This window comes from Actinosynnema sp. NPDC004786 (genome assembly GCF_053601135.1).
Window position 1 is genome coordinate 1 of record NZ_JBSGBG010000024.1, and the last position, 57,671, is coordinate 57,671.

Annotated in this window: 45 protein-coding genes and 2 pseudogenes (1 of these 47 running past the window's edge); 31 read left to right on the top strand and 16 right to left on the bottom strand. The window is 73.6% G+C overall.

What is annotated here, in order from left to right; translation table 11 throughout:
* Positions 1-185: 185 nt before the first annotated feature.
* Positions 186-1,049, bottom strand: a complete 864-nt coding sequence (locus ACWEFJ_RS21980) for a spermidine synthase (RefSeq protein WP_378095164.1) — start codon at positions 1,047-1,049, stop codon at positions 186-188.
* A 7-nt stretch (positions 1,050-1,056) separates the two neighbouring features.
* Positions 1,057-1,410, bottom strand: coding sequence for a hypothetical protein (locus ACWEFJ_RS21985; RefSeq protein WP_449714857.1), 354 nt, complete (start codon positions 1,408-1,410; stop codon positions 1,057-1,059).
* 19 nt (positions 1,411-1,429) lie between these two features.
* On the opposite strand from ACWEFJ_RS21985, the gene ACWEFJ_RS21990 reads away from it, so the two are divergent.
* Positions 1,430-1,792, top strand: coding sequence for a DUF1304 domain-containing protein (locus ACWEFJ_RS21990; RefSeq protein WP_378095168.1), 363 nt, complete (start codon positions 1,430-1,432; stop codon positions 1,790-1,792).
* Here ACWEFJ_RS21990 and ACWEFJ_RS21995 read toward each other — a convergent pair.
* A complete protein-coding gene (locus ACWEFJ_RS21995) occupies positions 1,719-3,170 on the bottom strand; it encodes a YibE/F family protein (protein WP_449714858.1) in 1,452 nt (483 codons plus the stop codon). The genes ACWEFJ_RS21990 and ACWEFJ_RS21995 overlap by 74 nt on opposite strands.
* Before the next feature lie 164 nt (positions 3,171-3,334).
* On the opposite strand from ACWEFJ_RS21995, the gene ACWEFJ_RS22000 reads away from it, so the two are divergent.
* The gene (locus ACWEFJ_RS22000; RefSeq protein WP_378095191.1) at positions 3,335-3,961 is read left to right on the top strand and encodes a nitroreductase family protein; all 627 of its coding nucleotides are present in this window, start codon (positions 3,335-3,337) and stop codon (positions 3,959-3,961) included.
* Here ACWEFJ_RS22000 and ACWEFJ_RS22005 read toward each other — a convergent pair.
* Positions 3,951-5,036, bottom strand: a complete 1,086-nt coding sequence (locus ACWEFJ_RS22005) for an AAA family ATPase (protein WP_449714859.1) — start codon at positions 5,034-5,036, stop codon at positions 3,951-3,953. The genes ACWEFJ_RS22000 and ACWEFJ_RS22005 overlap by 11 nt on opposite strands.
* Entirely contained in the window at positions 5,033-5,674 is a 642-nt protein-coding gene (pnuC, locus tag ACWEFJ_RS22010; protein WP_378095174.1) for a nicotinamide riboside transporter PnuC, read from the bottom strand. The genes ACWEFJ_RS22005 and pnuC overlap by 4 nt, the downstream gene beginning before the upstream one ends.
* 46 nt (positions 5,675-5,720) lie before the next feature.
* Between pnuC and ACWEFJ_RS22015 the strand changes: the two genes are divergently transcribed.
* A complete protein-coding gene (locus ACWEFJ_RS22015) occupies positions 5,721-7,625 on the top strand; it encodes an intein-containing Rv2578c family radical SAM protein (RefSeq protein WP_449714860.1) in 1,905 nt (634 codons plus the stop codon).
* A 9-nt stretch (positions 7,626-7,634) separates the two neighbouring features.
* Here ACWEFJ_RS22015 and ACWEFJ_RS22020 read toward each other — a convergent pair whose 3' ends face one another.
* Positions 7,635-9,044: an FAD-binding oxidoreductase gene (locus tag ACWEFJ_RS22020; RefSeq protein WP_449714861.1), complete on the bottom strand. Its 1,410-nt coding sequence runs from the start codon at positions 9,042-9,044 to the stop codon at positions 7,635-7,637.
* 112 nt (positions 9,045-9,156) lie between these two features.
* Here ACWEFJ_RS22020 and ACWEFJ_RS22025 point away from each other — a divergent pair, with 112 nt between their 5' ends.
* The 8 genes and pseudogenes from ACWEFJ_RS22025 (at position 9,157) to ACWEFJ_RS22060 (ending at position 18,449) form a co-directional block, all read left to right on the top strand.
* Positions 9,157-9,558, top strand: coding sequence for a nuclear transport factor 2 family protein (locus tag ACWEFJ_RS22025; protein ID WP_378095182.1), 402 nt, complete (start codon positions 9,157-9,159; stop codon positions 9,556-9,558).
* 71 nt (positions 9,559-9,629) lie between these two features.
* Positions 9,630-10,229: a TetR/AcrR family transcriptional regulator gene (locus ACWEFJ_RS22030; protein ID WP_449714862.1), complete on the top strand. Its 600-nt coding sequence runs from the start codon at positions 9,630-9,632 to the stop codon at positions 10,227-10,229.
* Positions 10,226-10,975, top strand: coding sequence for a TIGR03084 family metal-binding protein (locus tag ACWEFJ_RS22035; RefSeq protein ID WP_449714863.1), 750 nt, complete (start codon positions 10,226-10,228; stop codon positions 10,973-10,975). Before ACWEFJ_RS22030 ends, ACWEFJ_RS22035 begins: the two co-directional genes overlap by 4 nt.
* A pseudogene (locus ACWEFJ_RS22040) lies at positions 10,972-12,560 on the top strand (acyclic terpene utilization AtuA family protein). The gene ACWEFJ_RS22035 and the pseudogene ACWEFJ_RS22040 overlap by 4 nt, the downstream one beginning before the upstream one ends.
* The gene (locus ACWEFJ_RS22045; protein ID WP_449714864.1) at positions 12,557-13,711 is read left to right on the top strand and encodes an acyl-CoA dehydrogenase family protein; all 1,155 of its coding nucleotides are present in this window, start codon (positions 12,557-12,559) and stop codon (positions 13,709-13,711) included. The pseudogene ACWEFJ_RS22040 and the gene ACWEFJ_RS22045 overlap by 4 nt, the downstream one beginning before the upstream one ends.
* The gene (locus ACWEFJ_RS22050; RefSeq protein ID WP_378095189.1) at positions 13,708-15,303 is read left to right on the top strand and encodes an acyl-CoA carboxylase subunit beta; all 1,596 of its coding nucleotides are present in this window, start codon (positions 13,708-13,710) and stop codon (positions 15,301-15,303) included. The genes ACWEFJ_RS22045 and ACWEFJ_RS22050 overlap by 4 nt, the downstream gene beginning before the upstream one ends.
* Before the next feature lie 6 nt (positions 15,304-15,309).
* The gene (locus ACWEFJ_RS22055; protein ID WP_449714865.1) at positions 15,310-17,289 is read left to right on the top strand and encodes an acetyl/propionyl/methylcrotonyl-CoA carboxylase subunit alpha; all 1,980 of its coding nucleotides are present in this window, start codon (positions 15,310-15,312) and stop codon (positions 17,287-17,289) included.
* Positions 17,286-18,449, top strand: coding sequence for an acyl-CoA dehydrogenase family protein (locus ACWEFJ_RS22060; RefSeq protein WP_378098021.1), 1,164 nt, complete (start codon positions 17,286-17,288; stop codon positions 18,447-18,449). The genes ACWEFJ_RS22055 and ACWEFJ_RS22060 overlap by 4 nt, the downstream gene beginning before the upstream one ends.
* Before the next feature lies 1 nt (position 18,450).
* On the opposite strand, the gene ACWEFJ_RS22065 is transcribed toward ACWEFJ_RS22060, so the two are convergent.
* Positions 18,451-19,413 carry a hypothetical protein gene (locus ACWEFJ_RS22065; RefSeq protein ID WP_449714866.1) on the bottom strand — a complete coding sequence of 321 codons (963 nt, stop codon included), beginning with the start codon at positions 19,411-19,413 and terminating at the stop codon, positions 18,451-18,453.
* Between the two features lie 734 nt (positions 19,414-20,147).
* Here ACWEFJ_RS22065 and ACWEFJ_RS22070 point away from each other — a divergent pair.
* The gene (locus ACWEFJ_RS22070) at positions 20,148-21,281 is read left to right on the top strand and encodes a S8 family peptidase (RefSeq protein WP_449714867.1); all 1,134 of its coding nucleotides are present in this window, start codon (positions 20,148-20,150) and stop codon (positions 21,279-21,281) included.
* A gap of 30 nt (positions 21,282-21,311) precedes the next feature.
* Positions 21,312-22,436, top strand: coding sequence for a S8 family peptidase (locus ACWEFJ_RS22075; protein WP_378098014.1), 1,125 nt, complete (start codon positions 21,312-21,314; stop codon positions 22,434-22,436).
* A gap of 353 nt (positions 22,437-22,789) precedes the next feature.
* On the opposite strand, the gene ACWEFJ_RS22080 is transcribed toward ACWEFJ_RS22075, so the two are convergent.
* Complete coding sequence (locus ACWEFJ_RS22080) at positions 22,790-23,245, bottom strand: GNAT family N-acetyltransferase (protein WP_449714868.1); 456 nt, start codon at positions 23,243-23,245, stop codon at positions 22,790-22,792.
* A gap of 236 nt (positions 23,246-23,481) precedes the next feature.
* Between ACWEFJ_RS22080 and ACWEFJ_RS22085 the strand changes: the two genes are divergently transcribed.
* The 5 genes from ACWEFJ_RS22085 to ACWEFJ_RS22105 all read left to right on the top strand — a co-directional run bounded on the left by ACWEFJ_RS22085 (position 23,482) and on the right by ACWEFJ_RS22105 (position 29,785).
* Positions 23,482-24,669, top strand: a complete 1,188-nt coding sequence (locus ACWEFJ_RS22085; RefSeq protein WP_378094843.1) for a S8 family peptidase — start codon at positions 23,482-23,484, stop codon at positions 24,667-24,669.
* 184 nt (positions 24,670-24,853) lie between these two features.
* Positions 24,854-26,635 carry an aspartate--tRNA ligase gene (gene aspS, locus ACWEFJ_RS22090; protein ID WP_449714869.1) on the top strand — a complete coding sequence of 594 codons (1,782 nt, stop codon included), beginning with the start codon at positions 24,854-24,856 and terminating at the stop codon, positions 26,633-26,635.
* Between the two features lie 15 nt (positions 26,636-26,650).
* Complete coding sequence (locus ACWEFJ_RS22095) at positions 26,651-27,592, top strand: DUF389 domain-containing protein (RefSeq protein ID WP_449714870.1); 942 nt, start codon at positions 26,651-26,653, stop codon at positions 27,590-27,592.
* 113 nt (positions 27,593-27,705) lie between these two features.
* Positions 27,706-28,905: a hypothetical protein gene (locus ACWEFJ_RS22100; RefSeq protein WP_378094849.1), complete on the top strand. Its 1,200-nt coding sequence runs from the start codon at positions 27,706-27,708 to the stop codon at positions 28,903-28,905.
* A gap of 52 nt (positions 28,906-28,957) precedes the next feature.
* Entirely contained in the window at positions 28,958-29,785 is an 828-nt protein-coding gene (locus ACWEFJ_RS22105; RefSeq protein WP_449714871.1) for an SGNH/GDSL hydrolase family protein, read from the top strand.
* A 3-nt stretch (positions 29,786-29,788) separates the two neighbouring features.
* On the opposite strand, the gene ACWEFJ_RS22110 is transcribed toward ACWEFJ_RS22105, so the two are convergent.
* From ACWEFJ_RS22110 to ACWEFJ_RS22130, 5 genes are all read right to left on the bottom strand, one after another.
* Entirely contained in the window at positions 29,789-31,588 is a 1,800-nt protein-coding gene (locus ACWEFJ_RS22110) for an ArnT family glycosyltransferase (protein WP_449714872.1), read from the bottom strand.
* A 29-nt stretch (positions 31,589-31,617) separates the two neighbouring features.
* Complete coding sequence (locus ACWEFJ_RS22115; RefSeq protein WP_378094855.1) at positions 31,618-32,826, bottom strand: glycosyltransferase; 1,209 nt, start codon at positions 32,824-32,826, stop codon at positions 31,618-31,620.
* Positions 32,827-32,864: 38 nt separating this feature from the next.
* The gene (locus ACWEFJ_RS22120) at positions 32,865-34,655 is read right to left on the bottom strand and encodes an ArnT family glycosyltransferase (protein ID WP_449714873.1); all 1,791 of its coding nucleotides are present in this window, start codon (positions 34,653-34,655) and stop codon (positions 32,865-32,867) included.
* Between the two features lie 191 nt (positions 34,656-34,846).
* On the bottom strand, positions 34,847-36,244 hold the full coding sequence (locus tag ACWEFJ_RS22125) for a sensor histidine kinase (RefSeq protein WP_378094859.1): 1,398 nt from the start codon (positions 36,242-36,244) through the stop codon (positions 34,847-34,849).
* Positions 36,245-36,446: 202 nt separating this feature from the next.
* A complete protein-coding gene (locus ACWEFJ_RS22130; RefSeq protein ID WP_378094861.1) occupies positions 36,447-37,187 on the bottom strand; it encodes a response regulator transcription factor in 741 nt (246 codons plus the stop codon).
* A gap of 145 nt (positions 37,188-37,332) precedes the next feature.
* Here ACWEFJ_RS22130 and ACWEFJ_RS22135 point away from each other — a divergent pair, with 145 nt between their 5' ends.
* The 4 genes and pseudogenes from ACWEFJ_RS22135 to mug form a co-directional block, all read left to right on the top strand.
* Complete coding sequence (locus ACWEFJ_RS22135) at positions 37,333-37,956, top strand: hypothetical protein (protein WP_449714874.1); 624 nt, start codon at positions 37,333-37,335, stop codon at positions 37,954-37,956.
* 11 nt (positions 37,957-37,967) lie between these two features.
* Complete coding sequence (locus ACWEFJ_RS22140) at positions 37,968-38,606, top strand: copper resistance CopC family protein (RefSeq protein WP_378094865.1); 639 nt, start codon at positions 37,968-37,970, stop codon at positions 38,604-38,606.
* A 27-nt stretch (positions 38,607-38,633) separates the two neighbouring features.
* Positions 38,634-40,481, top strand: a complete 1,848-nt coding sequence (locus tag ACWEFJ_RS22145) for a bifunctional metallophosphatase/5'-nucleotidase (protein ID WP_378094867.1) — start codon at positions 38,634-38,636, stop codon at positions 40,479-40,481.
* A pseudogene (gene mug / locus ACWEFJ_RS22150) lies at positions 40,478-40,984 on the top strand (G/U mismatch-specific DNA glycosylase); the annotation flags it as partial. The gene ACWEFJ_RS22145 and the pseudogene mug, both read left to right, overlap by 4 nt.
* Positions 40,985-41,095: 111 nt before the next feature.
* Here mug and ACWEFJ_RS22155 read toward each other — a convergent pair.
* Positions 41,096-41,812: a DUF742 domain-containing protein gene (locus tag ACWEFJ_RS22155; RefSeq protein ID WP_449714875.1), complete on the bottom strand. Its 717-nt coding sequence runs from the start codon at positions 41,810-41,812 to the stop codon at positions 41,096-41,098.
* 121 nt (positions 41,813-41,933) lie between these two features.
* Here ACWEFJ_RS22155 and ACWEFJ_RS22160 point away from each other — a divergent pair, with 121 nt between their 5' ends.
* From ACWEFJ_RS22160 to ACWEFJ_RS22200, 9 genes are all read left to right on the top strand, one after another.
* Positions 41,934-42,155 (top strand): RNA-binding S4 domain-containing protein, encoded by a 222-nt coding sequence (locus ACWEFJ_RS22160; RefSeq protein WP_449714876.1) that lies wholly within the window; start codon positions 41,934-41,936, stop codon positions 42,153-42,155.
* Between the two features lie 975 nt (positions 42,156-43,130).
* Entirely contained in the window at positions 43,131-44,609 is a 1,479-nt protein-coding gene (locus tag ACWEFJ_RS22165) for a sugar transferase (protein WP_449714877.1), read from the top strand.
* 47 nt (positions 44,610-44,656) lie between these two features.
* The gene (locus ACWEFJ_RS22170; protein WP_378095559.1) at positions 44,657-45,721 is read left to right on the top strand and encodes a Gfo/Idh/MocA family protein; all 1,065 of its coding nucleotides are present in this window, start codon (positions 44,657-44,659) and stop codon (positions 45,719-45,721) included.
* 32 nt (positions 45,722-45,753) lie between these two features.
* Positions 45,754-46,761: an SDR family NAD(P)-dependent oxidoreductase gene (locus tag ACWEFJ_RS22175; RefSeq protein WP_449714878.1), complete on the top strand. Its 1,008-nt coding sequence runs from the start codon at positions 45,754-45,756 to the stop codon at positions 46,759-46,761.
* Complete coding sequence (locus ACWEFJ_RS22180) at positions 46,758-47,903, top strand: DegT/DnrJ/EryC1/StrS family aminotransferase (RefSeq protein ID WP_449714879.1); 1,146 nt, start codon at positions 46,758-46,760, stop codon at positions 47,901-47,903. Before ACWEFJ_RS22175 ends, ACWEFJ_RS22180 begins: the two co-directional genes overlap by 4 nt.
* A 178-nt stretch (positions 47,904-48,081) precedes the next feature.
* Positions 48,082-52,926: a DUF4082 domain-containing protein gene (locus tag ACWEFJ_RS22185; protein ID WP_449714880.1), complete on the top strand. Its 4,845-nt coding sequence runs from the start codon at positions 48,082-48,084 to the stop codon at positions 52,924-52,926.
* 11 nt (positions 52,927-52,937) lie between these two features.
* Complete coding sequence (locus ACWEFJ_RS22190) at positions 52,938-53,591, top strand: NeuD/PglB/VioB family sugar acetyltransferase (RefSeq protein ID WP_449714881.1); 654 nt, start codon at positions 52,938-52,940, stop codon at positions 53,589-53,591.
* Positions 53,591-54,682 (top strand): DegT/DnrJ/EryC1/StrS family aminotransferase, encoded by a 1,092-nt coding sequence (locus ACWEFJ_RS22195; RefSeq protein ID WP_449714927.1) that lies wholly within the window; start codon positions 53,591-53,593, stop codon positions 54,680-54,682. The genes ACWEFJ_RS22190 and ACWEFJ_RS22195 overlap by 1 nt, the downstream gene beginning before the upstream one ends.
* On the top strand, positions 54,679-55,239 hold the full coding sequence (locus tag ACWEFJ_RS22200; RefSeq protein WP_378095542.1) for an acyltransferase: 561 nt from the start codon (positions 54,679-54,681) through the stop codon (positions 55,237-55,239). Before ACWEFJ_RS22195 ends, ACWEFJ_RS22200 begins: the two co-directional genes overlap by 4 nt.
* Before the next feature lie 220 nt (positions 55,240-55,459).
* On the opposite strand, the gene ACWEFJ_RS22205 is transcribed toward ACWEFJ_RS22200, so the two are convergent.
* Together ACWEFJ_RS22205 and ACWEFJ_RS22210 are read right to left on the bottom strand one after the other, a co-directional pair.
* On the bottom strand, positions 55,460-56,614 hold the full coding sequence (locus ACWEFJ_RS22205) for a serine hydrolase domain-containing protein (protein WP_449714882.1): 1,155 nt from the start codon (positions 56,612-56,614) through the stop codon (positions 55,460-55,462).
* A 108-nt stretch (positions 56,615-56,722) separates the two neighbouring features.
* Positions 56,723-57,671 carry the 3' portion of an O-antigen ligase family protein gene (locus tag ACWEFJ_RS22210; RefSeq protein WP_378095536.1) on the bottom strand. It continues 428 nt past the right edge of the window, so only the last 949 of its 1,377 coding nucleotides appear in the window; its start codon lies beyond the right edge, outside the window — the gene reads right to left on this strand; it ends in the stop codon at positions 56,723-56,725.

Here is a 57,671-nt window from a genome sequence, read left to right on the forward strand (position 1 = left end):
CGTCAAGGGGGCCGTTCCAGCGTCAGGTGCGGTAGGGCCGGGAGTGCCCCCTTGACACGCGCGGTAGGGCTGCGCCAGGTCGGCGGGATGACACGGAACCCTTCTGTTGGGGAAGGGCGGGGGTTGGCCGGTGGGGTGGTGGGGGAGGAGTGGGGCGAGAGGGTGGTGGGGGTGGCGGGGGTGTGTCAGTCGGTGGGGAGGCCCCAGGTGCCCTTTGGTGGGGCGGGGGATTGGGTGGCGGTGGCGTCGGTGGTCGGGGGGATGCCGCCGATGAAGCGGATCAGGGAGTCGCCGTGTTCGACCCGGCCCGGGAACGGGTCGCCGGCGGACAGGCGGATCAGGGAGGCGATCGGTAGGTCGACGTGGGAGGCGACGAGGACGAAGTTGCCGAAGCGGCGGCCTCGGAAGACGGCCGGTTCGGCCAGGACGCAGACGTGGGGGAAGACGGCGCGGACGGTGGCGGCTTGGGCTTTGGCGAAGGACATCTTGCCGCCGTCGCCGATGTTGGCCGCGTAGATGCCGTCCGGGCGCAGGGTGCGGGAGGCCAGGGCGACGTATTCGACGGACGTCAGGTGCGCCGGGGTGCGGGAGCCGGCGAACACGTCGGTGACGACCAGGTCGAAGGTCGATTCCGGGGCTTTGGCGAGGACGGCGCGGGCGTCGCCGTTGCGGATGCGCAGGCGCCAGGTGCGGTCCAGCGGGAGCAGGCCGCGGACCAGGTCGATCAGGGCCGTGTCGATCTCGACGACCTGTTGGCTGGAACGGGGTCTGGTCGTGGCGATGTAGCGCGGCAGGGTGAGCGCGCCGCCGCCCAGGTGGAGGGCGCGGATCGGGTCGCGGTCCGGGGCGACCAGGTCCGCGACGTGGCCGAGCCGGCGCAGGTACTCGAACTCCAGGTGCGTCGGGTCGTCCAGGTCCACGTGGGACTGGGGGGTGCCGTTCAGGCGCAATGTCCACGCCCTCGGCACGTCGGGGTCGGGGACCAGTTCCGCGATGCCCGAGTCCACCTCCCGGCTGATGGTCTCGTCGGCTTTCCGGATCCGTCCCACCCTGCGATTATCCCGGTAGTCCCGGGGTGCGGCGCTTGCGGTCCACCAGCCTGCCCAGGCGCTCGGTGGCGCCCTGCAATGGGCCGAGGGTGGCGGCCAGGACGCGGATCGACTCGTCCAGGTGACCGGTGTTGCCGGTCAGGCCGGCCAGTTCCGGCTCCAGCTCGGTGAGTCGGCGTTGCACCTCCTCCAGCTGGTGCAACGCCTCGGGCAGCTCGTTGGCCAGGAACGTGGCGAGCTGCTCCAGCCGTTCGAGGGTGCCCCGCAGGTCGGTCAGCGCTTCCAGCGCGTCGGCGATGCGCGGCAGTGCGAGCACCCCCGACACCAGCCCGGTGGCGACACCCAACGCGGTCCGCAACATGCGAGTACGTTACCGACCTGTGCAGATCGCCGCTGACGTCCTCACCGCGCTGGTCGCGGCCATCCACCTCTACATCGTGGTGCTGGAGATGGTCCTGTGGACCACGCCGCGCGGCCGGGCGGTGTTCGGGACCACGCCCGAGTTCGCCGCCCAGTCGAAGGTGCTGGCCGCCAACCAGGGCCTCTACAACGGGTTCCTGGCCGCGGGCCTGGTCGTGGCCCTGGTGGTGCGGGGGACGACGGGGTTCGCGTTCGCGGTGTTCTTCCTGGTCTGCGTGATCGTGGCCGGGTTGTACGGCGCGGCGACGGTCAGTCGTCGGATCCTCGTCGTGCAGTCCGTTCCCGCCGCGATCGCGTTGGCGCTGGTGCTGATCGCGCGGTAGGGGCCCGCCACGGGCCCTTGGCCGGGTCGTAGCCGGTGCGCAGGTCGCCGGACACGCGGGTGCGCCACGTGGAGGTCGTTCCCGGGGTGGTCGCCTCTGGGGTGGTCGCCTCTGGGGTGGTCGCCTTTGGGGTGGTCGTCTTCGGGGTGGTCGGCGCGGGTCGGGCGGGTGCCGGTTCGCGGCGGGCGACGAAGGCGGCCAGGGCGGTGGTGATCGGCACGGCGGCGACCAGGCCGATGCTGCCCACCAGGGTGCGGACCAGTTCCTGCGCGACCTCCTGGGCGGTGAGGATCTCGCCCAGGGTGCGACCCGAGAGGGTGAACGCGAGCAGCAGCGGCAGGGCCGCGCCCGCGTAGGCCATGACCAGCGTGTTCACCACCGACGACAGGTGGTCGCGGCCGATGCGGGAACCCGCCGCGTAGAGGTCGCGGAAGCCCAGTGACGGGTTGGCGCGGCGCAGTTCCCACACCGCGCTGGTCTGCGTCACGGTCACGTCGTCCAGCACGCCCAGCGCGCCGATGATCGTGCCGGCCAGCAGCAGGCCGCGCGTGTCGATGCCGTGCCCGAGCAGCGACACGAGGTTGGCCGTGTCCTGGTCCAGGCCGGTCAGCTTGGCGAACGCGGAGAACAGGGCGCCGAGCACGCCGATCAGCGCGAGGCTCACCAGCGTCCCGAGCACGGCGGTGGACGTCCGCGCGGACACCCCGTGGGTCAGGTACAGCACCACGAACATGATCAGCCCCGCGCCGACCACGGCGACCGTGAGCGGGTTCTCGCCGGCCAGGATCGCGGGCAGCACGAACAGCACGAGCACCACGAAGCTCAACGCCAGCGCGCCCAGCGCCGCCAGGCCCTGCCAACGGCCCAGCAGGAGCACGGCGGCCACGAACAGCACCGCCAGCAGCAGCAACGGGACGCCGCGCTGGAAGTCGGCGAGCTGGTAGGACGTGCTGTCGTTGGGGTCGCCGCCGCCGTACGAGAGCACCACGGCGTCGCCCACGGCGAACCTGGGCGTGCCCGGCTGGTCCGGCACGGGGATGCGGATCTCGCGGCCGGCCGCCGCGCCGTCGCTCATCCGCACGGTCACCAGCACGCAGCCCGTGCCGCCCGGCACGCCCGCGTCCGGGCCGCACCCGCCCCGGGCCACGGCGGTCACGTCGCCGCGCACCGGCACCTGCGCGAGCCCTGCCTCCGCGCCGGTGCGCTGCTCGTGCCCGAACGGGTACAGCAGCAGCGTGCCCACCACGGTGGCGAGCACGAACGGCAGCAGCAGGACCAGCAGCAGCTTCCGGACCGGCTCGGAGGCGGGTTCGGCGGGGCCGTGCCCGTGTCCGTGGCCGTGGGCGGCGATCAGGTCCTTGGCGCGCACGGCGCACATACTGCCCGCTCGGCCTTGGTGTTCGCATGTCGGACAGTTGGGTGCGAACTCCGGCGTGGGTCCTCCGGGTCCGCCGCCCCCGGTGCCACGCTCGCCGCGTGACCACGAACTGGACACCCATTCACGGCCGGGCCTACGACCCGGTCCCGTACCGACCGGCCCGGATGCCGGTCGGGCAGTCCCTGCGCACGGCCGCCGACCTGCGCGACCGGATGCGGGAGCGCCGCACGGTGCGCATGTTCTCCCCCGACCCGGTGCCCGAACAGGTGGTGCTGGACGCCCTGGAGGTCGCCTCGACCGCGCCGAGCGGGGCCCACCAGCAGCCGTGGACGTTCGTGCTGGTGAAGGACCCCGAGGTGCGCCGGCGCATCCGGGAGGCCGCCGAGCACGAGGAACGCGTCTCGTACGCGGGCAGGCTGGGCGACGAGTGGCTGGACGCGTTGCGCCCCCTGGGCACCGACGACGTGAAGCCGCACCTGACCGACGCCCCCGTGCTGGTGGTCGTGTTCCAGCAGCGGTACTACCAGGAGCCGGACGGCACCCGGCGCAAGCACTACTACGTGGACGAGTCGGTGGGCATCGCGGTCGGCATGCTGCTCACGGCGCTGCACCTGTCCGGGCTCGCCGCGCTGACCCACACGCCGTCGCCGATGAGGTTCCTCGGCGAGGTGCTGGAACGCCCGCGCAACGAGAAGGCGTTCGCGGTGATCCCGATCGGCTACCCGGCCGACGACTGCGTGGTGCCCAACCTGGTCCGCAAGTCCCTGGACCAGGTGGTCGTCACCGTCTAGGGGCCAACGGGTCGGCGAACCGGAAGTGCGCGGCCACCGCCTCCTCGCAGGCGGCCAGCGCCTGCCGCAGCCGCTCGTCCGGCGACCCCGTGACGAGCCGCCACGGCACGCCCCGCTCGGCCAGGCGCGCCCGGAACTCCCCGGTCATCCACGCGCGCAGGTGCTCGCCGTCCCGCCACCCGTCCTGCTCGAACGGCACGCCGACGTGGTCGGTCAGCAGGTACAGGGCGGGGCGGTGGGCGTCCGGCGCGATGTCCGGGTGCGGCGCGCCGAGGTAGCGGTGGCCCCACACCGTCGCCGCCCACGGGTCGTTGTCGCACACCAGCACCGGACCGTCCACGGCGGCGTCGGCGAGCTGCTGCTGCCGCCGCGCGACGTCCTGGAAGTCGCCCACGGTCCACACCAGACGGTCCGGGGTGGCGTCCGGGTCGAACGCGCGGGCGGCGGCCAGCTTCAGCTCGGTGTGCTCCCGGCCGTACTCGGGCACCCACGGCGCGCCCAGCGCCCGCGCGAGGTCGCGGGACAGGGTGGTGGTGCCGGTGCTCTCCGCCCCGAGCACGACGATCCGCGCGCAGAGACCCACCCTGGTGGCCGGGGCGAGGTGCGCCCACCGGCCGCGCGGGTCGGCCCGGACCGCGGTGCCGGACACCGGGAAGGCGGCGCGGTCGACGTCCACCGGGACGTGCCGCGCGCCGAGCCGCTTGGCCATCTCGTCGCCGTAGTGCTCGCTGGAGAACACGGCGTCGACCCGGGCCGACGCGGGGTCGCCGTCCAGGATGGCCCGTCGCGCGAGCACCGCCCGCGCCACGCCCATGTGCAGCTCCCACACCCGGTCGCTGTGGAAGTCCATCTCGTGGTCGTCCACGTCGCCCAGCACGACCAGGCCGGGCGTGCCGGCGTGCTCGGCGCGCAGCCACGAGACCCGGTCGGCCAACGGGATCGACTCCACGCTCGACGCCAGCACGGTCACGGTGGTCCGCCCGCTGCGGGCGGCGGCCGTGCGGATGAGGTGGTGGTGACCGGCGTGCGGGGGGTAGAACTTGCCCAGCACCAACGCGTGGTCGAAGTCGCTCACGCCGTCACCGCCTCGTCCTCGCGCAGGGCCTTGGTCCAGTTGCGCAGGCCGAGCACGCACAACGCCAGGAAACCGACGTAGAGGATCGCGGTCAGCCAGAGGTCCTTGTAGGCGTACAACGGAACGTAGATCACGTCCGCGGCGATCCACAGCCACCAGCACTCGACCTTCTTGCGGGTCTGGCCCCACGTGGCCAGCAGCGAGAGGACGGTGGTCGCGGAGTCCGCCCACGGCACGGTCGAGTTGCTGAACGCGGTGAGCACCCACACCAGCACCAGGGTGCCCGCCACGCCGGCCGCGAGCAGCCACCACCACTGCGCGCGGGTCGTGCGGCCGACGGGCAGCGGTGTGTGCTGCGCGCCGCCCCGCAGCCACGCCCACCAGCCGTACAGCGCGAGCGCGACGTAGACGACCTGCAGGCCCGAGTCGGCGTACAGGCCGCTGGTCGCGAACAGCACCAGGAAGGCGAGGTTGTTGAGGATGCCGATCGGCCAGTTCCAGGGGTTCTGCCGGGCCACCAGCCACACGCAGAGCGCGCCGGTGACGAAACCCGCCACCTCGCCCCAGCTGGTGGCCACCCCGGCGACCGTGACGGCGGGGGTGTTGAAGGGCCAGAGGATGACGTCGAGCACTGACACGGGCACTCCGTTTGACCGGTTATCGAACATCTGTTCGAATGTGGACATGCGATGGGACGGGCAGAAGGACGGGGCGGACCGGCAGCAGGCCCTGCCGGGGTTGCCGGGGCTGGTGCGCAGCGTACGAACTCCCGACTTCGCCGATGTCGTGTTCCACGAGGTGAACGCCAAATCGGTGCTCAACAAGGTGCCCGGCGACGGGATGCCGTTCGGCTGGACCGTCAACCCCTACCGCGGGTGCACGCACGGGTGCACGTACTGCCTGACGGGTGACACGCCCGTGCTGCTGGCCGACGGCCGCACCAAGCCGATCGCCGAGCTGTCGGTCGGCGAGGAGGTGTTCGGCACGGCGCACGGCCGGTTCGTGGTCACCCGCGTGCGGGCGCACTGGAAGACCGCCAAGCCCGCCTACCGGGTGACCTTGAGCGACGGCACCCGGGTGGTCGCGGGCGGCGACCACCGGTTCCTCACCGACGAGGGTTGGAAGCACGTCACGCCCGGCCGCTGCGCCGACTTCGAGGAGCGGCCGTTCCTGGTGAAGGGCGCGCGGCTGGTCGGCACGGGCCGGTTCGCCACCCCGCCCGCGCAGGGCGCGGAGTACCGCGCGGGCTACCTGTGGGGCGTCGTGCGCGGCGGCGTGCCGGCCCACCCGGACGTGCTGGCCCGGGTGCGCGCGTTCGCGGGCGGCCGGGTGCCGCGGGAGGGGGAGCTGGCCGAGTGGCCGACCGGGCCGGGGGAGGAGTGGTCGAAGGGCTTCCTGGCCGGCGTGTTCGACGCGCGGGGCAGCGCCGCGGGTGGCGAGCTGGTGATGTCCAGTTCGGACAGCGCGGTGTTCGACGCGGCCGTGCTGGCGTTGACGCGGCTGCGCGTGCCGCACGCGGTCGAGGTGCGCGGCGTGCGGATCACCGGCGACCTGGCGGAGCGGCTGCGGTTCCTGCACCTGGTCAACCCGGCCGTCGGGCGCGGCAGCGCGGTCGAGGGCATGGCGGTGCCGGTCACGTCGCGGCTGAGCGTCGTGTCGGTGGAGTCGCTGGGCGTGACCCGCACGCTGTACGACATCACCACCGGCACCGGCGACTTCGTGGCCAACGGCCTGGTGAGCCACAACTGCTTCGCCCGCAAGACGCACACCTACCTCGACCTGGACGCGGGCCACGACTTCGACACGCAGGTCGTGGTCAAGGTCAACGCGGTGGAGGTGCTCACGGCGCAGCTGCGGTCCAAGCGGTGGCGGCGCGAGCACGTGGCGATGGGCACGAACACCGACCCGTACCAGCGGGCCGAGGGCCGGTACGCGTTGATGCCGGGCATCATCCGCGCGCTGGCCGACTCGGGCACGCCGTTCTCCATCCTGACCAAGGGCACCGTGATGGCGCGGGACGTCCCGCTGCTGGCGCGGGCCGCGTCGGCGGTGCCGGTGGGCATCGGGGTGTCGCTCGCGCTGCTGGACCGGGAGCTGCAGTCCGGGCTGGAACCGGGCACGCCCAGCCCGCGGGCGAGGCTCGACCTGGTGCGCCGGATCCGGGACGCGGGGCTGCCGTGCGGGGTGTTCGTCGCGCCGGTGCTGCCGGCGCTCACGGACTCGGAGGAGCAGTTGGACGCGTTGCTGGCCGCCGTCGCGGAGGCCGGCGCGACGGGCGTGACGGTCCTGCCGCTGCACCTGCGGCCGGGTGCCCGGGAGTGGTTCGCCCGGTGGCTGGTGCGGGAGCGGCCGGACCTCACCGACACCTACCGCCGGCTGTACGCGCGGGGGTCCTACGTGGACTCCCGGTACCGGCGGTGGCTGACCGGGCGCATCCGGCCGCTGCTGCGGCGGCACGGCCTCGACGCGCGCGGCAAGCGGGACGCGGTCGGCGTGCCCGGCGACGAGGAGGGGCTGTGGCCGGAGGGCAGCCTGCCGTCCTCGGCGCCGAACGCGCCGGTGGCGCAGGAGCAGTTGACCCTGCTGTGACGCCGCGGCTCACCCCGCGGTGACGGACTGCGGGAAGCGCAGCACGCGGTCGGGGTCGTAGTGGCGGGCGACGGCCCGCAGCCGGCGCAGGTTGTGCCGGTACGCCGTCCGCGCCCAGTCCTCCTGCGCCGGGTCGAGGTAGTTGATGTAGGTGCCGGCGCCGACCAGCCGCGCCAGCGCCGACTGCACGTCGTCCACCTCGCGCGTGACGTGCTCGGGCGGCAGGTCGCCGACGGTGCCGAAGACCTCGATGGACGTCGTCGCGCCGCGGTGCGGGTAGGCGGTGTCGGTCGGCGACGGCCGGTCCATCGCACCGCCGAGCGCGCCCACGATGAGCAGCGCGCTGTCCTTGCCCCGCACGGTGTCCGCCACCGCCGCCGCGTCGTCCCAGAGGCCCTGGCCGATGCGGGACGACGCGCGGAAGGCGTTGCGGGGCGGGTGCCCGGCGGTCATGATCGACGTCGCGGTCGGGTAGTCCACCTCGGCGTGCTCCAGCGGCCCGTCCGGGCCCAGCCGGGCCAGTTCCGCGAGCACCCCCGTCTCCCGGCCGGTCGAGCAGCCGAACAGGTCCACCGAGCCGTCCGGCAGGGCCACGCAGGTGGTCGACAGGTGTTCGGGGGCCGCGGTGCTCCACGGCTGCCAGGCGCCGAGCACGTCCGCCGCCGAGCCGGCCGGGAACCGGATGCGGAACACGGTCAGCACCTCGGGCACGGGCGCGGTGGCGAACTCGAACGACGTCACCACGCCGAAGTTGCCGCCGCCACCGCCGCGCAACGCCCAGAAGAGGTCGGGCTCGCGGTCCGCCGAGGCGGTCACCAGGCGGCCGTCCACCGTGACCACGCGCGCGGCGCGCAGCCAGTCGCAGGTCAGGCCGTAGGAGCGTTGCAGCCAGCCCAGGCCGCCGCCGAGGGTGAGCCCGGCGACGCCGACGGACGGGCAGTTGCCCAGCGGCAGGCACCGGCCGGCGGCGGCGAGCGCGGCGTAGACGTCGCCGAGGCGGGCTCCCGCGCCGACCACGGCGGTGCCGTCGGGCCGCACCTCGATCCGGTTCATCGGCCCCAGGTCGACGACCAGCCCGCGGTCCGGGGTGGAGTAGGCGGCGTAGCTGTGCCCACCGCCGCGGGCCGCCACGCGGAGGTCGGACCGGCGGGCCTCCTCCAGGCACCGCTGCACGTCCTCGGGCCGCGCGCAGCGCGCGATCGCGGCGGGCCGGTGGTGGTCGAACAGGGAGTTGAACGGCAGCCGCGCGGTGTCGTAGCCGTCGTCGCCGGGGAGCAGCAGCTCGCCGGCCAGCCGGGCGCGCAGCCGGTCCCACCGCACGGGTCGCGCCTCGGCGACCCCCTCGGCGGCGACCGCCGCCCCGCCCGCGGCCACCGCCGCGCCCGCCCACCGCAACACGTCCCGCCGCGACACCGCCACGCCGACCCCCTCGTCCGTCGTCGGCCCATCGAACCGGCCGACGGACCGCCGGGGAACCGCTGTTCGGCCGCTCCGCTCGTAACTTCGTACGGCGTACGGTACAATGTACGACATGAGTGCTGTGCCGGGTAGTGGAGCGGGGTTCGTGCCGACCGACGAGGACGTGGCGGGCGTGCTCGCGTGGTTCGGGAAGTGGGACGCGCTGGCCGTGGCCAAGGACGTGGAGGCCATGGCGGACATGGCGTTGTTCCCGGTCAACGCGGTGACGGACGGGTCGGCGCAGTCGTGGGACCGGGCGCGGTTCCTCGACGACATGGCGGCGTCCCTCGGCGAGGGCGACGTGGGGATGGAGTCCGTGCGCACGCCCGTCTTCGTCAACGCCAACCTGGTGTTCGTGATCACCGACGCGACCATCACGGTGGGTGACCACTCGCAGGTCGTGCGGTACGGCGACCTGCTGGTGAAGACCGACGGGCAGTGGCTGTTCCAGACCATGGTGCAAGGGGGCTGGTAGCCGCGGTGGGTCGACCGGGTCACTAACAATCAGTCTTGACTGTTTGTTAGTGGCCCGGAACACTCGGCGGCATGTCCACCGACACCGGGCAGCGGGAGGTCCGGCGCCAGGCCGACCGCAGCCGCGAGACCCGGCGCAAGCTCATGCAAGCCACCGTCGAGTGCCTGGTCGAGCACGGCTGGGCGGGCACGACGACGACCGTGGTGGCCGAGCGCGCGGGCGTGTCCCGCGGCGCCCAGCTCCACCACTTCCGCACCCGCGGCGAGCTGGTCGCCGCCGCGGTCGAGCACCTGGGTGCGGAGAGCGTGCTCGACCTGAAGGAACGCGCCCGGCAGGTCAACGGCAGCACCATCGCGGTGGTCGAGCTGATCGCCGACTTCTACGCCAGCGACCTGTTCACCGCCGCCCTGGAACTCTGGGTCGCCGCGCGCACCGATCCCGAACTCCGCACCGTCGTGGTGCCGCTGGAGGCCCGCCTGGGCCGCGAGACGCACCGGCTCGCGGTCGAGCTGCTGGGCGCGGACGAGACCAAGCCGGGCGTGCGCGAGTCGGTGCAGCTCACCCTGGACCTGGTGCGCGGCCTCGCGCTGGCCGACCAGCTCACCGACGACCGCAGGCGGCGCGCCCGGATCGTCCGGCACTGGGCCCGGGTGCTGGAGGAGTCGCTGTGATCACCGACCTGCTGGCCGACCTGGACGCCGAGAGCCGGGTGCTGGACGACCTCGTCGCGCCCCTGGCCGACTGGGCGGTCCCGACGCCCGCGCCGGGCTGGACGATCGCCCACCAGATCAGCCACCTGCGCTGGACCGACCGCCAGGCCACGCTCGCCGCCCGCGACCCGGACGCGTTCACCGGGGCGTTGCGCCGGGCCACCGCCGAGGTGGTGGAGGAGGGCGCGCGCGAGCCGATCACGCTGGAGCAGTGGCGGGCGGGCCGCGCCGAGCTGGCCGAAGCCCTCGCGGCCGTGCCGCCGGGCGTGAAGCTGCCCTGGTTCGGGCCGCCGATGAGCCCGGCCTCCATGGCCACCGCCCGGCTGATGGAGACCTGGGCGCACGGCCAGGACGTCGCCGACGCGCTCGGCGTCACCCGGGAGCCGACCCACCGGCTCCGGCACGTCGCGCACCTCGCGGTCCGCACGTTCGGCTGGTCGTTCGCGGTGCACGGCCTGCCCGTGCCGCAGGTCCCGGTCCGCGTCGAGCTGGACGCGCCCGACGGCGGCCGGTGGACGTGGGGACCGGAGGACGCCGCCGACCGGATCACCGGACCGGCGCTGGACTTCTGCCTGCTCGCGACCCAGCGGCGGCACCCCGACGACCTGGCCGTCACGGCCGTCGGCGAGGCGGCGACCGCGTGGGTGCCCGTCGCGCAGGCGTTCGCCGGCCCGCCCGGCGCGGGCCGGGAGCGGGGGCGGCCGTGATCCGCATCGGCAACGCGTCCGGCTTCTACGGCGACCGGTTCTCCGCCGTCCGCGAGATGCTCACCGGCGGCCACCTCGACGTGCTCACCGGCGACTACCTGGCCGAGCTGACCATGCTCATCCTCGGGCGGGACCGGGCGAAGGACCCGCGCCTCGGCTACGCCCGCACGTTCCTGCGCCAGCTCGAGGAGAACCTCGGCGACGCGCTGGACCGCGGCGTCCGGATCGTCTCCAACGCGGGCGGGCTGAACCCCGAGGGCCTGGCCGAGGCGATCGACGGGCTCGGGCTCGGCGCGAAGGTCGCCTTCGTGACCGGCGACGACGTGCGCGAGCGGTTCCCGGAGGCGTTGACCGCCAACGCCTACCTCGGCGCGTGGGGCATCGCCGAGTGCCTGCGGGCCGGCGCGGACGTCGTGGTCACCGGCCGGGTCACCGACGCGTCGCTGGTCGTCGGACCGGCCGCCGCGCACTTCGGCTGGGGCCGGGAGGACTTCGACGCGCTCGCGGGCGCGACGGTCGCGGGCCACGTGCTGGAGTGCGGCACGCAGGCCACCGGCGGCAACTACTCGTCGTTCCTCTCGATCGACGCCACCCGGCCCGGTTTCCCGATCGCCGAGGTGGAGGCCGACGGCTCGGCCGTCATCACCAAGCACGAGGGCACGGGCGGCGCGGTCACCGTCGACACCGTCACCGCGCAACTGCTCTACGAGATCGGCCCGCCCGCCTACGTCGGCCCGGACGTGGTCAGCCACTTCGACACCATCCGCCTCGACCCGCACGAGCGCGGCGTGCGGATCTCCGGCGTGAAGGGCTCGCCGCCGCCGGACACGCTCAAGGTGTGCCTCAACACCCTGGGCGGGTTCCGCAACTCGACCACGTTCGTGCTCACCGGGCTGGACGTCGAGGCCAAGGCCGACCTCGTCCGCCGCCAGGTGGAGGCGGCGATCGGCGGGGACGGCCTGACGTGGACGCTCGCGCGCACCGACCGGCCGGACGCGGACACCGAGGAGACGGCGAGCGCGCTGCTGCACGTGACGGTCAAGACCCCGGACCCGAAGCGGGCCAAGGCGTTCTCGCGGGCCGGGATCGAGCTGGCGCTGGGGTCCTACCCCGGCTTCCACGTCACCGCGCCGCCCGGCGACGGCACGCCGTTCGGCGTCTACCGGGCCGCGTACGTGCCGCGCTCGTCGGTGCCGCACCGGGCCGTGCTGCCCGACGGGGAGGTGGTGGAGGTATGAAGGTCCCCCCGCGCGGAAGTCTCCTGCGCCGGGTCCCGTTGGGCACGATCGCGGGCGCGCGTTCCGGCGACAAGGGCGGCGACGCCAACCTCGGCGTGTGGGTGCGCACCGACGCGCAGTACGAGTGGCTGCGCGCGGAGCTGACCGTCGCGCGGCTGAAGGAGCTGCTGCCCGAGGCGGGCGAGGTCTCCCGGCACGAGCTGCCGAACCTGCGCGCGCTGAACTTCGTGCTGCACGGCCTGCTCGGCGAGGGCGTCGCCTCCTCCACCCGCTTCGACCCGCAGGCCAAGGCGCTGGGCGAGTGGCTGCGCTCCCGCCACGTCGACGTCCCGGAGGAGCTGCTGTGACGACCACGTCGGCGCTGTTCGACACGCCCGAGCGCCGCGACCTGCGCGCGGTGGTGCGGCGGTTCACCGAGCGGGAGGTCGTGCCGCACCTCGCGGACTGGGAGCGGGCGGGCGAGCTGCCCCGGTCGCTGCACCGCGCGGCGGCGGGCATCGGGCTGCTGGGGCTGGGGTTCCCGGAGGCCGTCGGCGGCGCGGGCGACCTGCTCGACACCGTGGTGGCCACCGAGGAGCTGATCCAGGCGGGCGGGTCGTCCGGGCTGGTCGCGGGGCTGCTCACGCACGGCATCGCGCTGCCGCACATCGTGGACGCGGGCGACCCACACCTGATCGACCGGTTCGTGCGGCCGACGCTGGCCGGTGAGCTGGTCGGCGCGCTCGCGATCACCGAACCGGGCGGCGGTTCGGACGTCGCCGCGCTGCGCACCACGGCGCGTCGCGACGGTGACTCCTACGTGGTGAACGGGACGAAGACGTTCATCACGTCGGGCGCCCGCGCGGACTTCGTCACCACGGCCGTGCGCACCGGCGGTCCGGGCCACCAGGGCATCAGCCTGCTCGTGGTGGAGAAGGGCACGCCGGGGTTCGCGGTGGACCGCCGGCTGGAGAAGATGGGCTGGCACTGCTCGGACACCGCCGAGCTGTCCTTCGTGGACGCCCGGGTGCCCGCCACCCACCTGGTCGGGCCGGAGAACGGCGGGTTCGCCCTGGTCATGCGGCAGTTCCAGGTGGAGCGCGTCTCGCTGGCGGCGCAGGCGTACGCGACGGCCCAGCGCTGCCTCGACCTCACCGCGGCGTACGTGCGGCAGCGGGAGACGTTCGGCCGGCCGCTCATCGCCCGGCAGGTGGTCCGGCACCGGCTGGTGGAGATGGCGCAGCGCATCGACCTCGCGCGCACCTACACGCGCGAGGTGGCGGTGCGGGTGGCGGCCGGCGAGGAGGTGGTGGCGCAGGTGTGCTTCGCGAAGAACGCGGCCGTGGAGGCGTGCTCGTTCGTCGTGGACGCGGCGGTGCAGCTGCACGGCGGCTTCGGCTACCTCCGCGACGCGGAGGTCGAGCGGCACTACCGGGACGCGCGGATCCTCGGCATCGGGGGCGGCGCGACCGAGGTGATGACGGAGTTGGCGGCGCGGAGATTGGGGTTCACGGCATGAGTGTGCTGCGCACGGCGGTGGACCGCCGGTCGCCCGGGTACGCCGCGAACCGGGCGGCGATGCTGGCCCGGCTCGCCGAGCTGGAGGCCGAGCACGCCAAGGCCCTCGCGGGCGGCGGGCCGAAGTACACCGAGCGGCACCACCGGCGCGGCAAGCTGCTGGCCCGCGAGCGGATCGAGCTGCTGGTCGACCCGGACAGCCCGTTCCTGGAGCTGTCGCCGCTGGCCGCGTGGGGCACCGACTACCCGGTGGGCGCGAGCGTGGTCACCGGCATCGGCGTGGTCGAGGGCGTCGAGTGCGTGATCGTCGCCAACGACCCGACCGTGCGGGGCGGCGCGAGCAACCCGTGGACGCTGCGCAAGACCTTCCGGGCCAACGACATCGCGTTGCAGAACCGGCTGCCGCTGATCGGGCTGGTCGAGTCCGGCGGGGCGGACCTGCCGAGCCAGAGCGAGATCTTCATCCCCGGCGGGCGGGCGTTCCGCGACCTGACCCGGCTGTCGGCGGCGGGCATCCCGACGATCAGCACGGTGTTCGGCAACGCCACCGCGGGCGGCGCGTACGTGCCCGGCATGTCGGACTACGTGGTGATGATCGAGGAGCGGTCCAAGGTGTTCCTCGGCGGCCCGCCGTTGGTGCGGATGGCCACCGGCGAGGAGTCCGACGACGAGTCGCTGGGCGGCGCGCGGATGCACGGCGCCACCTCCGGGCTGGCCGACTTCGTGGCCCAGGACGAGGTGGACGCGATCCGGCTCACCCGGCGCGTGGTGGCCCGGCTGAACCGGCGCAAGCTCGGGCCCGCGCCGAAGGCCGTCGAGCCGCCGCGGCACGACGAGGAGGACCTGCTCGGGCTCGTGCCGACCGACCTGCGGGTGCCGTTCGACCCGCGCGAGGTGATCGCCCGGATCGTGGACGGCTCGCGGTTCGACGAGTTCAAGCCCGACTACGGCGCCGCCCTCGTGACCGGGTGGGCCGACCTGCACGGCTACCCGGTCGGGGTGCTGGCCAACGCGCGCGGCGTGCTGTTCAGCCAGGAGGCGCAGAAGGCGGCGCAGTTCATCCAGCTGGCCAACGCGAGCGACACGCCGCTGCTGTTCCTGCAGAACACGACCGGGTACATGGTCGGCGCGCAGTACGAGCAGGGCGGCATCATCAAGCACGGCGCGATGATGATCAACGCGGTGTCGAACAGCCGCGTGCCGCACCTCACCGTGGTCATGGGCGCGTCCTACGGCGCGGGCAACTACGGCATGTGCGGCCGGGCGTACGACCCCAGGTTCCTGTTCACCTGGCCGAACGCCAAGTCGGCCGTGATGGGGCCGAAGCAGCTCGCCGGCGTGCTGTCGATCGTGGCCCGGCAGGCCGCCGCCGCGAAGGGGCAGCCGTACGACGACGAGCACGACGCGGCCATGCGGCGGGTGGTGGAGGACCAGATCGAGCAGCAGTCGGTGGCCGCCTTCCTGTCCGGCCGGCTCTACGACGACGGCGTGATCGACCCCCGCGACACGCGCACCGTGCTCGGCCTGTGCCTGTCGGCGATCCACAGCGGACCGATCGAGGGCGCCGAGGGCTACGGCGTCTTCCGGATGTGAGGCGTGATGATTCGCAAGCTGCTGGTCGCCAACCGCGGTGAGATCGCGCGGCGGGTGATCCGGACGTGCCGCGAGGTCGGCGTGTCGCCGGTGGCCGTGTTCTCCGACCCCGACGCGGGCGCGCCGCACGTGCGGGAGGCGGACGCGGCGGTCCGGCTGCCCGGCGCGACGCCCGCCGAGACCTACCTGCGCGGTGACGCGGTGGTGGCCGCCGCGCTCGCCGCCGGCGCCGACGCGGTCCACCCCGGCTACGGCTTCCTGTCCGAGAACGCCGACTTCGCCCGCGCGGTCGTGGCCGCCGGGCTGACGTGGGTCGGGCCGGACCCCGACGTCATCGACGCCATGGGCTCGAAGGTGGCCGCGAAGAAGAGGATGGCCGCGGCGGGCGTGCCGGTGCTGCCCGAGCTGGACCCCGAGTCGGCCGCCGACTTCCCGCTGCTGGTCAAGGCGTCCGCCGGCGGCGGCGGACGCGGGATGCGGGTGGTGCGGTCCGCGGCCGAGCTGACCGATCAGGTCGCCGCCGCCCGCCGCGAGGCCGAGTCGGCGTTCGGCGACGGCACGGTGTTCTGCGAGCCGCTGTTGGAGCGCGCCCGGCACGTCGAGGTGCAGGTCCTGGCCGACGCGCACGGCACGGTGTGGGCGCTGGGCGAGCGGGAGTGCTCGATCCAGCGCCGGCACCAGAAGATCGTCGAGGAGACGCCGAGCCCGGCCGTCGGACCCGAGACCAGGCAGCGCCTGGTCGACGCCGCCACCCGGGCCGCCGAGGCCATCGGGTACGTCGGCGCGGGCACGGTGGAGTTCCTGCTCTCCGACGACGGGTCGTTCCACTTCCTGGAGGTCAACACCCGGCTCCAGGTCGAGCACCCGGTCACCGAGGAGGTGTTCGGCCTCGACCTGGTCGCCTGGCAGCTCGCCATCGCCGAGGGCGCGCGGCTGCCCGCCGAGCCGCCGACGCCGAACGGCCACGCCGTCGAGGCGCGCCTGTACGCCGAGGACCCCGCGCACGACTGGCGACCCGCGAGCGGCACCCTGCACCGGTTCGCCGTGCCGGGCGGCGTGCGCGTGGACAGCGGTGTGGAGGACGGCAGCGAGGTGGGCGTGCACTACGACCCCATGCTGGCCAAGGTGATCGCGTGGGCGCCCACCCGGCACGCGGCGGTCCGCAAGCTGGCCGCCGCCCTGGAGCGCGCCGAGCTGCACGGCCTCGTGACCAACCGGGACCTGCTGGTGCGCACCCTGCGCCACCCGGAGTTCCTCGCGGGCCGGACCCACACCGGGTTCCTCGACGAGCACGGCCTCACCACCCCGGACCCGGTCGACGTGCGGCCCGCCGCCCTCGCCGCCGCCCTCGCGCTGGCCGAACGGCGGCGCACCGCCCTGCCGTTGGGCTGGCGCAACGTGCCGTCCCAGCCGCGACGGGTCGCGTTCGGGCACGGCGACGACACGGTCGAGGTCGAGTACCGCCACACCCGCGCCGGCGTGGAGACGGGCCTGGACCTGGCGGTGGTGGCGGCCTCGCCGGACGCGGTGACGTTCGAGCGGGACGGGGTGCGCACCACACATCCGGTCGCGGTGTACGGCGACCGGGTGGAGGTGGGACCGGTGTCGCTGACGCTGCGGCCGACGTTCCCCGAGCCGCGGGCGAAGGTCGCGGAGGGCGCGACGGTCGCGCCGATGCCCGGCACGGTGGTGCGGGTCGCGGTCGAGCCGGGTCAACGGGTCGGGGCCGGCGCGGAGCTGCTGGTGCTGGAAGCGATGAAGATGGAGCACCGCGTGCTCGCCACCACCGGCGGCGCGGTCGCGGAAGTGCTGGTGCGGACGGGGCAGCAGGTCGACGCGGGCGACGTGCTCGCGGTGGTGGCCGGGGATCCGCCGGCCGGGCCGGGTGGGGACGGCGGGACGCGGCCGGCCGGGGAGCCGGCCGGTTCGGGCGGGCAAGGCGGGGCGCGGCAGGCGGGGTCGAGCGAAGGGGCAGCGGGCGCATGACGATCAACTTCACCGAGAGCGAGGAGCGGCGGGCGTTGCGGCAGGCCGTCGCCGACCTCGCCGGCAAGTACGGCCAGGACTACTTCACCGCCAAGGCCAGGGCGGGCGAGAAGACCGACGAGCTGTGGGCCGAGGCGGGCCGGCTCGGGTACCTCGGCGTGGCCGTGCCCGAGGAGTACGGCGGCGGTGGCGGGGGGATCGGCGACCTCGCGGCCGTGTGCGAGGAACTCGCCCGCGCCGGCTGCCCGCTGCTGCTCACCGTCGTCTCGCCGGCCATCTGCGCCACGGTCATCGCCCGCTTCGGCACGCCGGAGCAGAAGCGGCGGTGGCTGCCCGGGTTCGCGGACGGCACCACGAAGATGGCCTTCGCCATCACCGAGTCCGACGCCGGCTCAAACTCGCACAAGCTCAGCACCGCCCTGCGCCGCGACGGCGACCGGTGGGTCCTCAACGGCGGCAAGTCGTTCATCTCCGGCGTGGACGAGGTCGAAGCCGTGATGGTGGTCGCCCGGCACGTGGACGCCGCGGGCCAACGGCTGCTGCCCTCGCTGCTGATCGTGCCGACCGACGCGCCCGGTTTCACCTACCGGCACATCCCGATGGAGGTGCTGTCGCCGGAGAAGCAGTTCACCTGCTTCTTCGACGACGTCCGCCTGCCGCCGGACGCGCTGGTCGGCACCGAGGACGGCGGCCTGGCGCAGCTCTTCGCCGGCCTGAACCCGGAGCGGATCATGGCGGCGTCCTTCGCCACCGGCATGGCCCGCCGCGCACTCGACCAGGCGAGCGAGTACGCCCGCACCCGGACCGTCTGGGACACGCCCATCGGCGCGCACCAGGGCATCGCGCACCCGCTGGCGCAGTGCGCGATCCAGGTCGAGCTGGCGAGGCTGATGACCCAGAAGGCCGCGGCTCTCTACGACGCTGGGGAGGACCGGGCTGCCGGCGAGGCGGCCAACATGGCCAAGTACGCGGCGGGGGAGGCGGTGGCGGGGGCGGTGGACCAGGCCATCCAGGTCCACGGCGGCAACGGGCTGTCGTCCGAGTACGGACTCGGCGCCATGCTGGCCGCGTCCCGGTTGTCCCGCATCGCCCCGGTCAGCCGGGAGATGATCCTGAACTTCGTGGCGCAGCACACGCTGAAGTTGCCGCGCTCCTACTGAGTCAGGCCCATTCCCAGCGCAGGCCGACCACTCCGGGGCCGAAGTCGAGCGCGACCGCGTACGCGTAGCCCCAGGTGTCCACCGGGGTCTCGCGCACGTCGGTGGGTTCGCCGCCGGTCAGGCCGGTGGTGAACTGCTCACACCGCACGGGGCGGCACCGCGAGTCGTACCGAACCTCCAGGACGTACTCGCGCACGGGGTGGCGGAAGCGGCGGGAGTGCGTGTTGTCAAACGTCGGGTGGTGCGGCGCCACGTGGATCAGCTCGTACTCGACGGCCGTCCGCTCGCCCCGGCGCAGCGGGCGGTCGAGCAGCAGTTCGGCGACCATCAGGCCGTTGCGCGGGTCGGCGGACACCCGCCCGAGCCGGCACGACCGCAGCGTGCCGATGACCGGCAGCGGGTCGCCGGGCAGCCGGGTGTCGTAGCCGAGCAGCACGCGGTCCACGCCCGAGCGCTCGGCCCGCAGCACCTGGCGCGAGCGCACCCGGCGGGTGCTGCCGTCCATCGCCAGCTCCACCTGGTCGCGCAGGCTCAACCGCGTCAGGTCCTGGTCGGTGCTGGTGTCGATGTCGGCCAGCAGCTCGGCGATGGTCGCGTAGTCGTTCTCGCCGACCCAGCCCTCGGGCCCGGACACGCGCGTGCGGGGTCGCGCCTTGCCGCGCGGTCGCGGCGGTCCGAGCAGCGAGCTGAGGCCGCCGGCGCCGACCTCCAGGATCTCCTCCAGGTGGGCGACGGCGATGAGCGAGCCGGGTCGTTCCGGCCGTCTGCGACCGGACTGCCAGTAGCTCAGCGCGGCGATGCTGACCGCGACGCCCCGGGCCCGCAGCTTGTGCTGGATCCGTTCCAGGCTGAGCCCTTTGGCGCGGATCGCCGCCCGCAATGCGTCCGCGAAGGGGTCGGACCCCCCGTCGATCCGTCGGGGATCGCGCGTCCGCGATTCCGGTCCGACGACTGGCGTAGGCATCTTCGCTCCGTTCTCCCAAGGACAAGGCGAGCGACGTTATCGTGCGAAATCGCCGCCGCGGTACAGCCGATCGGGTTTCCCGTCGTGAATTTAACCGAATCGGACGGCAAAATCCGGCCCGCTGTGGAATGTTTGAATTCTCATTAACAGCAGGGGTGTGAAGCCCCGGTGGGGCGCGAACGCCGCACCGGGCTCGGTCGTCCGGCCGCCCCGCCGCCCGCGCACGGCCCAGGGCCCCGGGTACGTGGGGTGATGCGGGCCACACCGGACCGGTCGCGGGCTTCGACGGCCGTCGTGGACCCGGTGCGGCAAACCGGTCGCGGGCGAAGAACGCGAACTCTATGCCCAACGTCACGTTGACCCTCGCGGCCGATGTCGTGCGGTGGTGTTGCCGCAGGTAGCGGACGCGCGCCGAACCCGGCCGGCCGCGCGGTGGCCCGAGCGCGATGTCCGAGAGATACATAGTCACCCCGAAGAACTTCCCGCGTTCCTCCGGGACACCGCCGTTCGTCGTTTCGCCATCGGCCCGCGGCCGTATTTTCTCCACAGCGTTGAATGGGTTCTCAATCACCTTGTCGACGCGCTCGCGCGGCGCTGTCCGCCGTGGTGCGGTCTCGGTCGCGGTTCCCCGAACCACTCCCTTCGCCGGTTCCGCCGGCCGAGCGCGGTTCGGCAGACTGGCAGACCCGCGCGTGATCCGCGCCGGGTCCCCCCACCCCGCGGAGGAGAGCCGCATGCCCAAGCCCTTACCGGGCCTCGTCGTGACCGCCCTCGCCACCCTGACCGCCACCCTGTTCACCCCGGCCGCGCCCGCCGAGGCCGCCGTCCTGAACGCGGGCTCGCCCGCCGCCGTGCCGGGCAGCTACATCGTCAAGCTCGCCGACGTCGCCGCCGCCGACGCCGTGACGGCCGGGCTGGACGGGCGGGTGACCCGCCGGTACGCCGCGTTCGGCGGCTTCGCCGCGCACCTCACCCCGACGCAGGCCCGGCGGCTCGCCGCCCACCCGGCCGTCGAGTACGTCGAGCAGGACCAGGTCGTGCACGCCGACTCCACCCAGCCCGACGCGCCCTGGGGCCTGGACCGGATCGACCAGACCGCCCTGCCGCTCGACACCACCTACACCTACGCCTCCACCGGCGCGGGCGTCACCGCGTACGTGGTCGACACCGGCGTCCGGATCACGCACGCCCAGTTCAGCGGCCGCGCCGCGCACGGCTTCGACGCCGTGGACAACGACTTCGTCGCCCAGGACGACAACGGGCACGGCACGCACGTGGCCGGCCTCATCGCGGGCACGCTCAACGGCGTCGCCAAGGGCGTGCGCGTCGTGGGCGTGCGCGTGCTCGACGGCGTGGGCAGCGGCACGATCGCCGGCGTCATGGCGGGCGTGGAGTGGGTGCGGCTGAACGCGACCCGCCCCGCCGTGGCCAACCTGAGCCTCGGCGGCGGCGCCTCGGTCGCGCTGGACGACACGGTCCGGCGGCTGATCGCCTCGGGCGTCACCGCGGTCGTCAGCGCGGGCGGCTCCGGGACCAACGTCGGCAACACCTCGCCCGCCCGCGTGGCCGAGGCCGTCACGATCGGCGCGCACACCCAGACCGACGCCAGGGCCCCGTTCTCGAACTACGGGGCCGGCGTGGACCTGTACGCGCCCGGCGTCGGCATCACGTCGGCGTGGCACACCGGCGACACCGCCACCAACACCCTCAGCGGCACCTCCATGGCGACCGCGCTCGCCACCGGGGTCGCCACCCGGTTCCTCCAGTCCACCCCCTCCGCGACCCCGGCCCTGGTGCACACCGAGCTGACGAAGCCGGGGCCCGTGCCGTGGGGCGGCCGGCTCCTGCACTGGTCGCCCACCCGATAACCGCTCCTCCACCCTGCAAAGGAACCCGCCATGCGCGCACTGCTGTCCGGCCTGGGCGTCGCCGCCCTGGCCGCCGTCACCCTCACCGCACCGGCGCACGCCGAGGGCGCGGTGCTCCACGCCGGCTCGGCCGACGCCGTGCCCGGCAGCTACATCGTCAAGCTGGAGGACGTCGCCGCCGCCGACGCGGTCGCCGCCCGGCTCGACGGCCGGGTCACCCGCGCGTTCCCGGCCCTGCACGGCTTCGCCGCCACGATGACCGCGAAGCAGGCCCGCCGGCTCGCCGCCGACCCCGCGGTGGCGTACGTCGAGCAGGACCAGGTCGTGCGGGCGCACGCCACCCAGTCGCCCGCCCCGTACGGGCTCGACCGGATCGACCAACGCGCGCTGCCCGTGGACGGCGCCTACAGCTACACCTCGACCGGGCTCAACACCCGCGCGTACGTGATCGACACGGGCATCCGCACCACGCACACCGAGTTCGCCGGCCGCACCTGCCCCGGCTACGACGCGATCGACAACGACACCGTGCCGCAGGACGACAACGGCCACGGCACGGCGGTCGCGTCGCTGATCGCGGGCCGCGTCAACGGCGTCGCCAAGCAGGGCCTGGTGTGCGGCGTCCGGGTGCTCAACGGCTCGGGCAGCGGCACCACCGCCGGCGTGATCGCGGGCATCGACTGGGTCGCGCGCAACCACGTCAAGCCCGCCTCGGCCAACCTCAGCCTGGGCGGCGGCCCGTCCACCGCGATCGACGACGCGGTGCGCCGGCTGATCGCCGCGGGCGTCACGGCGTCCGTCACGGCGGGCGGCAGCAACTCCAACGCGGCCAACTACTCGCCGGCCCGCGTCACGGAGGCGCTCACGTCCGGCGCGGCCACCACCAACGACACCCGCGCCTCGTTCTCCAACTACGGCGCGGTGGTCGACGTCTACGCACACGGCACGAACATCACGGTGGCGTGGCACACCGGCGACACCGCCACCAACACCATCAGCGGCACCTCGCTGGCCACCGCGTACGTGACCGGCGTGACGCTGCGGTTCCTCCAGCTCAACCCCGCCGCCACGCCCGCGCAGGTGCACGCGGCGGTCGTGTCGGAGGCGACGCCGCTGTCGTGGGGCCGGCTGCTCCACTGGTCGCCCGCCCGGTGACCTGCCCGGTCCCGCCCGGCCGGCGAGACCTATCGCCCGGTGACCGGTCGGGCCTGACCCGGGCCGGTGACCGGTCGGGTCCGACCCGGGCCGGGGACCTGTCCGGTCCCGCCCGCCGGCGACCGGTCGCCGGGTGACCGGTCGGGTCCGACCCGGGCCGGGGACCTGTCCGGTCCGGCCCGCCGGCGACCGGTCGCCGGGTGACCGGTCGGGTCCGACCCGGGCCCGGGACCTGTCCGGTCCCGCCCGCCGGCGACCGGTCGCCGGGTGACCTGTCCGGTCCGACCCGGGCGGGTGACCTGACCAAGTCCCGCCCGGTCGTTGACCCGACCGGTGGTCGCCCGGCCGGCGACCTACTGGTCGGCGAGGTGGGCCGACGGGGCGAGCACGTGGCGCATCACGAGCTCGCCCCCGTCCACCTCGCCCGTGTCGGTGAAGCCGAACGCCGCGTACAGGCCGCGGGCGACGGCGTTGCCGGGCACCACGCTCAGCACCAGCTCGGTGCGGCCCTCGGACCGGGCCACGTCGGCGATCGCGGCCAGCCCCTTGCGGCCGAGCCCGCGGCCCTGCGCGCGTCGGTCGATCATGAACCGGACGATGCGCAGCACCTCCGGCCGGTCGCGCTCCAGGAGGGTGAACCCCACCAGCTCGTCGCCGCCGAACAGCGCAAGCGGCTGCAACTTCGGGCGGTAGACCCACGCGTCCGCGATCGACTTGAGGTTCGTCGCGACGAACGTCCGCTGCTCCTCGTGGACCTCCAGGCCGATGACGGCCCGGTAGTTGTCCTCGGTGACCGGTTCCAAGCGCATGGCGGGACGGTAGCGCCGGAGGCGTCCCACCGCTCCCGGATTTTGGGAACCCGCAGGTCAGGCGGATTGTTGACGGATGTCGGTTATCTGGCAATTGTTCACACTTCCGAGTGAACAGGCTCGATGCTTACGTTGGTGACCGTCAGCGAGGGAGAGGTGGCCCAACGTCACGCCTTCGAGCCCTGCGAAGCTCCTCGGGGTGCGGTTGGCGCCACCGTTCGAAGAACGGAATCCGCATGCGACAGTCACGACAGGTCCGGTTCCTGGCCGGGGTCGGGGCGACGGCGCTCGCCGTCACCGCGACCTCCCTGTTGGCCGCCCCGGCGCAGGCGGCGGTGGGCGAGATCCGCGCCGCCGACGCCCCCCACAAGGTCCAGAACCACTTCATCGTCAAGCTCAAGGACGGCGCGTCCGCGTCCGCCGAGAGCCTGGCGGGCCAGTACGGCGGCAAGGTCGACACCGTGTTCCGCAGCGCGCTGAACGGCTTCGCCGTGACGCTGCCCGAGGCGGCGGCCAAGCGGCTCGCGGCCAACCCGGCGGTGGAGTACGTCGAGCAGGACCAGGTCTTCACCATCCAGGCCACCCAGACCAACCCGCCGTCGTGGGGCATCAACCGCATCGACCAGCGCAACCTGCCGCTGGACTCCGCCTACAGCTACACCTCCACCGGCTCGGGCGTGAACGTCTACGTCATCGACACCGGCGTGCGGATCTCGCACTCCACGTTCGGCGGCCGGGCCCGCAACGGCTACGACGCGGTCGACAACGACAGCGTCGCGCAGGACGGCAACGGCCACGGCACGCACGTCGCCGGCACCATCGCGGGCAGCCAGTACGGCGTCGCCAAGGGCGCGACGATCTACGGCGTGCGCGTGCTGAACAACGCCGGCAGCGGCACCACCGCCGACGTGGTCGAGGGCATCGACTGGGTGACCAACAACCACGTCAAGCCGGCCGTGGCCAACATGAGCCTCGGCGGCGGCGCGTCCTCCACGATCGACGCGGCCGTGAGCCGGTCGATCTCGGCGGGCGTCACCTACGCCATCGCGGCGGGCAACAGCAACGCCAACGCGTCCAACTACTCCCCGGCCCGCGTCGCCGCGGCCATCACGGTCGGCGCGACCACGAACACCGACGCCCGCGCCAGCTACTCGAACTACGGTTCGGTGCTGGACATCTTCGCGCCGGGCTCGTCGATCACCTCGGCGTGGCACACCAGCGACACCGCCACCAACACCATCAGCGGCACCTCGATGGCCACCCCGCACGTGGCCGGCGCGGCGGCCCGCTACCTCCAGGGCAGCCGCTCGGCCACCCCGGCCCAGGTGGCCAGCTACCTGGTCGGCCAGGCCACCTCGGGCGTGGTCGGCAGCCCCGGCTCCGGCTCCCCGAACCGCCTGCTGTACCTGGCGCCCAGCGCCTGACCGCACCACGCGCGAACCGGAGCCGTCCCCCGTCAGGGGGGCGGCTCCGGCCGTTCACCAGGGGCGGCGCGCCGCCGTCGGGAAACCTGGTGGCGTCGCCCACCACGCGGTTGGCTAGCCTTGACGACCAGTCGTCAGTCGAGCCGACCCCAGAAGAGTCGAAACACCGAGGAGAGCAGTTCCCGTGATGCGCACGCACGAGGCCGGGAAGCTCCGCGCCGAGCACGCCGGGCAGTCCGTCACCCTGACCGGGTGGGTGGCCCGCAGGCGCGATCACGGTGGCGTGATCTTCATCGACTTCCGGGACGCCTCCGGCGTGGCGCAGGTCGTCTTCCGCGAGGGCGAGATGGCCGAACGCGCGCACCGGCTGCGCTCGGAGTTCGTGCTCAAGGTCGTCGGCGAGGTGACCCGCCGCCCCGAGGGCAGCGAGAACCCCGACCTGCCCACGGGCGAGATCGAGGTCTACGCGAGCGAGTTCGAGGTGCTCAACGAGTCCGCGCCGCTGCCGTTCCAGCTCGACGAGCACCTGGAGGTCGGCGAGGAGGCCCGCCTCAAGCACCGCTACCTCGACCTGCGCCGCACCGGCCCGGCCAAGGCCATGCGGCTGCGCAGCGAGGCCAACCGGATCGCCCGCGAGGTGCTGCACGCCGAGGACTTCGTCGAGGTCGAGACCCCGACCCTGACCCGCTCCACGCCGGAGGGCGCGCGCGACTTCCTGGTGCCCGCCCGCCTGCGCCCCGGCTCCTGGTACGCGCTGCCCCAGTCGCCGCAGCTGTTCAAGCAGTTGCTGATGGTCGGCGGCCTGGAGCGGTACTACCAGATCGCCCGCTGCTACCGCGACGAGGACTTCCGCGCCGACCGGCAGCCCGAGTTCACCCAGCTCGACATCGAGATGAGCTTCGTCGAGCAGGACGACGTGATCGCCCTCGGCGAGAAGATCATCTCCGCGCTGTGGCGGGAGCTGGCCGACCACGACATCCCGCGGCCGTTCCGCCGCATCTCCTACGCCGAGGCGATGGCCAAGTACGGCACGGACAAGCCGGACCTGCGCTTCGACCTGGAGCTGACCGAGCTGACCGAGTACTTCAAGGACACCCCCTTCCGGGTGTTCCAGGCCCCCTACGTGGGCGCGGTCGTCATGCCGGGCGGCGCGTCGCAGCCCCGCCGCACGCTCGACGCGTGGCAGGAGTGGGCCAAGCAGCGCGGCGCGAAGGGCCTGGCGTACGTGCTGGTCCAGGACGACGGCACGCTCGGCGGCCCGGTCGCCAAGAACCTCTCCGACGCCGAGCGCGACGGCCTCGCCAAGGCCGTCGGCGCGAACCCCGGCGACTGCGTGTTCTTCGGCGCGGGCGACCCGGACGGCGCGCGGGCGCTGCTCGGCGCGGCCCGGGTGGAGATCGCGCACCGGGTCGGCCTCATCGACCCCAACGCCTGGTCGTTCGTGTGGGTCGTGGACTTCCCGATGTTCGAGGCGGTCGACAAGATCGGCGACGACGTCGCGGTCGGCAGCGGCAAGTGGACCGCGCTGCACCACGCGTTCACCTCGCCGACGCCGGACTGGATCGACCGGTTCGAGGAGGACCCGGGCAACGCCCTGGCCTACGCCTACGACATCGTCTGCAACGGCAACGAGATCGGCGGCGGCTCGATCCGTATCCACCGCGCCGACGTGCAGCAGCGCGCGTTCCAGGTCATGGGCATCACGCCCGAGGAGGCGCAGGAAAAGTTCGGCTTCCTGCTCGACGCCTTCAAGTACGGCGCGCCGCCGCACGGCGGCATCGCGTTCGGCTGGGACCGGATCGCCATGCTGCTCGGCGGGTACGACTCGATCCGCGAGGTGATCGCGTTCCCGAAGAGCGGCGGCGGCTACGACCCGCTGACCGCCGCGCCCGCGCCGATCACCGCCCAGCAGCGCAAGGAGGCGGGCGTGGACTTCAAGCCCGCGCCCGACAAGACGGCCCGCTGACGCGTCGCCGCCACCGTGCTGCACTTGCGGGCGCTCTGCCCGGCGGAGCGCACCGAGGCGGTGCTGGCCGCGCTGGCGCGGCACCCCGGCGTGACGCACGTCGTGCTGTTGCGCGGCGCGGCCGTCGACCCGCCGGGTGACGTGGTCGAGGCCGACGTCGCCCGGGAGGCCACCGACGCCGTGGTGGCCTCCCTGTGCGACCTCGGCGTGGACCGGGACGGCGGCGTCACGCTGGTGCAGGTCGACACCGCCCTGTCCGACGCCGCCGACCGCGCCGAGGAGGCCGCGCCCGGCGACGGCGCGGACGCGGTGGTGTGGGAGGAGCTGCTGGCCCGCACCGGCGAGGAGTCCCGGCTCAACGTCACGTTCCTGGCGTTCCTGACCATCGCGTGCCTGCTCACGGCGGTGGCCGTGGTCACCGACTCGCCGGTCACGCTGGTCGGCGCGATGGTCGTCGGCCCGGAGTTCGGCCCGCTCGCGGCCATCTCGGTGGGCCTGGTGCTGCGGCGCTGGGACCTGGTGCGGCGGGCGGTCCTCGCGCTGGCCGCCGGGTTCCCCGCCGCGATGGTGGTCACCGCGCTGGGCGCCTGGCTCGGGTCGCGCACCGGCCTGTTCGACCCCGACCTCGCGCTGGCCGGGCACGAGCTGGACTTCGTCTTCGAGGTCGGGCCGTTCTCGTTGATCGTGGCGCTGCTCGCGGGCGCGGCCGGGATGCTGTCGATGACGTCGGCCAAGTCCGCGGCGCTCGTCGGGGTGTTCATTTCGGTCACCACGGTGCCCGCCGCCGGCTACGCCGCGGTCGCCGCCGTTCTCGGCCAGTGGGACATATGCCTCCAGTCGATTGCACAACTGGCGGTGAACCTGGTCGGCGTCGTGGCGGCCGCGTCGCTGGTCCTGGCGTTGCGCAACCGCCGCGGGCAGCCCCGTGACCTCGGTCGACCGCTGGCCGGCGGTTGACCGCGCGTCGATTTCGACAAAAGGTGTTACCCGGTGGGTCCGTGAGCACTACCGTCACGGTGCCCGGACGGCTTCTGTCAGGACGGTGCGCACCGGGAGTAGGGTCGGAGGGGATGAGCGTGGAGATCACCGCCGGCCCGCAGGACATCGACGACGCCGCCCCCTCCGAGCTGGACGAGGCGGTGGCGGCGGCCCAGTCGGTGTTGAGCAGCAGGTTCGGCGCGCCGGTGCGACTGGCCGACCCCGAGGACCTCGGGGGCGCGGGCCGGTCGGTGGTCGCGCGCGTCCGGGTGGCCCACACGCCGTTCTCGCTGCCGCGCACGCTGGTGGTCAAGCGCTACCCGTCGCCGGTGGCCGACCGCGACCCGTTCGCGCACGAGGCGGTGAGCCACAAGCTGCTCACCGCGCTGCCGTCCGAGGAGCGCCTCACCCCCGAGCTGGTCGCGCAGGACAACGCCAAGCGGCTGGTCGTGCTGGAGGACCTGGGCAAGGCCCCGCGGCTCGCGGAGAAGCTGCTGGGCTCCGACGCGCGGGCCGCCGAACGGGGTCTGCTGTCGTGGGCGCACGCCATGGGCCGGTTGCACGCGACCACGGCCGGGCGCGACGCGGACTTCGACGCGCTGATGCGCCGCCAGGGCAGCCAGTGCTGCGCCGACCCGATCGTGGTCGACGTGCACACCGCGCTGGCCGGTCTGCCGGACCTGCTGGTTGAAACGTTGGAAGTGGACACGCCCGAGTCCGTGCGCGCGTTCGCCGACCAGGCCGTCCGCGGGTTCGTCACGTCCCGCCGGCGGGCGTTCAGCCCGTCCACGTCGTGCCCGGACAACCACCTCGTGACCAGCAAGGGCGTCCGGTTCCTCGACTTCGAGGGCGGGTGCGTGCGCGACATCGTGTTCGACGCGGCGTGCCTGCGGGTGCCGTTCCCGTCGTGCTGGTGCGCCTACGGGCTGCCGGCGGGCATGTCGGAGGCGATGATCGCGGCGTGGCGGGCCGAGGTGTCCTCGGTGTGGCCGGACCTGGACGACGACGCGGTGTTCCTGCCCCGGCTGCTGGAGGCGCAGCTGCTGTGGGTGTGGCTGGGCACGTGGCGGGGGCTGCCGGGGTTGGACTCGGCGCTGCCGTCCGGCCACCGGCCGCTGGACTCGCCGCCGCGCGTGGTCGTGCTGACCGCGCGGTGGGTGCGGCTGCGGGCGGACGCCGTGGCGCTGGGCGCGAAGCACGTCGCCGCGCACGCCGAGGACGTGATCTCCGCGCTGGTGGCCCGGTACGGCGCGCGGGCCGCGGAACTGCCGCTGTACCCGGCATTCCGGTAGCGTTCCGCTGTTCGTCCCCGGGGCGTCACGTGGCTGCGCGATGGTCTTCGGTGTGGCCAAGACGGTGCACAGCCTGGTGGTCCTGGGGGACTCGACGACGGTGGGCGTGGGCGATCCCGTGCCCGGTGGGTGGCGGGGCGTCGGCCCGCTGCTCGCGGCGGCGATGCCGCACGCGCGGTACCTGAACGTCTCCGTCACCGGCGCGCGGGTGACGTCGGTGCGGCACGGGCAGCTGCCCCGGGCCCTGGCCGCCCGGCCCGACGCGGCCGTGCTGCTGGTGGGCATGAACGACACGCTGCGCTCGGACTTCGACGCCCGGCGGCTGCACGCCGACCTGGACGCGGTCGTGGGGGCGCTGGTGTCGGCCGGGGCCGTCGTCGTCACGGTGCGGTTCCACGACCACAGCCGGGTGTTCCGGCTGCCGGGCGCGTTGCGGCGGGCGCTGCGGGCGCGGATCGCCGAGCTGAACGGCGTCATCGACGCGGTCGTGCGGCGGCACGGCGTGCAGTGCGTCGACCTGGACCTGTTGGACGGCGCCTACGCCCCGGAGACGTGGGCGGTGGACCGGCTGCACCCCTCGGAGTCCGGGCACCGGCGGCTGGCGGCGGCGTTCGCGGCGCGGTTGGCGCAGGGCGGCTGCGAGGTGCCGGGGCGGGTGTCGCCGGTCTGCACGGGCGGCCTGAAGGTGACGCCGCTGCACCACGTCGGCTGGTTGGTGGTGAAGGGGATCCCGTGGCTGTGGCGGCGGGGCCGCGACCTGGTCCCCTACGCGGCCGCCGTGATGTACCGCTCGTGGGCGGGCCACCCGGAGCCGCCCCCGTCGTGCGTCGTGGACCCCGCCGGGACGGAGGCGGTGGCCGTGCCGACCACCGCCCCGTGACCGTCAGCCGAGCCGGTAGACGGTCCACCCGTCGATCGTCCGGGCCTGGTAGTTGGCCGCGACCCACTCGCCGATCGCGTCCTCGCCGCGCATGCCCCCGCCCATGCCGCCGGTGACGAAGTAGCCGACCCGGCCGTCCCCCACGTACTGCCGGAACTCCTCCAGCGTGGGCGCGGGGTCGCCGCCGCTCCAGCCGCCGATCCCGATCACCGCCCTGCCCGAGGCCAGCGACAGCTCGGCCGCGCCCTGCGCGCTCACCGTCGCCGCCGCCCACGTGCCGGTGGTGGCCCTGAGCAGCCCGACCAGCTCGTCGGACGTCACCGCGCCCATCGGCCCGCCGCCCATCCCGCCGTCACCCGCGTACGAGGCGGGGCCGGACATCGGGATGGAACCGGCGTGCGGCGTGGCGGCGGTCGCCACGCCGAAGGCCGCGGTGGGCAGCACGGACGTGACCAGCGCGAGCGCGGCCACCCGGCGCACGCCCATCACGATCGCCGTGGCCACCAGCACGGTCAGCGCCGCCACCACCCAGCGCAGCGCGGGCAGCCAGTCGCCGAACCGCTGGAGCAGCGCGAAACCCCAGAACCCGGCGGCGGCCACCATCGCCGCCAGCGCCACGCGCGCCGGCAGGTGCCGGCGGCCCCGCCACAGCTCCCGGCCGGCGATGCCGACGAGCGCGGCGACGCCCGGCGCGACGGCGACGGTGTAGTAGGGGTGCGTGATCCCGGTCATGAAGCTGAACACGACGCCGTTGCCGAGCACCCACAGCAGCCACAGGACCAGCGCGGCGCGGGTGCGGTCGGTGCGCGGCAGCTTGCGAGTGAACCACAGCCCCGCCACCGCCCCGACGAGCGCGGCGGCCAGCAGCCACGAGATCTCGCCGCCCATGCTCGCGCCGAACAACCGGCCCGGGCCGGTCTCGCCGCCGAAGCCGATGTTCGCGTTGCCGCCGCCCGCGACGGCGCCGCGCCCGCCGCCGAAGATCCGGCCGAGGCCGTTGTAGCCCATGGCCAGCTCCCACAACGAGTCGTTCGCCGACCCGCCGATGTACGGGCGGGACTCCTTCGGCCACAGCTCGACCAGCGCGATGAACCACCCGGCGGACACCACCACCGCGAGGCCCGCGCCGAGCAGGTGCAGCAGCCGCCTGGGCAGCGACGTCGGCGCGGCCAGGAGGTAGGCGGCGGCGAACGCGGGCAGCACCAGCAGCGCCTGCCCCATCTTGGCGAGGAACGCGAACCCGATCGCCACGCCCGCCAGCGCGAGCCACCGCGCGGACGCCCGCTCCAGCGCCCGCACGGTGCAGTACGCGCCGGCGACCATCAACAGCACCAGCAACGCGTCCGGCAGGTTGAACCGGAACATCAGCACGGCGACCGGCGTCACCGCGAGCGCCGCGCCCGCCAGCAGCCCGGCCACCGCGCCGGACGTGCGCTTCACCGTGGCGTACAGCAGCCAGACGGCCAGCACGCCCTCGACGGCCTGCGGCGCGAGCACGGTCCAGCTCGAGAACCCGAAGACCCGCGCGAACAGCCCGCTCACCCACAGCGCGGCGGGCGGCTTGTCGACCGTGATCACCCCGCCGGCGTCGAGCCCGCCGAACAGCCACGCGGTCCAGCTCTGCGCGCCGGCCTGGGTGGCGGCGGCGTAGTAGCCGTTGCCCCAACCGGACGCGGTGAGGTTCCACAGGTACAGCACGGCCGTGCCGACGAGCAGCACGACCAGCGCGGGCGTGGTCCGGTTCCGGCCCGACGGTGGTGCGGCCGCGGTGGGCGCGGACGCCGTCGGCGTTGCGGTCGTCATGGAAGGGGTCCCCAGGGTCGGCGAGGTGGTCATGAGGTGGCCTCCGCGGCGCGGCGCGGCCGGAAGACCCAGTTGCGCAGCAACAGGAAGCGCAGCACGGTGGCGAGCAGGTTGGCCCCGACGACCGCGACCAGCTCGGCCGGGCCGCCGGGCGCGGCGACCAGGTGCAGCAGCGCGAGCGAGCCGCTGGTCAGCGCGAGACCCAGGCCGAAGACCAGCAGGCCCTCGAACTGGTGGCGGCCCGCGCCGCGCCGGCCCCGCACGCCGAACGTGAACCGCCGGTTGGCCGCGGTGTTGGCGATCGCGGTGGCCAGCAGCGCCACCAGGTTCGCGCCCTGCGCGCCCAGCCCGCCGCGCAACGACACGAACAGCAGCAGGTAGGCGAGCGTGCTGATCACGCCGACGGCGGCGAACCGGACGAGCTGCCGGAACAGCCCGGCGGGCACGCCCGGCGTGCGCGGCTCCAGCGGTTCCCGCCCGAGCTGGGCCCGCAGCTCGCCGACCGGGATGCGCCCCGTCACCAGCCCGCGCGCGACCCGGGCGACGCCCTTGAGGTCCGCCACGGCGGTCGAGACGATGTCCACCCGGCTGTCCGGGTCGTCCACCCAGTCCACCGGCACCTCGTGGATCCGCGCGCCGGCCCGCTCGGCGAGCACCAGCAGCTCGGTGTCGAAGAACCAGCCGGTGTCCTCGACGTGCGGCAGCAGCCGCCGGGCGACGTCGGCCCGGATCGCCTTGAACCCGCACTGCGCGTCGGTGAACCGGGTCGCGAGCGCGCCGTGCAGGATCAGGTTGTAGCAGCGGGAGATGAACTCGCGCTTCGGCCCGCGCACGACCCGCGCGCCGCGGGCCAGCCGGCTGCCGATCGCGAGGTCGGAGTGGCCGGAGGTCAACGACGCCACCAGCGGCGCGAGCGCGGCCAGGTCGGTGGACAGGTCGACGTCCATGTACGCCAGCACGGCGGCGTCCGACGCGCCCCACACCGCTTTCAGCGCCCGGCCGCGCCCCTTCTCGGCCAGGTGCACCGCGGTGACGCCGGGCAGCTCGCGGGTCAGCGCGTCGGCGACCGCGCGCGTGCCGTCCGTGCTGGCGTTGTTCGCGATGGTGATCCGGAACGGGTAGGGGAAGGTGCGGGTCAGGTCGGCGTGCAGCGCGCGCACGCAGGGCGCGAGGTCGCGCTCCTCGTTGTGCACGGGTACCACCACGTCGAGCACCGTGGTCGTCGTGAGCGTGGTCATGGCCTCACCCTCGGGGGCGTGGCTGGGCGGCTCGTGTGTCATCGCTGTGCGCCCGCTGTGAGGTCGTAGACGTCCACGCCGTCCACGGTTCGCTCCGGGAACGTGTCCGAGACCCACTCGGCGATCCGCTGCGCCGCGTCGCTGCCCGTCTCGGCGGGCATCAGCGCGCCGCCGAGGAAGTAGTGGATCCGTCCACTCCGGACCAGCTCCTGGAACTCGGCCGGCGTCGGCGCGGGATCGGTGCCGTTGAACCCGCCGACGGCCATGACCGGCGCGCCGCTGCCGAGCTGGTAGCCCGCCGCGTTGTTCGAGCCGACGGCCGCCGCCGCCCAGGTGAAGCCCTCGCTGTCGCGCAGCAGCGCCACCAGCTCCTCGCCGGGTGTGGGCGCGTTGAGCAGGCCGCCCATCCCGCCGGCGCGGACGACGTTGTTCGCGGCGCCGCCCGGACCCGTGAGCACCAGCCCGCCGGGACGGCCGCCCCACGCCGGTCCGGCGCTGGGGATCGCGCCGGAGTGCGGTGTCGCGGCGGTGGCCACGGAGTACGCGCCCGGCCCGAGCAGCGCCGCGACGACCGCGACCGGCACCACGGCGGCGGCGGGCACGGTGGCGGCCAGGAACAGCCCCACCGCGCCGACCAGGCCCAGGAGCAGCACGGCCACGGCCAGCGCGGTGGACCAGTCGAGCAGGAGCAGGTAGCACTGGAGCGCGGTCACGGCCAACGCGCCGGACAGGGCCGCCGCCGCGACGGGCTCGTGCCGCCTGCGCCACAACGCGACCGCGCCGATGCCGATCAGCGCGCCGATGGCCGGTGCGAGCGCCACCGTGTAGTAGGCGTGGATGATGCCGTTCATGTAGCTGAACACCGCGGCGGTGACCACGAGCCAGCCGCCCCACAGCGCGAGGCCGACCCGTTCGGCGCGGCGTGCCGCCCACCAGCCGGCGGCCGTCAGCACCAGCGCGGTCGGCAGCAGCCAGGCGATCTGGCTGCCCATCTCCGCGCCCAGCAGCCGGCTCCACCCGGCCGACCCCCAGCCGCCACCGCCGACGCTGCCGATCTCCTCGCCGGTCAATCGGCCGAGCCCGTTGTAGCCCAGCGCCAGCTCCAGCACGCTGTCCGACTGCGACCCGCCGATGTGGGGGCGCGACCCGGCGGGCGCCAGCTCCACCGCGAGCACCCACCAGCCGCCCGCGACGACCACCGCCCCCAGCGCCGCGCCCAGGTGCCACACCTTCCGCGACCACGCGGCGGGCGCGAATGCCAGGTACACCAGCCCGAACGCGGGCAGCACCAGGAACGCCTGGAGCATCTTGGCCAGGAACGCGAACCCGACCGCCGCGCCGGCGAGCACCAGCCACCGCACCGACGCCGCCTCGGTGGCCCGGACCGTGCCGTACGCGCCGGCCACGAGCAGCAGCACCATCAGCGCGTCGGGGTTGTTGAACCGGAACATCAGCACCGCCACCGGCGTCAGCGCCAGCACCGCGCCCGCGATCAGGCCGGCGGCCTCGCCGGCCGTGCGCTTGACGGTGGCGTGCAGCAGGGCGACGCTCGCCACGCCCATGAGCGCCTGCGGCACCAGGATGCTCCAGGCGTTGACGCCGAACAGCCGGGCGGACAGCCCCATGACCCAGGTCGCCGCGGGTGTCTTGTCGATGGTGATGGAGCCGGCCGGGTCGGTGGCCCCGAAGAACCAGGCGTGCCAGCTCTCCGCGCCGGCCTGGGCGGCGGCGGAGTAGTAGGCGTTGGCCCAACCGGAGTCGCCCAACCGCCACAGGTACAGCACCGCCGTCCCGGCCGACAACAGCAACAGGGGTAGTCGCGCTCGCATGGGGTCGAGCGTGTCGGCGGATGCTGGGCGGTCCTTGTGGCGCGGCTGTGAGCCGGCTGTGCGTGATCACGCCCGGGTCGGTGAGGAGGGTGTGGTCGGTCGGGCGGTGGTGAGGGGGTGTTCGTGGTCGGGCGGTGGTGAGGGGTGTGGGCGGTTGGGTGGTGGTCGGCCGGCGGTGAGGGATGCAGGGGTCAGGCGGCGGTGAGGCGGCGCGGCAGGCGGACGGTGAACGTGGTGCGGCCCGGACGGCTCGCCAGCCGCACGGACCCGTCGTGCGAGGCCACCACGGCGGCCACGATGGACAGGCCCAGGCCGGTGCTCCCCGCCGCCCGCGACCGCGACGTGTCGCCCCGGCTGAACCGCTCGAACACCTCGGCCTGCAACCCGGCCGGGATGCCGGGGCCGTCGTCGCTCACGGACACGCGCACCCCGTCCTCCACGGTGGACAGCGTGGTGGTGACCGTGGTGCCGGGCGGGGTGTGCGTGCGGGCGTTGGACAGCAGGTTCGCCAGCACCTGGTGCAGCTTGTCCGCGTCACCGGTCACCTGCACCGCCTCCGGCGGCAGCTCCAGCCGCCACTCGTGGTCCGGCCCGGCGATCCGGGCGTCGCTCACCGTGTCCACCACCAACCGCGACAGGTCGACCGGCTCGCGCGCCAGGGGACGGCCGGCGTCCAGCCGGGCCAGCAGCAAAAGGTCCTCCACCAACGACGTCATCCGCACCGCCTCGGACTCGACCCGCCGCATGGCGTGCCCGATCCGCGGCGGCACGTCGTCGGACGTGCGGCGGGTCAGCTCGGCGTAGCCCCGGATCGCGGCCAGGGGGGTGCGCAGCTCGTGGCTCGCGTCGGCGACGAACTGCCGGACCCGCGTCTCGTTGGCGTGCCGGGCCGCCAGCGCGTTGCCGACGTGCCCGATCATCCGGTTCAGCGCGAGGCCGACCCGGCCCACCTCGGTGTCGGGGTCGGCGTACTCGTCGGGCACCCGTTCGGCCAGCGCCACCTCGCCCTCGTGCAGCGGCAGCTCGGCGACCCGGCTCGCGGTCGCGGCCACCCGCTCCAGCGGGCGCAGCGTCCGGCGCACGATCAGCGCGCCGGCCAGGCTCACCGCGACCAGCCCGGCCAGCGCCACGCCGCCGACGATCCACCCCATCCGCGCCACCGTGGCCTCGACGTCGGCCATCGGCAGGCCGGTGATCACCTTCGCGCCGAACGGCGTGGTGGTCGCGAGCATCCGGTAGTCGTCCAGCTCGTCGCCCAGCCACACCGTGCGCGGCCGGCCGTCCGCGGGCACGGCCTCGGCCAGCCGGGTCACGTCGGTCGACAGCCTCATCCGGTCGCCGGTGCCCGGGATGATCCGCTCGGCGTTGGTGCCGCCGTCGTCGTGCTTGATCAGCACCAGCGTGCCGGGCCCGAACCCCGGTCCGTCCAGCGGGTTGGCGAACCCGCCCGGCATCGGCGGCGGCACGTCGCGCCCCACCTTCGCGGCGGCGTCGACCAGGTCGTCGTCCAGCCTCGCGACCAGGGTGTCGCGCAGCGCGAAGCCGGTCGCCACGCCGATGATCGCGCACACCACGGCCAGCAGGACCACCTGGGCGGCGACGAGCTTGGTCCGCAGCGGCCAGTTCCGGGCCCCCGACGGGCGCTCGGGGCGCGGGTTCGAGTGCCCGGGACGCGGGATTGAGGTCTGGGGACGCGGGTTCGAGGGCTCGGAACGTGGGTTCGGGGGCTCGGGGCGCGGGTTCGGGGGCTCGGGATGGGTGTTCGGGGGCTCGGGACGGGGGTTCGGGGGCTCAGGACGCGGGTTTGAGGACATAGCCCGCGCCCCGCATCGTGTGGATCATGGGTGCTCGACCGACGTCGATCTTCTTGCGCAGGTACGAGATGTACAGCTCGACGATGTTGGCCTGCCCGCCGAAGTCGTAGCTCCACACCCGGTCCAGGATCTGCGCCTTCGACAGCACCCGCTTGGGGTTGCGCATGAGGAACCGCAGCAGCTCGAACTCCGTCGCGGTGAGGTCGATCGACGTGCCGCCGCGCCGGACCTCGCGCGTCTCCTCGTCCAGCACCAGGTCGCCGACCACCAGCTCGGTGCCCGCGCCCGCCTCGGTCACGCCGGTGCGGCGCAACAGGCCGCGCAGCCGCAGCACGACCTCCTCCAGGCTGAACGGCTTGGTCACGTAGTCGTCGCCACCGGCGGTGAGCCCGGCGATCCGGTCCTCGACCGCGTCCTTGGCGGTGAGGAACAGCACCGGCAGCGCGGGCACGTCCGCCCGCATCCGGCGCAGCACCTCCAGCCCGTCGAAGTCGGGCAGCATCACGTCCAGCACCACCACGTCCGGGCGGAACTCGCGGGCGGTCCGGACGGCGGACGCGCCGTCCAGCGCGGTGCGGACGTCCCAGCGCTCCATCCGCAGCGCCATGGACATCAGCTCGGCCAGGGTGGACTCGTCGTCCACCACCAGCACGCGCACCGGGCTGCCGTCCGGGCGGCGGAGTTCAGGGGAGGTCCTCGAAGCGGGCACCGGTCGCATGCTGCCATCCTGGGTCAGGCACATGAGCCGGACCTGTGCCGATCCTGTGTACCGGCTGTGAGGTCGTCCGGCGCGTGACGCACGCACAGGCCGTGCCCAAGGGCCGCACAGCCGGCTCACAGGCTGGGCCGCGACCGTGGTCGCCATGACTACCGAAACCGAGCAGCACCCGACGTGGGGTGAAGACCCGCCGCCGCAGGCCGCCGCCGCGGGACCGGGCTGGAACGGCCGCAAGACGCTCGTCGCGGTCGCGATCGCGGTCGGCATCGCCGCCGTCGGCGGGGGTGTCATCTACGCCGCGAGCAACTCGGACGCGGCCCAGGGCATGCGCGGGCCGGGCGGGTACGGCATGCGCGGCGGCCCCGGGTTGATGATCGTGGGCGGGCCGTTCGGCGACACGCAGCACGGCGAGTTCCAGAACGGCGAGGTGACCGAGGTCGACGGCTCGTCCATCACGGTCAAGAGCACCGACGGGTTCAGCGCCACGTACCGGATCGACGGGGACACGCAGGTCAACGGCGGCCAAGGCGACGTGGACGACATCGAGCGGGGCGACGTGGTGACCGTGGTCGCGTCCGAGGAGGCCGACGGCGGGTCGACCGCGGACAGCATCATGAAGGGCGACGTCATGCGGGGCGGGCCGCAGCAGAAGCGGCTCGACGGGCAGCCGCCCGGCGGCGGGCAGCGGTCGCCGGACGAGCCGGGTGACGGGCAGCGGTCGCCGGACGAGCCGGGTGACGGGCAGCAGGACACCCCGCCGACCCGGTAGAACTATCCGGTATGACCCGACTGGCGCTCTCGGCACTGCTCGCGACCCTGGTCCTGCTCGGCGTGGCGCCCCCGGCGTCCGCGCACACCGAACTGCTGTCGAGCGACCCGGCGAGCGGCGCGTCGCTGCCGCAGCGGCCGGTTCGGCTCACGCTGACGTTCACCGAACCGGTGCCCGCCGAGAGCGCCACGGTCGCGGTCACGGCCGCCGACGGCAGCGCCTGGCCGACGGGCGAGGTCACGGCCCAGGGCGCGACGCTCACCGTGCCGCTGCTCGAGAGCACGACGCCGGCCGGGCCGCACACGGTGTCGTGGTCGGTCGAGTCGCTGGACGGCGACTTCGTCAAGGGCACGTTCGCGTTCACCGTGACCGCGCCCCCGCCCGCCGCCACCTCCGCCCCGCCGGCGGCGACCTCGGCGAACCCGCCGGCGCCGGCGACCACCTCGGTCACCGCCACCGCGGCCACGATCACCGCCGTGGCCACCGGCACGTCCGCACCGGCCGCGACCTCCGGTCCGGACGACGACGGCGGCGTGCCCCTGTGGGTCTGGGTCCTGGTGGTGGCGGTCCTGGCGGTGGCCGGCATCGCGGTCGGCGTGGCGCTGAGCCGGCGGGCGAAGCGGGAGGACGGGGAAAAGCCGACCGCGTAGCCGACGATCACTCGTTACCGTCGGCCCATGACCCGATCTCCTCGCCGGACCCTGCTCGCGGGCGGCGGCGCGGCCGTGCTCGCCGCCGCCGGGTTCCGCCCGACGGCCCGTGCGACCCCGGACGACCCGGCCCGCGCCGCGGACGACCGGGTCCGGGCAACCCCGGACGACCGGGCCGGCGGGCGGCGGTTCACCCTCACCGTCCTCGGCACCACGGACCTGCACGGCAACGTCTTCAACTGGGACTACTACGCCGACCGGGAGTACGACGACCCGGCGCACGACGACATCGGGCTGGCGAAGCTGTCCACGCTGGTGAAGGCGGTCCGGCAGGAGCGCGGCGCGCACCGGACCCTGCTCATCGACGCCGGCGACACGATCCAGGGCACCCCGCTGGCCTACTACTACGCCAAGGTGGAACCGATCGGCCGCCGCCGCGTGCACCCGATGGCCGTGGCGATGAACGAGCTGGGCTACGACGCCGCCGCGCTCGGCAACCACGAGTTCAACTACGGCATCCCCCTGCTGCGGGCGTTCGAGAAGCAGCTCGACTTCCCGCTGCTCGCCGCGAACGCGATCGACGCGGCCTCCGGCGAGCCCGCGTTCCGCCCGTACGTGGTCAAGACCGTGTGGCGCACCGGCACGGCCCCGCTGCGCGTGGGCATCCTCGGCCTGACCAACCCCGGCATCGCCATCTGGGACAAGGCGCACGTGGACGGCCGGATGACGTTCCCCGGTGTGCTGGAGCAGGCCCGGAAGTGGGTGCCGCGGGTGCGGGCGGCGGGCGCGGACCTGGTGGTGGTCGCGGCGCACTCCGGCGCGGACCTGTCGTCGTCGTTGGGCGACCTGCTGCCGTTCCCGGAGAACTGCTCGGCGCTGGTCGCCGAGCAGGTGCCCGGCATCGACGCGATCCTGGTCGGCCACGCGCACGCCGAGATCGCGCAGCGGCACGTGACCAACGAGGCCACCGGCGCGCGGGTGCTGCTCACCGAGCCGCTGTTCTGGGGCAAGCGGCTGAGCCTGATGGAGTTCGACCTGGTGTGGACGGCGGGGCGCGGGTGGCGGGCCGAGGCGTCCCGCGCGCAGGTGCTCAACACCAACACCGTGCCCGAGGACCCGGTGGTCGTGCGGCGGCTGCGCGCCGACCACGAGGAGGTCGTGGCCTACGTCAACTCCCGGATCGGCACGTCGAAGGCCGCGATGTCGGCGGCGACGGCCCGGTACGAGGACACCGCGGTGCTCGACTTCGTCAACCGGGTGCAGGGCGAGGCGTTGCGGGCCGGGTTGGCGGGGGAGGGCGGAGAACTGCCGGTGTTGTCGCTGGCGTCGCCGTTCACCAAGGCGGCGGCGATCCCGGCGGGCGACGTGTCGGTGCGGGATGTGGCGGGGTTGTACGTCTACGACAACACGCTGGTCGGCGTGCGGCTGACCGGGGCGCAGCTCAAGGACTACCTGGAGCGGTCGGCGGGGTACTTCAAGGCGGTGACGACCCCTGGACCCCACCCGCCGGACGCGGTGACCAACGCCGACGACGTCCCCGACTACCTCTACGACGTCGCGGCCGGCCTCGACGCGCCGCTGACCTACGACATCGACCTCGCCCGTCCGGTCGGGCAGCGGATCACCGGGCTCGCCTACGACGGCGTGCCGGTGGCGGCGGAGCAGGCGTTCGCCGTGGCGGTGAACAACTACCGGCAGTCGGGCGGCGGCAACTTCCCGCACGTCTCGACCGCGCCGGTGCTGCACGACCGGCAGGCGGAGATCCGGCAGCTCATCATCGACTGGGTGCGGGAGCGCGGCGAGCTGGACCCGGCCTCGTTCCACCGGGTCGACTGGCGGTTGGTCGTGGACGGCGTCCCGGTGGTGGTCGGATGAGCGGGGTCCTGCCGGACGTGGTCGGGCCGGGGCTGCGGGTGCTGTTCTGCGGGATCAACCCCGGCCTGATGTCGGCGGCGAAGGGGCAGCACTTCGCCCGGCCGGGCAACCGGTTCTGGCCGGCGCTGCACCTGTCCGGGTTCACGCCCCGGTTGCTGGCGCCGGCCGAGCAGGAGGAGCTGCTCCGGTACGGGCTGGGGATCACGAACCTGGTCGCGCGGCCGACGGCGCGGGCGGACGAGCTGACGCCCGAGGAGCTGCGCGAGGGCGGGGCGAGGTTGACCCGGGTGGCGCGGCGGTACCGGCCGGAGGTGGTGGCGGTCGTGGGGGTGACGGCGTACCGGGCGGCGTTCGGGCGCAAGGCGGCGGTGATCGGTCCGCAGGAGGAGGCCATCGGGCCGTCGCGGCTGTGGGTGTTGCCGAATCCGAGCGGGCTCAACGCGCACTACCGGTTGGCGGAGTTGGCGGAGGTGTTCGGGCGGTTGCGGGCGGAGGTGACGTCGGGTTCGGAGGTCACGTCGGGTTCGGAGGTCACGTCGGGTGTGGGGGGCGCGTCGGGTTCGGCGGGTGCGTCGGGTTCGGACGGCACGTCGGGTTCGGGCGGTGCGTCGGGTTCAGAGGTTGCGCAGGCCGACTAGGACCCGTTCCAGCAGGGACAGGTCCGGGCCGGTGGGGGCGGTGGCGTTGTCGTGCACCGCGATGACGCCCATGGAGATGAGGTCGCCCAGCACGACCCGGGCCACGCCCAGCGGCACGGCCAGCAGGGCCGACACCTCGGCGACCGACCGGGGGTAGGTGGCGCACAGCTCGACGATCGAGCGCTGCTCGGCGGTGGTGTCGCGCATGGCGACCGCGATGCCGCTCTCCTCCAGGGAGATCAACGTCTCGAGCCGCAGGTCGTAGTCGGACGCCGTGCGGCCGCCCGTCCACGCGTAGGGGCGGACCAGCGGGCCGGAGAACTCCACGGCCGGCTCCGGGTCGGGTTCGCGGTCGCGGACGGGGACGACCGGCATCGGCGGCGGCTCGAAGTGGAGGTCGCGGTCGAACGGCGCGGTCTCCTCCAGCAGGTCGTCCGGCTGCTCCTCCAGGCTGCGGCGCAGGGCCGCCGAGCCGAACCGGGCACCCGTCGCGCCGACCTCGCCGCGCGACTCGTTGCGGGACGACCTCCGCCGTCGGGGCGTCTTCGGCACCGCCGTAGGCTCGTCCTCGAGGCTGCGGCGCAGCGCGGGGGATCCGAAGCGGGCACCCGTCGTGCCGACCTCCCCGCGCAGGGACCGGCGGCGTCTGCGCTCGCCGCCGGTCGGCTCCGGGTCTGAGCTGCCTGTGCTCACATTCCGGGAACCGTAGACGGAACCGGGTCCGGGTGATGTCGGGCGTGTTTCGACCTCGTGCAATCCTCGTTAACCGCCACGCGAGTAGGTCCGTCCGGGTGACGAGGAGGATGATGGGACGATGCGCATCCGCGAGGTCGGCATCTCCGACGACATGATCAGGTTGGGCCAGTTCCTCAAGCTGGCGGGCTTGGCGGACAACGGCGCGCACGCCCGTGAGCTGGTCGAGTCCGATGAGGTGACGGTGAACGGCCGGCTGGAGAGCCGGCGGGGCGCGCAGTTGCACGACGGGGACGTGGTCGCGGTTGGTGACGAGAAGGCGCGTGTGGTTACCGGTCGTTAGCGTCGGCCGGTGTGGGGGTGGGGGTGGGGGTGTGGGTGTGGGTGGGGATGGGTGTGGGGGCAAAAGATCAAGAGCGTCCTCGCCGGACGGGCAGATCAGCAGGATGACGGGGTGGGTGGTGAAGCCCCGGTTGCGTCGTTGGTCGGGTTTCGTGTCATCCCGCCGACCTCCACGAGGGCTACCGCACGCGTCAAGGGGGCCGTTCCAGCGCAAGGTGCGGGTAGGGCTGGAAGTGCCCCCTTGACACGCGCGGTAGGGCTGCGCCAGGTCGGCGGGATGACACGGAACCCTGTTCGGGCAGGCGTGCCCGGACGTGGGGCGGCCGGCGGGTGTCGGTAGGGGCGGGCGTGGGGGAGGGCAGGTTTGCCCGTGCGGGTCGGGTTGGAGGCAGCGGGTGGCCGCACGGGTGCGTGCGGTGGTGGGTGATGTCCGACACGGGTGGTTCGGGGGCATTGTGGGGGGCGAAAGTGGTGGGGATCACGCCGGGCGGTAAATGTCGGAGTCCCGGCGGTCCGGGTGGTCCTGGCGTTGCGCCGAATAGATGCTGGCACTCTGTGAATGGGTGATCGCTGGCCGCCACGGTGCGGTCGGGGCGGGGGCTTTTCCGGCGGTATTCCGCACGTGTTTCGACCCGCGTCGAAAACCGGCTGTAACGGAAGTTGTCCCAGATTCGATGGACCTGGCCACGAGTGCGTGGACCACAGTGGACGGCCGTCGGGGGAAGGGCTTTCCGGGCTGGTCGCGGTAACCCGAAGTCACCTGGTTGCCCTGTTGAGTGTCCGCCGGGTGGTGGGGCGAGGAATGGCCGGCGGACGAACTTCACTGTCCGTGTAACGCGCGAAGCGGGCGGGACGAATGACGGTTTGGCCGGGTGAGAAATCACCGGCCGCAAATCTGTCGTACACCACGCGGGTCCGTCGGGGATGCCCTGCGAACGTGCACGTCCGAACCGGCCCAACCCGGGGGAGTTCCACGATGAGCGAGCAGGTCCAGCCAACGCGACGCAGACCGGTCGCGGCGGTCGGCACCACCCATCGCACGACCAGCCCCACCGTCGGGAGCTGGGAACCCGCCTACCGCTACGGCGTGATCGCCGCCGACGTGCTGTGCACGGTCGCGGTCGTGGTGCTCGCCGGGTTCTTCCTGCCGGGGCACGTGTCGTTCGCGCCGCTGCCGTACTTCGTGCTGGAGGCGATCACCGTCGTGGTGGTCGTCGGGTCGTTGTTCCTCAACCGGGTGTGGAACCCGGCGGTGCTGGGGCAGGGCGCGGAGGAGTTCCGGCGGCTCGGGCGCGGTGTGTTCGGGTCCGTGGTGGCGCTCGGGTTGGGGGCGCTCGCGGCCGGGTTGCCCGGCGCCCGGCTCTGGGTGTTCGTGGTGGGGCCGGCCATCGCGCTGGTCGCGTTCCCGGTCCGCTACCTGCTGCGCCGCCCGCTGCACCGGGCCCGGGGCGAGGGGCGTTGCCTGCTGCCGGTGCTCGCGGCGGGGAACCTCGACACCGTCACCGACCTGATCAAGCGCACCCGTCGCGCGCCGCACCTCGGCTGGCGCGTGGACGCGGTGTGCACGGTGGACGGCCGCGCCGAGATCGGCGTGGAGCTGGAGGGCGTGCCGGTGGTCGGCCGGTTCGGGGAGCTGGGGGAGCAGGTCCGGCGCGGCGGGTACCGGATCGTCGCGGTCACGGCCGACGCCTACTGGACGCCGCGCCGGCTCCAGCAGCTCGCCTGGGACCTGGAGGGCACCGGCACCGAGATGGTCGTCGCGCCCGCCCTCATGGACTTCGCCGGGCCGCGGCTGCACGTGACCGGTGTGCTGGGGATGCCGTTGCTGCGGGTGAGCGAACCGTCGTTCACCGGCTTCCGCCGCGTGGTCAAGACCGCGGTGGACAAGATCGGCTCGTTGCTGCTCGTCGGCCTGCTGAGCCCGGTGCTGCTGGCCGTCGCGGTGGCGATCATGGTCGACACCCGCGGCCCGGTGCTCTACCGGCAGCGCCGGGTCGGCAAGGACGGCGTGCCGTTCACCATCCTGAAGTTCCGCACCATGGTCACCAACGCCGACGCGCTGCGGGCGCGGCTCCAGGCGGTGAACGAGGGCGCGGGCGTGCTGTTCAAGATGCGGCGCGACCCCCGGGTGACCGCGGTCGGCCGGTTCCTCCGGCGGTACTCGCTGGACGAGCTGCCGCAGCTGTTCAACGTCCTCGGCGGCTCGATGTCGCTGGTCGGACCGCGACCGCCGTTGCCGGAGGAGAGCGCGAGGTACGGCCCCGACATGCGCCGCCGGCTGCTGGTCAAGCCGGGCCTGACCGGGTTGTGGCAGGTGTCCGGGCGCAGCGACCTGTCGTGGGAGGAGTCTGTGCGGCTCGACCTGCGGTACGTCGAGGAGTGGTCGCTCGCCCTCGACGCGTTGATCTTGTGGAAGACCTTCCGCGCCGTGTTCGGCGGCCAGGGGGCCTACTGATGACCCGCCGGGGCACGTCGGCCGGCGGCGACAAGAGGGGGAACGAGATGGACCAGCCGATCGGCATCGCCGTCATCGGCGCGGGCTACTGGGGTCCGAACCTGGTGCGCAACGCGCAGGCCACGCCGGGGCTGAAGCTGCGGTACCTGTGCGACCTGGACGTGGAGCGGGCCCGGCGGGTGCTGGGCGACTACTCCACCGTGCGGGTCTCCGGTTCGCTGGACGACGTGCTCGCCGACCCGGCGGTCGACGCGGTCGCGATCGCGACCCCGGCCGCCACGCACCTGCCGGTCGCGCTGGCCGCGCTGCGGGCGGGCAAGCACGTGCTGGTGGAGAAGCCCCTGGCGGCGAACTACGCCGACGGCCTGGAACTCGTCCGCGAGGCCGAGAGCCGGGGCCTGACGCTGATGCTCGACCACACCTTCGTGTACACGCCGACCGTGCAGCACCTGCGGCACCTGGTCCGCGCCGGCGAGATCGGGACCGTGCAGTACCTCGACTCGGTGCGGGTCAACCTCGGCCTGGTGCAGCCGGACGTGGACGTGTTCTGGGACCTCGCGCCGCACGACCTGTCGATCTTCGACGCGATCCTGCCCGACGGCGTGCGGGTGGCCCGCGTCGCCGCGCACGGCTCGGACCCGATCGGCGCGGGCCGCGCGTGCGTCGGCCACCTGACGCTGGAGCTGTCCGACGGCGTGCTGGCCCACGTGCACGTGAACTGGCTGTCGCCGACCAAGATCCGCACCATGATCGTCGGCGGCTCGCGCCGCACGGTCGTGTGGGACGACCTGAACGCCGTGCAGCGCCTGTCCGTCCACGACCGGGGCGCGGACCGCATCGAGGACGACGAGGACCGCCGCCAGGCGATCATCTCCTACCGGCGCGGCGACACCGTGGCCCCCGCGCTGCCGGAGAAGGAGGCGCTGCGCGGCGTGATGGCCGAGTTCGCGGCCTCGATCACCGAGAAGCGCGCGCCGCTCACCGACGGGTGGTCCGGCCTGCGGGTGCTGGCCACCCTCGAAGCCGCCTCGGCCAGCCTCGCCGCGGGCGGCGAGTTCGTCACCGTGCCGCGGGTGGACCAGCCGGAACTCGTCCGGCTCGCCTCCGCGTGACCCACAGCCAGAGCAGGGAAGGAACAAGCACCATGTCGGATGCGGCTCAGCCGATCACCGGCCAGCGGGCCCTCGTCACCGGAGGGGCGGGCACCATCGGCTCCGCGGTGGTGGACCAGTTGCTCGCCGCCGGCGCCGCCGAGGTGGTCGTGCTGGACAACTTCGTCCGGGGCCGCCGGGAGAACCTGGCCGAGGCCGCCGCGGTGGCGGGCGACCGGCTCACCGTGGTCGAGGGCGACATCAACGACCGCGCGCTGCTGGCGGACCTCGCCCAGGGTGCCGACCTGGTGTTCCACCTCGCCGCGATCCGGATCACGCAGTGCGCCGAGGAACCGCGCCTGGCGTTGGAGTGCCTGGTCGACGGCACGTTCACGGTCGTCGAGGCGGCCGCGGCGGCGGGGGTGAAGAAGGTCGTCGCCTCGTCGTCGGCGTCGGTCTACGGGCTGGCGGAGGAGTTCCCGACCACGGAGCGGCACCACCCGTACAACAACGACACGTTCTACGGCGCGGCCAAGGCGTTCAACGAGGGCATGCTGCGCAGCTTCCACGCCATGTACGGGCTGGACTACGTGGCGCTGCGCTACTTCAACGTCTACGGCCCGCGCATGGACGCGCACGGCAAGTACACCGAGGTGCTGATCCGCTGGATGGAGCGCATCGCCGCCGGCGAGCCGCCGCTGATCTTCGGCGACGGCGCGCAGACCATGGACTTCGTGCACGTGCACGACATCGCCAGGGCGAACGTCCTGGCCGCCAAGGCCCCCGTCACCGACGCGGTCTACAACATCGCCAGCGCGCGGGAGACCAGCCTCAAGGAGCTGGCCCACGCGCTGCTCGCCGCGATGGACTCGGACCTGCCGCTGGAGCACGGCCCGGAGCGCGCGGTGAACGGCGTCACCCGCCGGCTCGCCGACATCTCCGCCGCCGCCCGCGACCTGGGCTGGAAGCCCGACATCGAGCTGGTGGACGGGCTGCGCGGCCTGGTGTCGTGGTGGAAGTCCGCCAAGGCCGACGCGCCTGCCGCGGAGGTGGCGTCGTGATCCCGGTGATGAAGCCGTGGCTCGGCGCGGAGGAGGCCGAGGCCGCGTCGGCGGCCGTGCTGTCCGGCTGGGTGGCGCAGGGGCCGAAGGTCGCCGCGTTCGAGGACGCCTTCGCCCGCCGCGTCGCCGCGCTGCACGCCGTGGCCGTCTCGTCGTGCACGACCGCGCTGCACGTCGCGCTGCACCTGCTCGACGTGCGGCCGGGCGACGAGGTCGTGGTGCCGTCGCTGTCGTTCATCGCCACCGCCAACGCGGTCCGCTACTGCGGCGCCACGCCGGTGTTCGCCGACGTGGAGCCGGAGACCGGCAACCTGTCCGCGGCCACCGTCGAACCGGTGCTCACCGAGCGCACCCGCGCGGTGATCCTGGTGCACCAGGCCGGTGTGCCGGCCGATGTGGACGCGTTGCGCGCGCTGTGCGGTCCGCGCGGCGTCACGGTGGTCGAGGACGCGGCGTGCGCCGCCGGGTCGACCTACCGCGGCGTGCCGGTCGGCGCGGACGCCGAGATGGCGGCCTGGTCGTTCCACCCGCGCAAGCTGATCACCACGGGCGAGGGCGGGATGCTCACCACCAACCGCCCCGAGTGGGCGACGCGGGCCAAGCGCCTGCGCGAGCACGGCATGAGCGTCAGCGCGGCCGAGCGGCACAGCGGCGGCGGCGCGGTGGTGGAGAGCTACCTGGAGACGGCGTTCAACTACCGGATGACCGACATCCAGGCCGCCGTCGGGCTGGTGCAGCTGTCCAAGCTGGACGCCATCGTGCGGCGGCGGCGCGAGCTGGCGGCGCGCTACCACGAGCTGCTGGCCGAGCGCCTGGGCGACCTGCGGCCGGTGCGCGACCCGGCGCACGGCACGACGAACTACCAGTCGTTCTGGGTGATGCTGCCCGAGGACGCCGAGGTGGACCGCAACGAGGTGCTGGCCCGGCTCGCCGCGCGCAGCGTGTCGGCGCGGCGCGGGATCATGGCCGCGCACCTGGAGCCCGCGTACGCCGGCCACCCGCACGGCGACCTGCCGGTGACGGAGGCGTTCACCAGGAGGTCGCTGATCCTCCCGCTCTACCACGACCTGACGACCGCGGAGCAGGACACCGTGGTCGAGGAGCTGGAGGCGGCGCTCCACGCGCCCGTCGCCACCCGCTGAAACCCGTCCGACCGCGCCGGGCGTCACCCACGGTGCTCGCCCGAGCGCTGTTCACGTTGTGCTGTAACGCGAAGCCGGCTTCACACGACGAGCGGAACGACAGAACTCCGCTGGTCGACGCAGTGCGCGCGTGATCACCCGCTGTTGCGACCGGCTTTGCCCGAGAGGTGACATCCCCATGACCGCCGACCAGACGCGGGCCAGACCCGCTCTCGCGGTGTTGCTGCTCCGCCTGACGGTCGTGCTCGCCCTCGTGGCGTCCATCGTCGTGGTCGTCGGTGTGCTGCGCGCGCCCGAGGCCGCCGCCGCGCCGTGCGACCCGCCCGTGGTGAACAAGGTGGCGTGCGAGAACACCAAGGCAGGCACGCCGGACTGGCAGGTCACCTACCGGGACGACAGCATCCTCGGCTTCACCACCGACATCAGCGCCACCCCCGGCGGCCGGGTCGACTTCAAGATGCTGACCAGCGCGAAGTCGTACTACATCGACATCTACCGGCTCGGCTGGTACGACGGCGTCGGCGCGCGGTTCCAGGAGCGGATCAGCCGCGACGAGGAGCAGAACCAGCCGGCGTGCCTGCGCGGCACGGACGGCAGCGCGTTGATCGACTGCGGCAACTGGGAGGTGTCGCTGAGCTGGAACGTGCCGACCACCGCGGTGTCGGGCCTGTACTACGCCCGCACGCACCGCAACGACACCGGCGCGGAGAACGAGATCGTGTTCGTCGTCCGCGACGACACCAGCACCTCGAAGATCCTGTTCCAGACCTCCGACGCGACCTGGGTCGCCTACAACCGCTACGGCGGCAACAGCCTCTACTTCGGCGACGGCCCCGGCCAGGGCGGGCAGGCGTACAAGGTCAGCTACAACCGCCCGTACACCGGCGGCGACGGCGACGACAACTTCATCTTCAACGCCGAGTACCCGATGCTGCGCTTCCTGGAGTCCAACGGGTACGACGTCAGCTACACGACCGACGTCGACTCGGCCCGGCGCGGCCACCTGATCAAGAACCACCAGGTGTTCATGGCCGTCGGCCACGACGAGTACTGGTCCAACGAGCAGCGCGCCAACGTCGAGGCGGCCCGGGACGCGGGCGTGCACCTGGCGTTCCTGACCGGCAACGAGATCTTCTGGAAGCACCGGTGGGAGAAGAGCATCGACTCCTCCCGCACCGACTGGCGCACCATCGCCTGCTACAAGGAGACCAAGGGCACCCAGAGCGACGGCCTGAGCGACTGGACCGGCACCTGGCGCGACCCGCGCTACCCCGACCAGGACGGCGGGCGGCCGGAGAACGCGCTGCTCGGCAACATCTTCACGGTCAACGGCCGGCGCGACGACTCGCTCCAGGTCCCGGCCGCCTACGGCAAGATGCGGTTGTGGCGGCACACGGACCTGCAGACCATGGCCGCCAACACCACGTACACGTTCCAGCCGGGCACGCTCGGCTACGAGTGGAACTCGGTGGAGGACAACGGCTTCCAGCCGCCGGGCGTGGCGCAGCTGTCCCGCACCACGGTGGACATGCCCGACGGGCCGTACGTGCTGCAGAACCACGGCGACCTCTACACCCCCGACACCAAGACCCACGCCATCACCTACTACAAGCACCCGAGCGGGTCGCTGGTGTTCGGCGCCGGCACGGTGCAGTGGGCCTGGGGCGTGGACGACGATCACGCGTTCCTCACCAACACCCCCACCTCCGACATCCGGATGAAGCAGGCCACGGTCAACTTCCTGGCCGACATGGGCGTGCAGCCGCCCTATCTCCAGCCGGGCCTGAAGTGGGCGACCAAGAGCACCGACACGCAGGCCCCGGCCGTCGCGTTCACCAGCGTGCCGCCGATCTCGACCGTGGGCACGGCGTACACGTTCTCCGGCACGGTGGTCGACGTCGGCGGCGGCCAGGTCGGCGGCGTCGAGGTGTCCACCGACGGCGGCACCCGCTGGCACCCGGCGGTGTGGCAGGCCGGGCAGACGGCGTGGAGCTACACCTACACCCCGATCAAGTCCGGCCCGGCGAGCCTCCGGGTGCGCGCCGTGGACGACTCGGCGAACCTGTCCGCCGCCGTGGTGGCCACGCCCGGCGTGAACCCGCGGACCTGCCCGTGCGGCCTGTGGACCAACGCCGACACCCCCGACGTGCCCGACAGCGGCGACGCCTCGCCGCTGGAGCTGGGCGTGAAGTGGCGGGCGAACACCGACGGCTACGTGCGCGGCGTCCGGTTCTACAAGGGCCCGGGCAACACCGGCACGCACACCGGCACGCTGTGGGACCGCAACGGCAACGCGCTGGCCACCGGCACGTTCACCAACGAGACCGCGAGCGGCTGGCAGACGCTGATCTTCCCGATGCCGGTGAAGGTGTCGGCCGCGACCACCTACGTGGTGTCGTACTACGCGCCCAACGGGCACTACTCGTACGACCTGGAGTACTTCTTCCAACGCCCCCGCTACCTCGAACCGATCACCGGCCCGAAGAACGGCGACGACGGCCCGAACGGCCTGTTCCGGTTCGGCGGGCCCGGCTTCCCGACCCAGTCCCACTGGGGCAGCAACTACTGGGTCGACGTGGTGTGGGCCCCCGACCCCGGCCCCGACCAGCGCGCCCCGCTGCTGGTGTCGACCACGCCGGTCAACGGCGAGGGCACGGTCGCGCTCACCCCGGTCGTCTCCGCGACCTACGACGAGGCCGTCGCGCCCGGCTCCGCCCAGTTCACCGTGACCGGGCCGTCCGGCGTGGTGTCCGGCTCGCTGACGCTGTCCAACGAGAACAAGACGGTCACCTTCACGCCGGGCCAGGCGCTCACCCAGAACACCGGCTACACGGTGGCGCTGCGCGTCGCGGACGCGGCGGGCAACCAGACCACGCAGGCGACGTGGTCGTTCACCACCGGCGCGAACCGGCCCACGACGTGCCCGTGCACGGTCTGGGACGACTTCGCCCGGCCCGCCGTGTACGAGGCGGCCGACACGACGCCCATCGAGGTCGGCACGAAGGTCCGCTTCAACGGCAAGGGCGAGGTGCTGGGCGTCCGGTTCTTCAAGAGCGCGGGCAACACCGGCACGCACACCGGGTCGCTGTGGTCGTCCACCGGCCTGCTGCTGGCCACCGGCACGTTCACCAACGAGACCGCGAGCGGCTGGCAGAAGCTGACCTTCGCCTCACCGGTGGTCGTGCAGGCCAACACCACCTACATCGTGTCGTACTACGCGCCGAACGGGCGCTACTCGGTCACCGGCGGTTACTTCAGCGGGCACGGCGCGAACTACGCGGGCCTGCGCGCGCTGGCCGACGGCGTCGACGGCCCCAACGGCGTGTACCGCTACGGTGCCGGCGGCGGGTTCCCGACCGCCTCGTACAACGCGACGAACTACTGGGTCGACGTGGTCTTCCGCAACGGCCTCAACGGCGACACCACGCCGCCCGCGATGACCAACCGGACCCCGGCGGTGAACGCGACGAACGTCGCCGCCACCGCGCCGCTGACCGCGTCGTTCAGCGAGGCGGTCGACCCGGCCAGCGCGCAGATCTGGCTGACCGACCCGCGCGGCGCGCAGCTCACCGGCTCGGTGTCGCTGTCGGGCGACCAGCGGACGGTGACCTGGACGCCGTCGGGCAAGCTCATGCCGAACACCCGCTACACCGCGAGCGTGCTGATCGCCGACGCGAACGGCAACCCGATGCCGGACCCGGTCACGTGGTCGTTCACCAGCAGCCCGGACGTCATCTGCCCGTGCACGCTGTTCAGCACGGCGACCCTGCCCACGATCACCTCCAGCGAGGACACCGGCGCGTTCGAGCTGGGCGTGCGGTTCACGCCCACCGCGGGCGGCCGGATCACCGGGGTGAAGTTCTACAAGGGCGCGGGCAACACCGGCACGCACACCGGGTCGCTGTGGTCGCCGACCGGCCAGCTGCTCGCGACCGGCACGTTCGGCAACGAGACGGCGACCGGCTGGCAGACGTTGACGTTCGCCCAACCGGTGTTCGTGTCGGCGGGCCGGACCTACACCGCGTCGTACACCACGACGACCGGCCGCTACGCGGTCGACAGCGGGTACTTCAGCGGGTACTCGCCGGTCAGCGGTCCGCTGACCGCGCCCGCGGCGGCCGACGGCGGCAACGGCGTCTACCGCACCGGGTCGGGCTACCCGACCAACTCCTACTCGGGCGGCAACTACTGGGTGGACGTGGTCTACCTGCCCAACGAGGACAACACACCGCCGGTCGTCAACGGGCGCACCCCGCTCGACGGCGCGGGCGGCGTGTCCCGCACCTCGCCGCTGACCGCGACGTTCGACGAGCCGGTCGACCTCAGCACGGCCCAGTTCACGCTCGTCGACGCCGGCGGCGCGAGGATCGCGGGCACGCTGGCGCTGTCGGCGAACCAGCAGCAGGTGACGTGGACGCCCGCGGCGGCGCTCGGCGGCGGCATGACCTACACCGCGAGCGTGCGCATCGCCGACGTCTACGGCAACCTGATGACCGCGCCCACGAGCTGGTCGTTCACCACGACCACGGCCGGCGACTGCCCGTGCTCGCTGTTCAGCGCGGCCACCGTGCCGACCGTGGCGGAGGCCGACGACACCGGCTCGTACGAGCTGGGCGTCCGGTTCGTGCCGTCGGTGAACGGCTCCGTCACCGGGGTGCGGTTCTACAAGGGCGCGGGCAACACCGGCACGCACACCGGGTCGCTGTGGGACGCGGCGGGCAACCGGCTGGCGACCGGCACGTTCGTGAACGAGACCGCGAGCGGCTGGCAGACGCTGATGTTCTCCTCGCCGGTGACCGTCACCGCCGGGACCACGTACGTGGCGTCCTACACCGCGCCGAACGGCCGGTACTCGGTGAACACCGGGTACTTCATGGGCAGGGCCGTGACCAGCCCGCCGCTCAGCGCGCCGGCCACCGGCGAGGACGGCCGCAACGGCGTCTACCGCGCCGGCCCCGGGTTCCCCGAGGAGTCCTACGCCGGCAGCAACTACTGGGTCGACGTCGTGTTCACGAGAGGATGAGCGCCGACCCGATGACCAGGCCGAGACCGCTGCTGCTCGTGGGTGCGGGCGGGCTGGCCCGCGAAGTCCTCGCGGCCGTCCGCCTCCTCCCCGAGGTGTGGCGCCCCGTGGGCGCGCTGGACGACGACCCGGCGCGCCACGGCGCGGACCTCGACGGCCTGCCCGTCCTCGGCGGCACGGACCTCGTGCACTCGACGGACGCCGCCGTGGTGGTGTGCGTGGCCAACGCGCACCGGCCGCGCGGCAGGCTCGACCTGGTCGCCCGGCTCGGCCTGCCGGAGGACCGGTGGGCGACGGTGGTGCACCCGGCGGCCTCGGTGGCCGTCGGCGCGGAGGTGGGGCCGGGCACGGTCCTGCTGGCCGGCGCGGTGGTGACGACGCCGCTGCGCCTGGGCGCGCACGTCGTGGCCATGCCGCACGTGCTGGTCACGCACGACGACGAGGTGGGCGACGGCGTCACGTTCGCCGGCCGCGCGTCGCTGGGCGGGTCGGTGCGGGTGGGGGAGGGCGCGTACCTCGGGCAGGGCAGCGCGGTCCGGGAAGGCGTGTCGATCGGGGCGGGCGCGGTGGTGGGCATGGGTTCGGTGGTGCTCTCCGACGTCCCCGCGGGTGAGGTCTGGGCGGGCAACCCCGCCCGGAGACTGCGAGAGGGGAACGGTTCGTGATCGACATCCCGCTGGTGGACCTGCGTGCGCAGCACGAGCAGGTCGCCGACGAGGTAGCCGAGGGCTGGGCGGAGGTGCTCGAGAACACCGCGTTCGTCGGCGGGCGGCAGGTTGCCGCGTTCGAGGCGGAGTTCGCCGCCTACCAGGAGGTGCCGCACTGCGTCGCGGTCGGCAACGGCACCGACGCCATCGAGCTGGCGTTGCGCGCGCTCGACATCGGGCCGGGCGACGAGTGCGTGCTGCCCGCCAACACCTTCATCGCGACCGCCGGCGCGGTGGCGCGGACCGGCGCCACGCCGGTGCTGGTGGACTGCGTGGCCGACACCGGGCTGATCGACGTGGCGCAGGTCGCGGAGGCCGTCACGCCGCGCACCAAGGCGTTGCTGCCGGTGCACCTGTACGGGCAGGCCGCGCCGGTGGAGGAGCTGCGGTCGTTCGGCGTGCCGATCGTGGAGGACGCGGCGCAGGCCCAGGGGGCGCGGCGGCACGGCGTGGCCGTCGGCGGGTTGGGCGACATCGCCGCGACGAGCTTCTACCCGGGCAAGAACCTCGGCGCGTACGGCGACGGCGGTGCGGTGCTGACCGCGTCGGCGGAGCTGGCCGAGGCGGTGCGGCTGCTGCGCGAGCACGGGTCGCCGCGCAAGTACGAGCACTCGGTGGTGGGCTTCAACAGCCGCCTGGACACGTTGCAGGCGGTGGTGCTGTCCGCGAAGCTGCGCCGGCTGGAGGGCTGGAACGAGCAGCGCCGCGCGGCGGCCGAGCGGTACGGCGCGATGCTGGCCGACGTGCCGGGCGTGACGCTGCCGGTGGTGCTGGAGGGCAACGTGCCCGTGTGGCACCTGTACGTCGTGCGCGTGCCGTCGCGCGACCGCGTGCTGGCGTCGTTGCACGAGGCCGGGATCGGCGCGGGCATCCACTACCCGACGCCCGTGCACCTGACCGGCGCGTACGTGCACCTGGGCCACGCGCCGGGGGACTTCCCGGTGAGCGAGGCGGTGGCGGGGGAGATCCTGTCCCTGCCGCTGTTCCCGGAGATCACGGTGGCGCAGCAGGAACGCGTCGTGGCGGCGCTGGCGGAGGCGGTGCGATGAGCGTCTACGTCCACCCGAACGGGCTGTGCGAGAGCGACGACGTGGGCGAGGGGACGCGCGTGTGGGCGTTCGCGCACGTGCTGCCGGGCGCGCGGGTCGGCCGGGACTGCAACATCTGCGACGGGGCGTTCGTGGAGAGCAAGGCCGTGCTGGGCGACCGGGTGACGGTGAAGAACGGCACGCTGGTGTTCGACGGCGTGGTGTGCGAGGACGAGGTGTTCCTCGGCCCGAACGTGCTGTTCACCAACGACCTGCGGCCGCGCGCGGCGATCAAGCGCACGGGTGACGCGCTGCTGTCCACCGTGGTCCGCCGCGGCGCGACCCTGGGCGCGGGCACCGTCGTGGTGTGCGGCGTGGAGATCGGCGAGCACGCCTTCGCGGCCGCGGGCTCGGTCGTCACCAAGGACGTCCCGGCCCACGCGTTCATCGCGGGCAACCCGGCCACCCACAAGGGCTGGGTCTGCGCCTGCGGCCAACGCCTCGACGCGGGCCTGATCTGCCCCGACTGCCACGCCGCCTACACCGAAACCGACAAGGGCCTGACCCCCCTCCCCTGACCAGCGCCCCCCACGCCCGCCTCGCGCGTGCCCTCCATCCAAAACGCGCGTGTCCTACGTTCAGAACGCGCGTGTCCTACGTTGAGAACGCGTGTGTCGTACGTTCAGGACCCCTGAATTCAACGCTCAGGTCGGCAGGGAAGCGGTTGCGCTCGCTCAGTGCCGCATCCGCTTCCGCTGCCAACCCCCGCGGACGTCGCCGATCCGGCCTCGCCGGGGGCTACGAGCAGAGGGCGAGGTCCAGGGTGGCGCGCATGCGTGCCACGGCCGCCCCGCCGGTGAGCGCGGTGATGTAGACGGTCGCCGCACGGCCGGAGTCGTCGTGCCCGCTGACGTTCGCCACGCCGCCGCCCGCCAGGTCACCCCCGTGGACCCACAGGTGACCGCCGCACGACCGGGGCAACCGGATCAGGCCCAGGCCGTACGCCACGCCGGGCCCCAGCCCCGGTGCGGGCACGGTGGTGCGCATCTGGGCCAGCGCCCACCCCGGCAGCAGCCCGCCCCCGGACAGCTCCCGCCAGAACCGGTTGAGGTCCGACGGCGTCGACACCATCGCGCCGGACGCGCCCGCCCACGACGGCTCGAACTCCGTGACGTCGACCAGCGGTCCGGCCGGATCGGTCTCGTCCAGGGTGTAGTTGCGCGCGTGCGGACCGCGGATGCCCCGCTCACCGGCCGGCGGCCAGTACGTGTCGCGCAACCGCGCGGGACGGATCACCAGGTCGGTCACGGCCGTGGCGATGTCCTGGCGCGTCACCCTCTCCACGACCATGCCGGCGAGGACGTAGCCGGTGTTGGAGTACGCCCAACCCCGGCCGGGGGCGAACTCCGGCCGGCGGTCCAGGGCGATCCGCACCAGCTCCGCCGCCTCGACCGGCCGGTCCCGGTCGACGGAGCCCGGGAGCCGGACGTAGTCCGGCAGCCCGCTGGTGTGCTGGAGCAGTTGGCGCACCGTGATGTCGCGGCCGTCGATCGCGCTGCCCTCACCGGTGCCCCGCACCACCCCGGGCAGGTAGGTCTCGACCGGCTCGTCGAGCCGGATCCGGTGCCGGGCGACCAGTCGCAGCACGGCCACGGCGGTGAACGGCTTGGTGACGCTGGCGATCCGGAAGCGGCCGTCGCCGTCGACCATCGCCCGGCCGGTGCCCGACTCGGCCGTGCCGGACGTGATCGTGACCGACCGGCCACGCCGGTCCCGGACCTCGGCCAACGCCCCGGGCACCCGGTCGTTCCCGGTGATCAGGTCGAGGTTGGCCGCGATGGCCGCGACGTCGGTGATCGGACGGTCTGCGGCGGTGGCCGGCACGCCGAGCGCCACCACGGACGCGCCCGCGGCGAGCGCCGCCACCACGCGTCGAGCAGGCTTGGTTGTCATCGGTCAAGCCTCTGCGACGGCCCCACGTGCGGCAATGGGCCCAACACCCGGAACCGACCGTAGGGCCTGCCCCCTCGACAAGCCCGCCGGCAACCCCGTCGAACGCCGTCAGGCGGCACCACGCTCGGCACGGCCGGCCTCCGCCGCCGCACGCTTGCGCTCCTCCTGGGCCACCCGCAGCAACGCCCCCGAAGCGCCGATCATGGTGAACACCAGCCCGGTCGCCACGCCGAACCCGAGCAGGTCGAACGTCACCGACGCGATCCCGCCCGCCACCACCCCGGCCAGCAACGCGCTCGCCAGGCTTCGCAACTGCTCGTCCCGGCTGATCATCCGCACCCGGATCGCCGCGAACGCCGCCGCCAGGAACATGCCGATCAACGCGAACAGCCCCAGGTAGCCGTTCTCGATCAACGTCAGCAGGAACTGGTTGTCCAGGATCGTGTACTTCGTCGGCAGGTACGTCCCGAACCCGCGCCCCAGCAACGGGTTCAGGTCGATCTGCTCCCACGCCGCCTCGTAGTCCGCCGTGCGCGCCTTCACGCTGGGGTCGTCCTCGATGTTGGAGAACATCCCGCGCAACGTCCCGAACAACCCCGGCACGGTCACGCTCGCGCCCAGGAAGAACCCGCCGCCCACCAGCAACGTGGTGATCTTCCGCCGCTTCGGCAGCGTCGCGATCATGATCACCGCGCCGACCGCCACGCCGAGCAGCGCGGTCCGCGACAGCGACGTCAACGCGCCCAGCCCGACCAGCGCCAGGCACACCAGCCAGCGCACGTGCGGCGTGCCGTCGTCCCTCGCCTTGAACACGTAGTGCACGCCCAGCGGCACGGACATCGCGCACACCAGGCCGAACTCGATGGGGTGGTTGGTCGTGCCGGTCGGCCGCCGGAAGATCGACCGCGCCTCCATCGCCGAGTACCCGTTGTCCTGCACCCGCAGCCCCGGCAGCGACACGTACGACGCCAGGTCCACGCCCAGCCCGAACTGCACCAGCCCGACGAACGCGATCACCGCCCCGCACGCCAGCAGCAGCTTGAGCACCTTGTCCAGG

Bases quoted from the DNA above. Each gene is read 5' to 3' on its own strand.
- ACWEFJ_RS21985 (WP_449714857.1), bottom strand. From the start codon at position 1,410: ATGTTGCGGACCGCGTTGGGTGTCGCCACCGGGCTGGTGTCGGGGGTG.
- ACWEFJ_RS21995 (WP_449714858.1), bottom strand. From the start codon at position 3,170: ATGTGCGCCGTGCGCGCCAAGGACCTGATCGCCGCCCACGGCCACGGA.
- ACWEFJ_RS22000 (WP_378095191.1), top strand. From the start codon at position 3,335: ATGCCGGTCGGGCAGTCCCTGCGCACGGCCGCCGACCTGCGCGACCGG.
- ACWEFJ_RS22015 (WP_449714860.1), top strand. From the start codon at position 5,721: ATGCGATGGGACGGGCAGAAGGACGGGGCGGACCGGCAGCAGGCCCTG.
- ACWEFJ_RS22025 (WP_378095182.1), top strand. From the start codon at position 9,157: ATGAGTGCTGTGCCGGGTAGTGGAGCGGGGTTCGTGCCGACCGACGAG.
- ACWEFJ_RS22030 (WP_449714862.1), top strand. From the start codon at position 9,630: ATGTCCACCGACACCGGGCAGCGGGAGGTCCGGCGCCAGGCCGACCGC.
- ACWEFJ_RS22050 (WP_378095189.1), top strand. From the start codon at position 13,708: ATGAGTGTGCTGCGCACGGCGGTGGACCGCCGGTCGCCCGGGTACGCC.
- ACWEFJ_RS22055 (WP_449714865.1), top strand. From the start codon at position 15,310: ATGATTCGCAAGCTGCTGGTCGCCAACCGCGGTGAGATCGCGCGGCGG.
- ACWEFJ_RS22060 (WP_378098021.1), top strand. From the start codon at position 17,286: ATGACGATCAACTTCACCGAGAGCGAGGAGCGGCGGGCGTTGCGGCAG.
- ACWEFJ_RS22065 (WP_449714866.1), bottom strand. From the start codon at position 19,413: ATGCCTACGCCAGTCGTCGGACCGGAATCGCGGACGCGCGATCCCCGA.
- ACWEFJ_RS22070 (WP_449714867.1), top strand. From the start codon at position 20,148: ATGCCCAAGCCCTTACCGGGCCTCGTCGTGACCGCCCTCGCCACCCTG.
- ACWEFJ_RS22075 (WP_378098014.1), top strand. From the start codon at position 21,312: ATGCGCGCACTGCTGTCCGGCCTGGGCGTCGCCGCCCTGGCCGCCGTC.
- ACWEFJ_RS22080 (WP_449714868.1), bottom strand. From the start codon at position 23,245: ATGCGCTTGGAACCGGTCACCGAGGACAACTACCGGGCCGTCATCGGC.
- ACWEFJ_RS22085 (WP_378094843.1), top strand. From the start codon at position 23,482: ATGCGACAGTCACGACAGGTCCGGTTCCTGGCCGGGGTCGGGGCGACG.
- ACWEFJ_RS22100 (WP_378094849.1), top strand. From the start codon at position 27,706: ATGAGCGTGGAGATCACCGCCGGCCCGCAGGACATCGACGACGCCGCC.
- ACWEFJ_RS22110 (WP_449714872.1), bottom strand. From the start codon at position 31,588: ATGACGACCGCAACGCCGACGGCGTCCGCGCCCACCGCGGCCGCACCA.
- ACWEFJ_RS22115 (WP_378094855.1), bottom strand. From the start codon at position 32,826: ATGACCACGCTCACGACGACCACGGTGCTCGACGTGGTGGTACCCGTG.
- ACWEFJ_RS22120 (WP_449714873.1), bottom strand. From the start codon at position 34,655: ATGCGAGCGCGACTACCCCTGTTGCTGTTGTCGGCCGGGACGGCGGTG.
- ACWEFJ_RS22130 (WP_378094861.1), bottom strand. From the start codon at position 37,187: ATGCGACCGGTGCCCGCTTCGAGGACCTCCCCTGAACTCCGCCGCCCG.
- ACWEFJ_RS22135 (WP_449714874.1), top strand. From the start codon at position 37,333: ATGACTACCGAAACCGAGCAGCACCCGACGTGGGGTGAAGACCCGCCG.
- ACWEFJ_RS22140 (WP_378094865.1), top strand. From the start codon at position 37,968: ATGACCCGACTGGCGCTCTCGGCACTGCTCGCGACCCTGGTCCTGCTC.
- ACWEFJ_RS22145 (WP_378094867.1), top strand. From the start codon at position 38,634: ATGACCCGATCTCCTCGCCGGACCCTGCTCGCGGGCGGCGGCGCGGCC.
- ACWEFJ_RS22160 (WP_449714876.1), top strand. From the start codon at position 41,934: ATGCGCATCCGCGAGGTCGGCATCTCCGACGACATGATCAGGTTGGGC.
- ACWEFJ_RS22165 (WP_449714877.1), top strand. From the start codon at position 43,131: ATGAGCGAGCAGGTCCAGCCAACGCGACGCAGACCGGTCGCGGCGGTC.
- ACWEFJ_RS22170 (WP_378095559.1), top strand. From the start codon at position 44,657: ATGGACCAGCCGATCGGCATCGCCGTCATCGGCGCGGGCTACTGGGGT.
- ACWEFJ_RS22175 (WP_449714878.1), top strand. From the start codon at position 45,754: ATGTCGGATGCGGCTCAGCCGATCACCGGCCAGCGGGCCCTCGTCACC.
- ACWEFJ_RS22185 (WP_449714880.1), top strand. From the start codon at position 48,082: ATGACCGCCGACCAGACGCGGGCCAGACCCGCTCTCGCGGTGTTGCTG.
- ACWEFJ_RS22190 (WP_449714881.1), top strand. From the start codon at position 52,938: ATGACCAGGCCGAGACCGCTGCTGCTCGTGGGTGCGGGCGGGCTGGCC.
- ACWEFJ_RS22200 (WP_378095542.1), top strand. From the start codon at position 54,679: ATGAGCGTCTACGTCCACCCGAACGGGCTGTGCGAGAGCGACGACGTG.
- ACWEFJ_RS22205 (WP_449714882.1), bottom strand. From the start codon at position 56,614: ATGACAACCAAGCCTGCTCGACGCGTGGTGGCGGCGCTCGCCGCGGGC.